The 57671-nt window shown below is 52.2% G+C and carries 41 protein-coding genes (2 of these 41 cut by a window edge); 30 read left to right on the top strand and 11 right to left on the bottom strand.

The genetic code is table 11. The features are described from left to right. Window positions 1–852, bottom strand: partial view of a LuxR C-terminal-related transcriptional regulator gene (locus tag FE783_RS24140; RefSeq protein WP_138881956.1) — the beginning only. 1647 nt of this gene lie to the left of the window's left edge; only the first 852 of its 2499 coding nucleotides appear in the window; it begins with the start codon at window positions 850–852; its stop codon lies beyond the left edge, outside the window. Window positions 853–972: 120 nt separating this feature from the next. Then, on the bottom strand, window positions 973–2190 hold the full coding sequence (locus tag FE783_RS24135; RefSeq protein ID WP_138881955.1) for an MFS transporter: 1218 nt from the start codon (window positions 2188–2190) through the stop codon (window positions 973–975). A 189-nt stretch (window positions 2191–2379) separates the two neighbouring features. Here FE783_RS24135 and FE783_RS24130 point away from each other — a divergent pair, with 189 nt between their 5' ends. Together FE783_RS24130 and FE783_RS24125 are read left to right on the top strand one after the other, a co-directional pair. Continuing rightward, window positions 2380–2754, top strand: a complete 375-nt coding sequence (locus tag FE783_RS24130; RefSeq protein ID WP_138881954.1) for a hypothetical protein — start codon at window positions 2380–2382, stop codon at window positions 2752–2754. 19 nt (window positions 2755–2773) lie between these two features. After that, on the top strand, window positions 2774–4456 hold the full coding sequence (locus FE783_RS24125; protein ID WP_138881953.1) for a MutS-related protein: 1683 nt from the start codon (window positions 2774–2776) through the stop codon (window positions 4454–4456). A 235-nt stretch (window positions 4457–4691) separates the two neighbouring features. Here FE783_RS24125 and FE783_RS24120 read toward each other — a convergent pair whose 3' ends face one another. Then, window positions 4692–6707, bottom strand: coding sequence for a hypothetical protein (locus tag FE783_RS24120; protein ID WP_138881952.1), 2016 nt, complete (start codon window positions 6705–6707; stop codon window positions 4692–4694). Between the two features lie 222 nt (window positions 6708–6929). Here FE783_RS24120 and FE783_RS24115 point away from each other — a divergent pair, with 222 nt between their 5' ends. Beyond that, window positions 6930–8879, top strand: a complete 1950-nt coding sequence (locus FE783_RS24115; RefSeq protein ID WP_138881951.1) for an alpha-amylase family protein — start codon at window positions 6930–6932, stop codon at window positions 8877–8879. 265 nt (window positions 8880–9144) lie between these two features. On the opposite strand, the gene FE783_RS24110 is transcribed toward FE783_RS24115, so the two are convergent. Both FE783_RS24110 and FE783_RS24105 read right to left on the bottom strand, forming a co-directional pair. Beyond that, window positions 9145–9510, bottom strand: a complete 366-nt coding sequence (locus FE783_RS24110) for a response regulator (protein WP_138881950.1) — start codon at window positions 9508–9510, stop codon at window positions 9145–9147. A 51-nt stretch (window positions 9511–9561) separates the two neighbouring features. Then, window positions 9562–10602 carry an HD domain-containing phosphohydrolase gene (locus tag FE783_RS24105; RefSeq protein ID WP_138881949.1) on the bottom strand — a complete coding sequence of 347 codons (1041 nt, stop codon included), beginning with the start codon at window positions 10600–10602 and terminating at the stop codon, window positions 9562–9564. A 377-nt stretch (window positions 10603–10979) separates the two neighbouring features. Between FE783_RS24105 and FE783_RS24100 the strand changes: the two genes are divergently transcribed. Beyond that, window positions 10980–12092: a response regulator gene (locus FE783_RS24100; RefSeq protein ID WP_138881948.1), complete on the top strand. Its 1113-nt coding sequence runs from the start codon at window positions 10980–10982 to the stop codon at window positions 12090–12092. 57 nt (window positions 12093–12149) lie between these two features. Here the strand turns inward: FE783_RS24100 and FE783_RS24095 are convergent, their stop codons facing one another. Beyond that, a complete protein-coding gene (locus FE783_RS24095) occupies window positions 12150–13007 on the bottom strand; it encodes an AraC family transcriptional regulator (protein WP_138881947.1) in 858 nt (285 codons plus the stop codon). A 132-nt stretch (window positions 13008–13139) separates the two neighbouring features. Here FE783_RS24095 and FE783_RS24090 point away from each other — a divergent pair, with 132 nt between their 5' ends. Next, on the top strand, window positions 13140–14645 hold the full coding sequence (locus tag FE783_RS24090; RefSeq protein WP_138881946.1) for a sulfatase family protein: 1506 nt from the start codon (window positions 13140–13142) through the stop codon (window positions 14643–14645). A 121-nt stretch (window positions 14646–14766) separates the two neighbouring features. Here the strand turns inward: FE783_RS24090 and FE783_RS24085 are convergent, their stop codons facing one another. Next, window positions 14767–15585, bottom strand: a complete 819-nt coding sequence (locus FE783_RS24085; protein WP_138881945.1) for a helix-turn-helix transcriptional regulator — start codon at window positions 15583–15585, stop codon at window positions 14767–14769. Window positions 15586–15874: 289 nt separating this feature from the next. On the opposite strand from FE783_RS24085, the gene FE783_RS24080 reads away from it, so the two are divergent. After that, entirely contained in the window at window positions 15875–17173 is a 1299-nt protein-coding gene (locus tag FE783_RS24080) for an ABC transporter substrate-binding protein (protein ID WP_138881944.1), read from the top strand. Window positions 17174–17239: 66 nt separating this feature from the next. After that, window positions 17240–19204, top strand: a complete 1965-nt coding sequence (locus FE783_RS24075; RefSeq protein ID WP_138881943.1) for a hypothetical protein — start codon at window positions 17240–17242, stop codon at window positions 19202–19204. A 146-nt stretch (window positions 19205–19350) separates the two neighbouring features. Here the strand turns inward: FE783_RS24075 and FE783_RS24070 are convergent, their stop codons facing one another. Both FE783_RS24070 and FE783_RS24065 read right to left on the bottom strand, forming a co-directional pair. Continuing rightward, window positions 19351–20433 carry an RNA-guided endonuclease InsQ/TnpB family protein gene (locus FE783_RS24070; protein WP_238403238.1) on the bottom strand — a complete coding sequence of 361 codons (1083 nt, stop codon included), beginning with the start codon at window positions 20431–20433 and terminating at the stop codon, window positions 19351–19353. A gap of 382 nt (window positions 20434–20815) precedes the next feature. Then, complete coding sequence (locus FE783_RS24065; RefSeq protein ID WP_138881941.1) at window positions 20816–22276, bottom strand: hypothetical protein; 1461 nt, start codon at window positions 22274–22276, stop codon at window positions 20816–20818. A gap of 225 nt (window positions 22277–22501) precedes the next feature. Between FE783_RS24065 and FE783_RS24060 the strand changes: the two genes are divergently transcribed. The 10 genes from FE783_RS24060 (at window position 22502) to FE783_RS24015 (ending at window position 35349) form a co-directional block, all read left to right on the top strand. After that, window positions 22502–23254 (top strand): IclR family transcriptional regulator, encoded by a 753-nt coding sequence (locus FE783_RS24060; RefSeq protein WP_138881940.1) that lies wholly within the window; start codon window positions 22502–22504, stop codon window positions 23252–23254. Between the two features lie 191 nt (window positions 23255–23445). Beyond that, window positions 23446–24396: a dihydrodipicolinate synthase family protein gene (locus tag FE783_RS24055; RefSeq protein WP_138881939.1), complete on the top strand. Its 951-nt coding sequence runs from the start codon at window positions 23446–23448 to the stop codon at window positions 24394–24396. A 209-nt stretch (window positions 24397–24605) separates the two neighbouring features. Beyond that, on the top strand, window positions 24606–25949 hold the full coding sequence (locus FE783_RS24050) for an ABC transporter substrate-binding protein (RefSeq protein ID WP_138881938.1): 1344 nt from the start codon (window positions 24606–24608) through the stop codon (window positions 25947–25949). A gap of 148 nt (window positions 25950–26097) precedes the next feature. Next, window positions 26098–26979, top strand: coding sequence for a carbohydrate ABC transporter permease (locus FE783_RS24045; RefSeq protein ID WP_138881937.1), 882 nt, complete (start codon window positions 26098–26100; stop codon window positions 26977–26979). Beyond that, the gene (locus FE783_RS24040; RefSeq protein ID WP_138881936.1) at window positions 26976–27791 is read left to right on the top strand and encodes a carbohydrate ABC transporter permease; all 816 of its coding nucleotides are present in this window, start codon (window positions 26976–26978) and stop codon (window positions 27789–27791) included. The genes FE783_RS24045 and FE783_RS24040 overlap by 4 nt, the downstream gene beginning before the upstream one ends. 154 nt (window positions 27792–27945) lie before the next feature. After that, window positions 27946–29754 carry a sensor histidine kinase gene (locus FE783_RS24035; RefSeq protein ID WP_138881935.1) on the top strand — a complete coding sequence of 603 codons (1809 nt, stop codon included), beginning with the start codon at window positions 27946–27948 and terminating at the stop codon, window positions 29752–29754. Further along, a complete protein-coding gene (locus FE783_RS24030) occupies window positions 29741–31348 on the top strand; it encodes a response regulator transcription factor (RefSeq protein WP_238403237.1) in 1608 nt (535 codons plus the stop codon). Before FE783_RS24035 ends, FE783_RS24030 begins: the two co-directional genes overlap by 14 nt. 113 nt (window positions 31349–31461) lie before the next feature. Continuing rightward, on the top strand, window positions 31462–32610 hold the full coding sequence (gene dgoD / locus FE783_RS24025) for a galactonate dehydratase (RefSeq protein WP_138881933.1): 1149 nt from the start codon (window positions 31462–31464) through the stop codon (window positions 32608–32610). Window positions 32611–32998: 388 nt separating this feature from the next. Continuing rightward, the gene (locus tag FE783_RS24020; protein WP_138881932.1) at window positions 32999–33979 is read left to right on the top strand and encodes a LacI family DNA-binding transcriptional regulator; all 981 of its coding nucleotides are present in this window, start codon (window positions 32999–33001) and stop codon (window positions 33977–33979) included. Between the two features lie 80 nt (window positions 33980–34059). After that, a complete protein-coding gene (locus tag FE783_RS24015; RefSeq protein WP_138881931.1) occupies window positions 34060–35349 on the top strand; it encodes an ABC transporter substrate-binding protein in 1290 nt (429 codons plus the stop codon). Between the two features lie 48 nt (window positions 35350–35397). Here FE783_RS24015 and FE783_RS24010 read toward each other — a convergent pair whose 3' ends face one another. Next, complete coding sequence (locus FE783_RS24010) at window positions 35398–36249, bottom strand: AraC family transcriptional regulator (protein WP_138881930.1); 852 nt, start codon at window positions 36247–36249, stop codon at window positions 35398–35400. Between the two features lie 133 nt (window positions 36250–36382). Between FE783_RS24010 and FE783_RS24005 the strand changes: the two genes are divergently transcribed. Continuing rightward, a complete protein-coding gene (locus tag FE783_RS24005) occupies window positions 36383–39409 on the top strand; it encodes a glycoside hydrolase family 2 TIM barrel-domain containing protein (RefSeq protein WP_138881929.1) in 3027 nt (1008 codons plus the stop codon). Between the two features lie 350 nt (window positions 39410–39759). Here the strand turns inward: FE783_RS24005 and FE783_RS24000 are convergent, their stop codons facing one another. Continuing rightward, window positions 39760–40431, bottom strand: coding sequence for a phytanoyl-CoA dioxygenase family protein (locus FE783_RS24000; RefSeq protein WP_158302001.1), 672 nt, complete (start codon window positions 40429–40431; stop codon window positions 39760–39762). A gap of 244 nt (window positions 40432–40675) precedes the next feature. Here FE783_RS24000 and FE783_RS23995 point away from each other — a divergent pair, with 244 nt between their 5' ends. From FE783_RS23995 to FE783_RS23945, 12 genes are all read left to right on the top strand, one after another. After that, complete coding sequence (locus FE783_RS23995; protein WP_138881927.1) at window positions 40676–41590, top strand: helix-turn-helix domain-containing protein; 915 nt, start codon at window positions 40676–40678, stop codon at window positions 41588–41590. 114 nt (window positions 41591–41704) lie between these two features. Beyond that, window positions 41705–43051, top strand: a complete 1347-nt coding sequence (locus FE783_RS23990; protein ID WP_238403236.1) for an extracellular solute-binding protein — start codon at window positions 41705–41707, stop codon at window positions 43049–43051. 476 nt (window positions 43052–43527) lie between these two features. Continuing rightward, window positions 43528–45522 carry a hypothetical protein gene (locus FE783_RS37665; RefSeq protein WP_158302000.1) on the top strand — a complete coding sequence of 665 codons (1995 nt, stop codon included), beginning with the start codon at window positions 43528–43530 and terminating at the stop codon, window positions 45520–45522. 29 nt (window positions 45523–45551) lie between these two features. After that, window positions 45552–46547 carry a hydroxyacid dehydrogenase gene (locus FE783_RS23985; protein ID WP_158301999.1) on the top strand — a complete coding sequence of 332 codons (996 nt, stop codon included), beginning with the start codon at window positions 45552–45554 and terminating at the stop codon, window positions 46545–46547. Between the two features lie 78 nt (window positions 46548–46625). Continuing rightward, window positions 46626–47963 (top strand): ABC transporter substrate-binding protein, encoded by a 1338-nt coding sequence (locus FE783_RS23980; protein ID WP_158301998.1) that lies wholly within the window; start codon window positions 46626–46628, stop codon window positions 47961–47963. Between the two features lie 47 nt (window positions 47964–48010). Beyond that, on the top strand, window positions 48011–49798 hold the full coding sequence (locus tag FE783_RS38035) for a glycosyl hydrolase family 28-related protein (protein WP_202916248.1): 1788 nt from the start codon (window positions 48011–48013) through the stop codon (window positions 49796–49798). A 620-nt stretch (window positions 49799–50418) separates the two neighbouring features. Further along, window positions 50419–51612, top strand: coding sequence for a hypothetical protein (locus FE783_RS23970; RefSeq protein ID WP_138881924.1), 1194 nt, complete (start codon window positions 50419–50421; stop codon window positions 51610–51612). Beyond that, window positions 51605–52981 carry a serine hydrolase domain-containing protein gene (locus FE783_RS23965; RefSeq protein ID WP_238403235.1) on the top strand — a complete coding sequence of 459 codons (1377 nt, stop codon included), beginning with the start codon at window positions 51605–51607 and terminating at the stop codon, window positions 52979–52981. The genes FE783_RS23970 and FE783_RS23965 overlap by 8 nt, the downstream gene beginning before the upstream one ends. Before the next feature lie 44 nt (window positions 52982–53025). After that, window positions 53026–53523, top strand: a complete 498-nt coding sequence (locus FE783_RS23960) for an NUDIX hydrolase (RefSeq protein ID WP_138881923.1) — start codon at window positions 53026–53028, stop codon at window positions 53521–53523. 304 nt (window positions 53524–53827) lie between these two features. After that, window positions 53828–55417 (top strand): spore germination protein, encoded by a 1590-nt coding sequence (locus tag FE783_RS23955; RefSeq protein ID WP_138881922.1) that lies wholly within the window; start codon window positions 53828–53830, stop codon window positions 55415–55417. Window positions 55418–55433: 16 nt separating this feature from the next. After that, window positions 55434–56624 (top strand): Ger(x)C family spore germination protein, encoded by a 1191-nt coding sequence (locus FE783_RS23950; protein ID WP_158301997.1) that lies wholly within the window; start codon window positions 55434–55436, stop codon window positions 56622–56624. Window positions 56625–56662: 38 nt separating this feature from the next. After that, on the top strand, window positions 56663–57671 hold the 5' portion of the coding sequence (locus FE783_RS23945; protein ID WP_138881920.1) for a GerAB/ArcD/ProY family transporter. It continues 83 nt past the right edge of the window; 1009 of the gene's 1092 nt are visible here — the first part of the coding sequence; the start codon lies at window positions 56663–56665; its stop codon lies off the right edge, out of view.

Below are 57671 nucleotides of genomic sequence, written 5' to 3'. Positions count from 1 at the left end.
GTCGCCTGCTTCGAGACATTGCCGCACCGCATGGAGGAGCATAGCCGAATTGGCTTCCCCGGACATCTCCCATTGGCACAACGCTTTGCCGAGCATATACGCAAGCTTCCCCTGTATTGCCGGATGCGAGGCGGTTTCGGACAGCGCATAGGCGGCTTTAAGCAGCCGTAATCCGGCCTCGTAATGCTCCAGCTCGTTGCAGAGGTGAAGCCCGAACGTACCGTATATGACAAGGGAGGCGGGCGTGTTGCCGTGCTTCAAGGAAAGATTGAGCATTTTGCCGATCATGACGGAGTAGACGTCTTTATCGGTAAGAAGAGCGGGGTACGCCAGAAGCATGATCATATCGGCGATGGCGCATACGTCCGGATTCGTTGCATGCGGCAAAGCGGTCAACCGGACGATGTCGGCCGCAGCGAGCTTCTTGGCGGCGGCTCTCTCTTTGGAGACCGCACCGGCACCCGGGTATCGGGGGATGCGGACGTTGAACTGCTGCAAGCTTTGCAAGCCGAGCGTAATCGCTTCGGCAAACTTCCCTTTGTTCACGTGCAGCGTAATTTGAAGGCGATGTACGCGTGCGCGCTCCAAACGATTTCTTGCGCGAAGCAGCAACTGGTCCAGCAGCTTCTCCGAGGAGGGGGAGCTCCCGCTCAAATATAAGCATTCGGCATAGTTCAAGCCGAGTTCGAAGCAAAGCTCGAATGTGCTGCTCCAATCTTCTGCCGTGATCCGGTCCAACGCCGAACGGTAATATCGCGTGGCGGCTTCGAAAGCGGATGAAGCTTTGGCGTTACGGCCATCGGCCATGTTCCTTTCGATTCGTTGCATCCGATCGGCCTTTGACGGCTGCATATTAAGGGATCACCTGGGAGATTCAAAATCAATCATTAGGTAAATAGTACCATTGAATCCCCAGAATAAACAACGGGGTACAACAAAATTCGCACCTGATCCGCAGGTCGGCAATGAGCCTTATTGGGCATCGGGATCCATTCCTTTCGTTTCTTGGCCGAACCCTAACACAGCGAGCGCTCCCAGTACAATTGAAGCGAAAAACAACAGGAAGACGGCGGAAACGGCCGTTCCTCCCGCCACAAGCATACCTACGACGTACGGACCGATTACGCCCCCGATCCGTCCGAATGAGGCGGCAAGCCCGACGCCCGTGGAACGGATCGCCGTCGGATACAGCTCCGGCGTGTAGGCATACATCGCGCCCCAGGCGCCCAGATTGAAGAAAGACAGGCACATCCCGGCCAAAACGAGCATTCCCTCTGAACCGGCGGTGCCGAACCATACGGCGCTGACCGCCGTCATCAGCAAGTAAGTGACCAGCACGAATTTGCGGCCGAGCTTCTCGATCAAATAAGCGGCCGTAAAATAACCGGGAAGCTGCGCCAGCGTAATGATCAGGACATATTGAAAGCTTTTGACGAGATTGAAGCCCTTCAGCACCATGACCGTCGGCAGCCACAGGAACATTCCGTAATAAGAGAAAACGACGGTGAACCACAAAATCCACAGCGTAACGGTCGATCTGCGGTATTTGGCCGACCAGACGGATGCGAGGCGCCGCCGAAAAGACAGCCTGGCGCTTCGCAGTCCGGTGTACCGGGGCGGGTCTTGGATGCTGCGTCTTAATACAAGAGCGTACAAAGAAGGCAATGCACCGATCAGGAAAGCCGTACGCCAGCCGTATGCGGGAATGACGAAGTAGGAGATCAGTGCCGATACGATCCAGCCGGCCGCCCAGAAGCTTTCCAGCAGAACGACCGCACGCCCCCGATCGTGCAGGGGGACCGATTCGGAGACGAGCGTGGAAGCGACCGGCAGTTCTCCGCCCAAGCCGAAGCCGGCGATGAACCGCAAGTAGCACAGCATGGCGAAGCTCGCCGCCAGCGCGGACAATCCGCTCGCGATAGAAAAGATTAGAAGTGTCCAAATAAGCACGGCCCGCCTGCCGTAACGATCCGCAAGCGAGCCGGCGACTGCCGCGCCGAAGGCCATGCCAACCGAATTCGTGGCCGTCAGCAGGCCGATCTGCTGCGGTCCGAGCTTCCATTCCACGGCAAGGGCGGCAACGATAAACGACACCAGGCCGACATCCATCGCGTCGAATAGCCAGCTGATGCCGGTGCTGAACAGCAGTTTTCTTTGTTTAGGCTCGCGAAGCAGCGCTAATTTACTCATAGGACGGCCAACATCTCCACATTTTTGTTCTCTATTATTTGCATAAATTATCCTGTTTATGTGGGGAGTTCCGGTGCGGAAGCGGTAAGTATCCCATTACCGGAACGTCATGGAGAAATCAGTTCACACGTGCATAAGGATATGGTACGATCAACATATAATGCCATTATTAGGAATAGGGGTGCGGCGATGAAAGGTATGATGCGGAGGATGATACAGCGGAAAGTGCAGCGTGCGATATCCATGCAGCGGGAAGTGCAGCATATGATATCCAGCTCCGATCAACCTAGGTTTATCAACCCTCCGGCTTTTCGAATGGTTGGAAAGCTGGTGAAATACTGGCTCTGGCTGCTCTCCGTCGTCCTTCTCTCCATGGGTGTTTTCATCTTTATCACGTTTCCGTTCTTTATATGCTTCGTTTACTTTTACTGGTTGTTCTCGCGCACTTGGAAAGGTCACGGGTATTCCATGAAGCTGCTTCACGGTTCGACGGCGGGACTATGGATCGTATTTATCCTGTTTGCCTCTCCGATTCGAGGATTAGTGGAAGCCATATTTTTCTGAAGAGAAGGGGGAGCATGGAATGGCAGATAAGCCTGAACTCAGCTTGCTGTATCCGCAAGGGGGGATGCAAAGAGCGTCCGGTACGGCCGTAGCGGAGCCGACACTAGTATCGGCGCTCGCGGCGGAATCGTTATTCGGCGTCATGCGCAATACGAACCGGTTTAAGCCTCATCAGAAAAATCCGATCGGTTATTTTACCGACAAAATCGAAGTTATTTCTTATAGACTCGACGTATTGGAAGATTTAATGGATAACGAACCGTTGGCCAAGCTGCTGCAGACGCTGCTGCCCGATCTCGAGGATATGAAGGAGCTGCAGCAGATCGATAAAGTGCAAGCCACCGATACGGCGGCGGAGCTGACCAGCATTTCCGAGATCGAGCTGTATATCGGTCTTATCGATCGGCTGTACGATTTTTTCCAAAAAGAACGGGTGACGCTGCGGTCGGCCGGCTTGCGCGCTTTGGCCGAACAGCTGAAACGAATAGGCGAGAGCGGGCCGTTCCGCAATCTGAAGGCGGAATATGATAGAATTTCGACCAGCATCAGAAGTATCAAGAGCATCACGGTCGGTGTCAATCTGGACGAACAATTCCGGCCGTACGAGGCCGGTGTCGTTGCCGTTCATGAGTCGAGGTTCCAATCCGGCAAAATTATCGACAAATTGCTCAGAATGGATTTCAGCAATGATCCTTTCAACTGTATAGCGCCGCTGGAAGTCGTAGGAAAAGGGTTGACGCACGAACAGACGAACGGCTTCCGGGCCGCCGTCAACAGTGCGCTCAATACGGTGTTTAAGTCCTCGATCCGGAGCTGGCGGCCGGTTGTTCGGGCTTATACGTATTCCGAGTCCAAATTTCTGATCAATCTCGTGGACGAGATCCGCTTTCTCCTGGGAGGAGTATCGCTTGTCAACAAGCTGCGGGATGCCGGAGTTCCCGTATGCAAGCCGCGTGTGGAGCCGAAGGAACGCAAAGCATTCGAGATCAACGGCCTGTATAACCCCGCGATCGTGCTGGATCAACAAAAGATATTGGATGAGAGAGCGACCAACAAGGTCGTGCTGAATCCGATCAAGTTCGATGCGAACGGGATGATCTACATCCTGACCGGACCGAATCAGGGAGGAAAGACCGTATTCGTGCAGGCGGTCGGCATCGCGCAGCTGTTGTTCCAGCTGGGGATTTTCGTACCAGCTTTCTCTGCGTCGATGAGTCCGGTCGATCAAATCTTCGTTCATTTTCCGGACGACAGCGACCGCAAGGCGACCGGCAGATTCGGCGACGAATGCCAGCGGCTTATGACGATTTGCCAGAAGCTGACCGAGCACAGCTTGCTGCTGATGGACGAGACGTTCTCGGGGACGAGCGCCTTGGAAGCGAATTACATTGCCGAGCAAGTGCTTCTAGGCTTGCGTACGGCGGGCTGCCGGGTGCTGTTCTCGACGCATTTGCACGAGCTGGCGAGGAGCATCGACGACTTGAATAAACGGGCCGATTCGGATACGGGCCGGATCGACAGCCTCACGGCCGAACTGGAAGCGGAGCATTCGGATACCGGCAGACGGAGCTACAAAATAAGCCGTTCCCGCCCGGCAGGCACCAGCTACGCGCGGGACATAGCGGAAAAGTACGGATTGACTTACGAGGGATTGATGGCTTCCTTGCATAGACGGGACAGGAATGAGCCGGAAGCGTTATAGAAGGTTCTGCAAATCAATAAAGCCGGTAACTCCAATCGGAGGTTACCCGGCTTTTTTGCGTCAAGCCTATAGCTCAGCCAAAATGCGGGCGATCCGCCCGCTGTCTTCTTCCCGGTATACATGCTCATGATAGTGGGTCTGGCGAACGTCGATCCATCCTTTTTCGACGGCTAAGGCATAATAATCATCATAGCGAAACCTCCATCACCGCAAGGTTTTGGAGGTTTCTTTGCCGCTATGCTCCGCTTATCCCCATATCTCGGGCCAATTGCGGAATCGTTCTGCGGAAAGAGTCGGCCCCGCGCCTATCAAACAGTCGGGTTCCATTCTTCCTCATGGACATTACGCTCGCGATCCAGCTGTTCGTCCAGCCGGTCTCGACGCACCACGGGCCCCAGCCGTTATCCGCGGAGCTGCCCCAATATTCCCACTTCACATCGTCGAAGCTGCGCATCCATGCGCCGTCGAGATAAGGATGGGCAGCGGATCTGACCTGGATCCGGCACAAGAAGGAGATGAGCCGGTCTTCCGCTTCCTTCAGCTTGACGTCTCCGGTCGCCGCATAAGCTTCATGCAAGCCGATCAGCGCCCAGTTGGCCGTATACAACAGATCGCATACGGGATCATCTTCTTCCTGCATCAAGGATGCTTCGTGCTTGCCGTATTCTTCATTCGAACGCGGAGGCGGATAACGGCCGTTCTCCAGAGGCCCCAGAATATCCCGGACCGAGCCGCACGGCTCCATTCGCGACAGCAGCATATCCGTCATTCGGGTCAACCAGGAGCGATGCTCCTCGGTGTCCTCGATCTCGACCAGCAGCGACAGCGGAAGTATCATTCGCGCGATTTCCTGCGTCAAACCGTTCGTCCATGTCCAGCGAGACGGCGTCGCCTCCATCGTGATGCGAATCGCCTTCTTCGCTTTCGAGAGAAACGGCTCGCAGCCCGTCATCGCATAAGCCCACAAATAACAAGCCCATAAATAGCACTGGTAATGGGGGGCCAAGTGGATGTAAGACTCGCCTTCATAAAACTTCCAATCGCGACCGTTTGCAAACGATTTGCCGGTTTCCAGAAAAGGACGCCGGAAGCCGTCGGTGCCCGCAGTACGGAGGTTGCCCAGCAAGCAAGCCGAAACCCGTTCATCCCAACGATCGGTATCCAAGACGGAGCGTGCGGCTAGCGTTGCCAATATGACACGGGCATTGTCGTCGCCGTAAAACACCGGCCTGCGGTCGTACCAATTGACAAGGCCGTAGTCCGAATCCCCCGGACGGTCGTTGTAAAAGCTGCGGTCCATCCAAACCGTGTCGAGCATTTGCTCCGCCAATTGCTTGCTGTCCGGATTCCCGTGAACCGTATAGTCGAATGCAAAAGCCATCGCCGACTCGGCGATGCAATCCGCTCGGAGCCATGCGCGCATGAGCTGCTTTCCGTCGCTGCGTATATTCGATTCGAACCCTTCGATCACGCCTTTATTGGAATCGATGCTATATACCGCATGACCGCGAAACCATTGCATCGAACGGAGAAGCGCTTGCGATTCCGCATCATGCGGCAGAGGCTCGTCCTTGGTCCACTGCGTGCGCACGGCCGGCTCCCATCGCAACGCTTCCGCTGCATGCGGATAACCCGCCCAAGTCAGTATGCGCTTCCAAACGGTATGCCAGACGGCAAGCGGCGCATAACGTCCACCGATAACGCGGCTTAAGGCGCTTGCAGCGATCAGCACGTCCCGATTTGGCAATTGGTAGAGGAGCGGCACGGCCGAGTCCGGCAGTCCGAAAACCGCCTTGTCATAGCCGGTTACGCGTGCGAGAACGAGATGAACCGCCGCCTTGTCCGGCATTTCGAGAGGAACGTACCAGCAGCCGTGCATGGCCATGATCGTCATCGGCTCCGCTTGCGGCGCGAACATGTCCGAAGCGGCGACGACCCGCTCTCCGCTCGCCGATTTTGGGCTCCCGACGGTCAAACCGGAGAATGATTGCGGATATTCCACATAAAGCTTCAAACGTTTGCTTTCAATCACTTGTAGATGACTTTCATTTAATACGGGACCCGCTGCCGGATACCGGTCGGACATAATAAACAACCCGGCTTCTTCGGCAGCTTGCCGCAGCGCATCGTCCACATTGTCGAATCGATCGACGCCTATGCCGGCTTCCCGCAATGCGCGGTACATATCGTTTTGGTCCGAACAGCACAAAAACAATCGTTTCCCGTTTTTTTCGTCATGCCTTACCGCCATAATCACTTTCCCTTCTGCCGGATAAATGCAAGATGCTACAGGGCTAGTATACTAAAGCCGCTATTCCGTGTATTGTGCTGAACTCGCCGGGATTTTGTACATTTTATCGGAGAATGAACGGGCTGTCGGAATGCCGCAAATTTTTTATATCCGCAGACTTCATATATATGATATATTCTATATAAAGTTAATAAATATTATATAATAAAGCGAGGTCATCCAATGAGAAGTTTAAAAAGAGCCGTCCATCTTGACTTCCACACGATGCCGAACGTAACCGATTTTGCCGAGCATTTCGACGCGAAGTCATTCGCCCGTACGCTGAAAGACGCCAAAGTCGACTTCATCAACGTATTCGCGAAGTGCAACCTCGGCTTTGCCTACTATCCTACGGCGATCGGTATTCCGTATCCTTACATGAAAGGCGATATGCTCGGGGAAATGGTGGAGGAATGCCACAAGGAAGGGATCGGGGTGGCGGCTTATTTCAATATCGGCCTCGATCACGAGATGGCCCGCAAGCGGAGAGAATGGACGGTCGTCAACAAGGACGGACAAGTCATATGGGGGGACCGTACGGGCAATTTTTTCCGGCTTATGTGTCTCAATTCGGGATATAAGGATTACATGCTCGGGATGATTCGGGAGGTGGTGGAGCGGTACCCGATCGACGGCGTATTTCTCGACTGTCTCGTGATGAATCCGTGCTACGGGAACGAATGCCAGGAGGAGTTGAAGGCATGCGGTCAAGATCCTTTGAACGATCAAGCCGTGCAGTCGTTTACGAGGCAAAAGGTGATCGATTTTTGCTGGGACGTCAAAAAAATTACCGGTGACGATATTTTGCTGCTGCCGAACGGACTCGGCCATATTCATTGCGAAGGGATGGGCTCGCATATCGAAATCGAATGTTTGCCCGGGGCGTGGGGCTACGATTACTTCGCAGCGCAAGCCGCCTATACCCGAACGCTCGGCAAGCAGGTGCTCTACATGACCGGACGGTTCCATGCAAGCTGGGGCGATTTCGGCGGGCTGAAGAGCAAGGCTTCGCTGGAATACGATTGCTGGGATGCGATCAGCAACGGGATCGCTACTTCGGTAGGCGATCATATGCATCCCCGGGACGGACTCGATCCGGCGGTATACCGGCTTATCGGCGAGGTGTACGCCGACATCGAACGGTATGAGCCGTGGACCGACGGCGCGCAGGCCGCAGCCGAAATCGCGGTCGTCCTGCCTGCGGGAAGCGATCTGGGCGCGAACAATCCCCGCTTTCCGAAAGGGCAGAAGCTGCTGTATGCGGCCGCCCGCATGCTGGGGGAACTGAAGTATACGTTTAATATCGTCGAGGAGAAAGGGGATTTCTCGGGTTACCAAGTAATCGTCCTTCCGGACGAGATCACGATAACCCCGTTGCTGCAGGAGAAGCTGGAGCGTCATCTTGCCGCCGGAGGAGGGATCATAAGCACCGGCTTCTCCGGGTTGGACGCCGGACGGACGAAGTTCGCGATCGACGCCTGGAACATGGAATACAAGGGGGCTGATACGCGGAACGTTTCCTACTTCAAAATGCTGGAACGATCGGAGCGGTTCGATCCGGACTTCACGTACGCCGTATACAAGCAAGGGATTATGCTGGAGGGGAAACCGGGCGCCGAAACGATAGCCGACGATTATGACGCGTATTCGAACAAACATTGGGACGGCTTCCATGGTTACTACTATACGCCGCCCAAGAAGGCTTCCGGCCTTCCTGCCGTTCTGCGTTCGGGACGGGTGTATCAAATCGGCTTTCAGCTGTTCCTCGGATACGGCGAGAACGCCTATCCGGAATACAAATATTTGCTCCAGCACTGTATCGCGCAGTTTATGCCCGATCCACTCGTCCGTTGCGAACGAATCCCGTCGACGGCGAGGGTTGCGGTCACGCGGAAGGATGGGATGGACATCGTTCACGTGAAGACGACTTACCCTGAGCTTCGCGGTAAGTATAACGTCATCGAGGAGCATAATGTCGTTCACGGCGGCGTCGTCAGCCTTCGCGGAGAAGACGTCAAGCAAATTTATTCCGCTCCGGACCGGAAGCCGATTCCTTACGATATCGCCGACGGATATGCGCGCATCCGGCTGCCGGAAATTCCGGGCTACCTGATGGTGGTCGTCGAACGGTAACCGCCGAATCCCATAAAGAAGCGGACTCCGTTGGTGCAGGGAGTCCGCTTTTTTGTTGCATAGGAAATTATGCGAAGCTAATTTCTGTGAATAACGGGGGCTCCCCCAGAAGTAATAACAATAGCTTTGATCGATGCAATTCAGCGAAGCACATTCGTGTTCCAGTTGAAGCTAATGTTGCGAGAGCAGCAAAGCTGCTCCGACGGAATCGGCGTCGGAGGCCAGCTTCACTTCTGGGGGATTTGTTCCTTTGCCACAGCACCTGTTACCCGCCCAGCAAATCTTGCATTTTGCCGAGCAGCCGGTTCCAATCGACCGGCTTCGTATCGAAGTCGTCGCAGCCGGCATCGAGCGCCCGTTCCCGGTCGCTCGACATCGCATGGGCCGTAAGCGCTATAACCGGAATATGCCGCGTGCCGGGCGACTGCTTGATTCGCTTCGTCGCTTCCCAGCCGTCGATCTCGGGCAAGCTCATATCCATCAGGATGAGATCGGGCAGCTCATTCGAAGCCATCTCGATGCCTTGCCGGCCATCGATCGCCTCGAGCACCTGGTATCCCTTGCGCATAAGACGGCGGCTCAGCATATCGCGGTTCATTTCGTTGTCTTCCACGAGCAATATTTTGTGCATCGGCGACTCCTCGTTTCTTTAACTAAAGGCGGAACATGAAAGCTATGTCTTTCATACGGGCACCCGCCGATCTATCAGGTTGAGGAAAAGGTCCACGATTTCCGGATCGAAATGGGTTCCCCGACGGCTGCGGATTTCCTCGACCGTCTCTTCCGTTGTCCATGCTTTCTTGTAAGGCCGTTCATGGGTCAATGCATCGTAAAAGTCGGCCAGCGCCACGATTCGGCCCGCGAGCGGGATTTCATCGCCCTTCAAACCGTTCGGATACCCGCATCCGTCCCATCGCTCGTGATGGGTCAACGCGATCACCCGGGCTACCTGCAGCACCGGGAACAAGCTGCCTTCCAGTATGCTCGCTCCGATGGACGTGTGGGTTTTCATATGCTCGAATTCTTCATCGGTAAAGCGGCCCGGCTTCAGCAATATTTGATCCGGAATGCCGATTTTTCCGATATCGTGCAGCGGAGCGGCGAGCCGGATCAGCTCGGCTTCGCTTTCGGGAAGTCCCAACTCGCGGGCGATCAAGCCGGACATTTGACCTACGCGCTGAGTGTGCTGCTCCGTCATGTCGTCCCGGTACTCCGAAGTTCTGCCGAGCAGCTCCAATATTTCGAACTTCGCTTTCTCGAGCTCTTTCGTTCTTTCCTTGACCCGGTTTTCCAGCTGCGAATTATGACTATGCAGCTGCAGGTGGAGGTATCGCGTTTTTAACAAATTCGTTATTCGGAGAACGACTTCCGTTTTATCGAACGGCTTCGTCAGGAAATCGTTCGCGCCGTCGTGCAGCGCCTTCTGTTTGGCTTCGCTCGAGACGTCGGCGGTCAGTACGAGAATCGGCAAGTACTGCTGCTCGCTGACTTTGCTCCGAAGCAGCTTCAATGCCGTAAATCCGTCCATCACCGGCATGTGCAAATCCAGCAGAACGATGTCGGGAGCGAGCTCGTCGTATAGCGAATCGATAAGCAATGGATCCGTCGTCGACCGCCAATTGGAAAATCCGGCCCGGCTCAAAATCCGCTCCAACAAACTTACGTTATACTCCTGGTCGTCCACGATGAGAAACTTGGCGCTGCGAATCCATTCGTCGTCCATAGCAATGCTCCTTACGGTCCGGTCCCGTCAAATGTCGCGTGTAAAGAACCGGGATTTATGTCCGTTTGTTTCCGAAGTTATAGTTGGACTAGGCAAAAGGCAATAGTTCGCCTATCCTACCAATCATGATCAGAAACATGTTATCTTATGGTAAAGAATGGTGTCAACAAGTGTTAAATGGGCTTTATTACGCGATTGATCCATGAATCTTAAATATGCTTCGCCGCTCTCGCTCGCTGGCAAAAACCATTATTTTCTATGAAACCGCCGCCGCTTGTCCTTTCTCGGGATGTGACGTGCAGATGTGAGGTTTTTTCGCGAGGTTCGTTTTATAATGGAATAGAGAATCGTCAAGTTTTGGATGCCGGAGGAAACGCATGATAAGGGCCGTATTGATCGACGACGAGGAGCATGCTCTGGATTTGCTCGACATAATGCTTACGGATATAGGCGGTGTGACGGTAGTGGGGAAGTTCAGCCGCGCAGCCGACGCTTTGGACGAGATGGCCCGGCTGGAGGCCGACCTTGCCTTTCTGGATATCGAGATGCCGGGAATGAACGGCTTGGCTGCAGCGGAACGGTTATTGTCGGTCAATCCCGGATTGACCATCGTGTTCGTAACCGCATATCAGCATTATGCAGTCAATGCCTTCGATTTGGAAGCGATGGACTATTTATTGAAGCCGGTATCGAAAAGCAGGCTGCTCAAAGCGTTGGACCGATTCCACAAGAAGCGCGAGCCGCAGCGCGGAGAGGCAGCTTCGGAGGAAACGATGCCGGCCGAAGGGGACAGGCCTCTGCGTTTGCGGCTGAACGTATTGGGCAGTCTGGAGTTATACGACGCCGGCCATCATCTCGTATCGTGGCGTACCCGGAAAGTGAAGGAGCTGTTCGCCTATCTTTGGTACGCTCAAGGAGCGCCGGTTCACCGCCACCGGATTGTGGGCGATTTATGGCCTCATACCGAGGCGATGCGGGCGCAGCCTTTATTTCATACGACGTTGTATCATTTGAGAAGCTTGCTGAAGAAGCTCGGCTACCCGAGCGCCATTTCCTTTGCCGACGAGCGTTATGTGATGCGGACCGACTTTATTCAAAGCGATGTCGATAGGTTGAAGGAATTGTCCGATAAGAACGAAGGCGGATTCGTTAAAGAATGGCTCTCCCTGTACCGGGGCGATTTGCTGGAGGACGAGGACTATCCGTGGTCGGCTCCGATGCGCCAGCAGGTGCGGACGGATTACATACGGATGCTCGAGTGGAACGCTTCGTCCGCATCCGGCGAGGAACGGGAATCGATTTGGAGAAAGCTGATCACGCTGGAGCCCTACTCGGAAACTTATTACGACAAACTGCTGCAGCTGTTGGCCGAAACGGGAAACGTCGCCGCCATTCACAAGCTGTACGAAGAGCTGCGGGACCGGCTCGGCAAAGAATTGGGCTTGCAGCCGTCCAGCCGGATTAATAGCTTTATGGACAATTATAGGTGAAGAGCTTCCTGCAACGAAGGAAGCTCTTCTTTGCCGTGCGGCGAACGTTCCTGGCGGTCAGCCGTCGCGGTATTCGCTCGGAGATTGGCCCGTATGCGTCTTGAACGCCCGGGAGAAGGCATACAAATCCGGATAGCCGATGGACAGGGCGATCTCTCCTACGGACAGACCCGTATCGCGCAGCAGCTCTTTCGCACGGTCGATTCTAAGCCGAAGCAGAAACTGCTGGGGAGCGAGGCCGTACTTTTTGGCGAAGGCTTGGGAGAAATGGGTGCGATGAACGCCTACGAGCTGGGCGAGCTGCTCTATGCGAAGCGGTTCAGTGTAATGCAGGCGCAAGTAGCGGACCGCCCAATCAATCCATTCCCCTTCGGCGGAATAACCAATGTACGTTTCCTTGGAGCCGTTGGAGGCGGTAAGCTCCAGCATGGCGAATAGCTGAAGGATAAAGGCGGTCAGCTTCAGTCTGCCTGCCCGCTTATCCCGGATATACTCCTCGGCTTGTTTCAGCGCGTCGCGGACGGAACGGCTGATGGCTTTGAGCCGGTAGGGCCGCTCCTGCGTTATGCCGGACATTTCCAGCAGCGCTCTCGTCTGCGGTCCGTCCATCGTCAGCCATAGCATACGTAGAGGCGTCTGCGCCGCCGGTACGGTGCGGTATTTGTACGTCATATGCGGGAATAAACAAAATAGATCCCCTTTGTTCATCCTGATCGATTGGCCGTCATACTCCAGCTCTGCGCAACCGTCAATCATAAAATGGAGGCCGAAGCAATCGATTTGTTTCGGTCCGGCTTCATAATTCGCTTTCGCCGTATTGATTCCGGCTCTGACGAGCCAAATTCCGCCCGACTTCTCGAATCCGGTAGGAACGTTGAACCAATAGTCCGCGTATTCGCTGGTATACTCCCGCATAGTCGGCAAGCTCCCTTACCCTACATTTTGATAAATACATTATGGTATTTCCAACGGCCGCGATGCAAGCTAAATTGAAGATATGGCCGATGGAGATCGACTTGAACTTTCTCGAGAGGAGCTGTAGCGCACTTGAAGCGACCGAACATTTTGCTTATCACGAGCGATCAGCAGCATTGGAATACGCTCGGGATGAACAATCCCGAGCTAAAGACACCGAACCTCGACCGGCTGGCAAGCGAAGGGACCACGTTTACGCGGGCGTATTGCCCGAATCCGACCTGCACGCCGACCCGCGCTTCCATTATTACGGGGATGTACCCGAGTCAGCATGGCGCCTGGACGCTCGGCACGAAATTGCTGGAGGACCGGCATACCGTCGGCGAAGATTTTCAGTCCGCAGGCTACAAAACCGCGCTTGTCGGCAAGGCGCATTTTCAGCCGACACGGGCAACCGGGAACTATTCCTCTCTGGAATCGATCGGGATTTTGCAGGACTTGGATTTCTGGCGTAAGTTCAACGGTCCGTTCTACGGCTTCGATCATATCGAGCTGGCGCGGAATCATACGAACGAATTTCTGGTCGGGCAGCATTACGCGATCTGGATGGAGGAGAAGGGCTGCGCCAACTGGAGAGATTATTTCCTGCCGCCGACCGGTACGATGGAAAGGACGCTGCACAAGTGGGCCATTCCGGAGCAATATCATTACAACACTTGGATTGCCGAGCGGTCGGGTGCACTGCTGGAGCAATACAAGCAAAACGATGAGCCGTTCTTCCTATGGTCCAGCTTCTTCGATCCCCACCCGGATTATTTGGTCCCGGAGCCATGGGATACGATGTACGATCCGGAGCGGTTGACGATACCGGAGCTATCGCCCGGAGAGCATGACCGGAATCCTCCGCATTTCGGAATGACCCAGCAAGAGAAGCCGAACTTCAGCCATCTGCAGGAATCGGGCTTCAGCACTCACGGCTACCGCTCTCATCTGCTGCCGGAAGACGAGCGGAAGAAGCTGGTGGCAACTTACTACGCCATGGTCAGCCTGATGGACAAATATATCGGCCGTATTTTGGACAAGCTCGAAGAGCTCGGACTCGCCGACAATACGATTGTAGTGTTCACGACCGACCATGGACATTTTTACGGGCAGCACGGCTTGCAGTACAAGGGCGGATTCCATTACGAGGATCTGATCAAGCTTCCGTTCATCGTCCGTTATCCGGGTCATGTGCCGGCGGGGAAGCGGTCGGATGCGATCCAGTCGCTTGTCGATTTGGCTCCGACATTCTTATCGTTGTCCGGCATCGAGGTGCCTTGCGCCATGACGGGAATCGACCAAAGCGCGGTATGGCAAGGCAAGGCCGAGCGCGCGCGCGATCACGCGATCTGCGAGTTCCGTCACGAGCCGACGACGATTCATCAGAAAACGTATGTGGGCGAACGATACAAAATAACGGTCTACTATAACGAGACTTACGGCGAATTATTCGATCTCGGGGAAGATCCGGGAGAGCTGCGCAATTTGTGGGACGAGCCGGAAGCACTGGCGCTTAAATCCGAGCTGCTGCTTAAGTATATATGGGCCGAGCTCGGCAAAGAGTCGATGCCGATGCCGCGTATTTCCCATGCCTGACACGTAACCGAAAAAAGAAAGCTCCGACCCTCGGATGCCGAGGGTGCGGAGCTTTTTTTGAACTATCAAAATGTTTAAGTTCTTTACCGTACTAAATGCATCGTAAATGGAGCTTTCAGTTCTATATATGATGGCTTTGCCGGTATTGGGACGGGCTGATGTTCATTTTCTGGGAAAACACACGGCTTAAGTACAGCCCGTTCTCATAGCCGCACTGGCTCGCAATTTCATTCAGCGTCAGATGGGTTTCCAGCAGCAGCGTCCGCACTTTGCTTAACCGTAAGCTGGTGACGTAATCGGTTGGAGACATGCCGTACACCGCTTTGAAGCGCCGCGTAAACTGCACGGCACTTAGACCGAGCTCGCTGGATAGTGATTTGAGCGACAAACGCCCCATCGCATGAAAGCGCAGAAACTGCTCTGCACGCTTTATCAACGGATCGTCTGCCTGTCCTCGCAAATCCCGTTGGGCGCAGTCCCACTCCCACGTATATAGGTGCCACAAGTCTTGCAGCAAAAAATTGCGACGCTCCAATGCAAACGAATCGATCCGATCAAGCAGTTTCTGAAAATGGAGATGAGTCGAGGCAAGCCGCTGCATATCTTGAATAACAAATTTTCCGACCGGGTTGGGCACCAGCTGACGGTCTGAATCGATCCGCTCTCCTTGCAGGGAAAACCAGTTGAAGTTGACGAGCAGAAACGTTGAAGGTCGAATCATATGACGACGAAATAGTGTGTGCGGCGGGCAAAGCAGCAGGTCGTCCGGGCCAGCTACTCCTTCGTGCTTCCCGATTTGATACTGAAACTGCCCTTGCAGTACATAGAACAAAATCCACCAGGGAACATTTACCGATTGATGCTGAAATGCTTCCTTCTGCACCCACTCCGCCAGAAGAACCAGTTGGGGGCTCAATTGCGCCGGTGTATACGGTTCCATTTTTAGGTCGACTCCTCATACAAACCGTTTATTGCGCCCCATTATATCGTTTTGTCAGAGGTGAAATCAAGTGCATGTGCGATGCATCTTTCCTGTATAGGAGAAGGATTACGGTTTCATTTATGATGAATGTGTGCACACGGCATAATGGGATCCCATACGAGGAGTAGAGAATGCAACGCGACAGAAAGAAATGGTGTCAACCTATACAAAGCAGCAGGCGCAACTGCTTGTTGAGGGGGAGGTTCGTTCGGCGTTGCTTCATTTTGAAAACCAGGGGGTTTAACATATGAATCGATTCCAAGCACGTACAATCGCACTGCTGACCGCTGCAACAGTCGTAGTACTGTCCGGATGCGGCAGCAAAGAAGACAACGCCGCAGAAACGAAAGTGAATCAGTCGTCACCGGTAACGCTTCGCATTACCGGCCAAGCGGTCGGATCCTTGCTCGACGAAGAATTCCAGCAAGTTGTCGGGGAGCGTCTCAAGGCGAAATACCCGCACATTAAGCTTGAATATGTGCCGGAGGCAAAAGGAACGACATTGAATGAGCTGATGGCGTCCGGCAGTACGCCGGATTTGATTGTCACTTATACAGGCGCCCTCGCATCGTACCGGGATTTGGAACTGGTGTTCGACATGGAACCGTTGTTCAAAGCGCGCAACATGTCCTTAAGCCGCTTTGACGCCAATTACATTACAGATGTCCGCAACGCGTCCGACAAAAACGAACTGTACGGTTTGCCGATTAACGTCAACTACCATGCGCTGTATTACAACAAAGACATTTTCGATAAAGCCGGTGCGCCTTACCCGACCGATGGCATGTATTGGGACGACGTGCTGAAGCTGGCGAAAAAAGTGACACGCACCGATGGTAGCGTGCAGTACCGTGGTCTCGACCCGGGCAACACGATTATTTGGATGTCGCAGCCGCTTGGTGTGGGAGCACTTGACGCGAACGATAAAGTGACGATCAACAACGACATGTGGAAGCGTGTGTTTGAATTGGCAAAGGCGATATACACGATTCCAGGCAACGAGTTGATTGCGCAATCTCCGAAGGATCAGTTTATGAAAAGCAAGACGCTCGGCATGCTGCTCGATCTAAACATCCTCAACCAGCTCGTTGCAGCGGATAAGGAAGGGCTTCGTTGGGATGTGGCACAATACCCGAGCTATCCGGAAAAGCCGAACACATACGGCAATGCAAGCGTGTATACGGTCATCGCGACCAAAGCGACAAAGCATCAGCAGGATGCGGTCAGCGTCATCGAGACGATGAGCTCGGATGAGGTGCAGATGGAGCTGTCCAAGCGCGGCCGTTTGTCGCCGCTCGCCAGCGATGCGATCAAGCAAGCGCTCGGCTCAACCAACCCTGGTTTAAAAGATAAACATTTGCCAAGTATTTTCAAAAGCAAACCCGTCCCATACCCGGTTGCCTCACAATACCGCAGCCAGGGAGAGAGCATAGCCATAACCAAATTCAAAGAGTATTTGCAAGGGACGATCGACGTCAATCAGGCGTTATCGCAAGCAGAGGAAGGAATCAAGCAGAAGCTGGCTGAGGTCAAAGGCGCCAAATAAACCCGATATTCCCCTTTCGATTCATCGAAAGGGGAGCCATTTCAAAATGAGAGGTGGAGTTTTAAGATGGACAATCAACGATTGGATAGCACACACGGGAAAAGGAGTCGAAGAGATTTGCTTGCTGCTCTCGGTGCAACAGGAGTTGCGTTCGCCGCAACCGGCGGGGTGACGCAAGTTTTTGGCCAGAGCAATTCGGCAGCATCAGTAACTTCAGCGACATACGGAAATGGCGCTGGAAATCCCCATGATCAAATTGGAGATTTATCTTCCTTAAAGACGGCAGAAAAATCCAATCTAGTCGGTGCGATCAATGAAACGTTCTCCAATTTGGAAGCGATTTCAGTTCAAAACGATGCAGGAACTCGAACTGTTGCAGATATTGCTGAAATGATTGCGCTTGATGTTGAAGATGGTGTTCGAGTATTTGTTCGCTCGATTGGTAAGTTTTATACGTATACACCCGACACAACTGAAGCAGAAAACGGTGTGACTGTAGCTTCAAATTGGGTAATGGATTTACAGCCCGCTTACTATGCTTCGTGGTTTGCTACTCCAGATGTAAAGGTAAGTCAAAAATCACAATTACGCGTCGGGTATGCCTACGCAACGTCTAAGGGTAGACCATTTGTCATTGATGCTGTGTTCTATGGCGCGGTGGGTTCAGGAGATACTTACATACTAAGCGTTTTATCTAATTCTGTTCTAAGTTTTACTGAGAACGGATGGTTAAAACTATTAGGTTCATCAAATACAGTTTATCAGCTGATAAAGACTTACAACGTAAAAAATGCTGTTGTAATTAACGCTAAATTAGAGGGGGACAGACTGCGACATACAGGGACAACTGGTGAGTGGGGACATGGACTTCAAATTCTTGATTGTGAAAATATTTATTTCCACAAACCGAGAATTATGGATTGTTGGGGGGATGGCATAGACATCGGAAGACTAGCCAACGTTCAGGGCGGTTATGAGCCTACGAACGTAACGATCTTTGAGCCATATATTTCAGGTGCGAGACGTAACGGGATCTCACCTCGTTCATTTGTCAATGTATCCATCATTCGACCATTCATTGAAAAAGTTGGCGATTATGACGGGGTGATAGGCACCTTTCCTAAAGCAGGAATTGATATAGAGCCAAATGGCGCGATCGGCGGTGAATTGCCGGAATGCATAAATCTGCTAATCGATTCCCCGACAATTCAAGATGTGTACGCAGGACTCTATTGCGTTAACTATCAAGAACGCAGATACGAAGTTCGTATCATCGGAACAATGAAGCTGTACAACACTACAAACACATGCATGGGTTTTTTTAGCACCAAAACCGGTTCTACTGGGTTTGTAGATATTGAGAATGTTATTGTTGGCGGCAGGCTCTACATGGGTTTGCAAAACGGTTGGGTTAAAGGCGGCTGTAAGTGTCGAATAAAGAATGTCGAGATCGCTAGATCGGTTACAGCATTCCCAATGCGTCATACTTATAACGGTACTGTTGGTAATGAAACAATTGGGGCATTTGAGGTTACATTAAATGTTCATGAGAATTGCAATGTAAATTTGGCTTTGTATGAGGGCGATGTGCCGTATCGTCAAGAGTCGCGTTACTTGTGTGCACCGAATTCAGAAAGAAAATTAAGCTTATACGCTGCAGGCTTGACCACACTTACACAGTTTCCGTTTTTTGGTTCTACATTTAAATTAGACGGTGAGACCGTATTAGATAAATCATCACCAAGAATTACTGTTCGCGCGTGTTCAACTGTTCGATATAGAGCCACTACTGACACAGTGGTAGGTGAAATACGGACTGATCGAGACTTTTCTGTAAGAAAAGTTGTGTTTGACCCTGAATCAACTCATACAACGTATGGTGTCTCTGTGCATGGCTTGAAAATAACACTCGATGGTGCCACTAAAACAATAGCAACAACAACGCAACGCGGAGCCTATATAACGTTCCGTAACATGGATGGCGCAGAAACCAAAATATTTGAGCTGGTTGGTGACTGGACTTTTAGGTGAATGCCTCCCACCGCCTGAAGAGGCGGGGGCTTCTTGTTTCAACGATCTCTGCCTTTCCTTGAAGAAAGGTCTTACATGATCTCCACAAGCGTTCGATGCTTTCCGCATCCCGTTCGGGGGCAACCCTCCCTACGGTGTTCGGTCCATCAAGCTGGTATGTCCAAGGCCCGCTGCAAGATGACCTTGGCCGAGACGATGTCTCTATCCTGAATCAGTCCGCACGACTCGCATTCATGGATCCGGATGGATAATGTCTTCGGCACAGGCGCGCCGCACAGACAAGTTTGCGATGTGCCGTGGGCAGGCACTTGAGCGAATCGTTTCCCTTGTCTTTTGGCTTTGTAACACAGGTAAGTGATAAATCGTCTCCATCCGGCATCCGAAATGCTTTTGGCCAAGCGGCGGTTGCGGACCATGTTCCTGACCTTCAACTCTTCCACCGCGATCAGATCATGGTCACGGACGATGCGGTACGATTGTTTGTGCAAAAAGTCTTTTCGCTGCCGCGCGACTTTCCGGTGGGCTTTTGCGACCTTAAGTTTGGCCTTCTTCCGATTGCGGGAAGCAGGTTGCTTGCGGGAAAGGAGTTGCTGCTTCCGTTTCAGCCGCTTCTCCGCTTTGCGTAAATACCGGGGATTGTCCACCTTCGTTTCATCGGACAGCGCCGCAAACGTGTTCAGTCCGACATCAATGCCCACAGCGGATTCCGCCGTTTGCGCCGCTTCCGCATCAGACACTTTCACGCTGATATTGACCATCCAGCTGTCCACATACCGTTTCACATTGATTTGCGTCACGTTCGCAGGATCAAAGGGACGGTGGGCCTTCATTTTGACAACGCCGATTTTGGAAAGATAGACATACCCTGGTTTGGCAAACGTCTTTTCAACTGCACCGGGTTGTGGGTAGGTAAAGGAAATGTATCGGTCAGCCGACTTGTAGCGGGGGTACCCGGCTTCACCGCGAAAGAAACGCTGATACGCATCATCCAAACGCTGCAAACCGTCCTGCAGTACCTGCGAATGAACGTTCTTGTATTCGGGAAACTCCTTCTTGAAGGCAGGCAGTTCCTTCTGCTGCATGGCGTAGGTGATGGTTTTGCCTTCCTGCTTGTAGGCGGTCTCGCGTTGTTCCTTAGCCCTATTGTACAGCTTCCGGCACAATTCCAGCGTTCGATTCATGAGTTGTTCCTGTTCGGGAGTCGGATCAAGGCGAAACTGAAAGGTCATTTGCACATGCATCCCTCCAAACGAGAACATATATTCCCATTATACCCTATTCACCACGAATACTCCACCCAATTATAGAAAATGTTACAAGAGAAAACACGAGGGATCTCGACAAAAAAATTCATTTAGGCTTCGCCTAACCGAAATTCATCCCCTCCCTGCAGAGGAAGAGGACTTCTTTCGGATGATGTAAAACGAATTGAATTTAAGTTTTTGAGCAGCGCTGCGCCGGATTCCCATGCAAGAGTTGTTGTTGAAGTGATGATGGTTTTCCAATCGTTTGGCCAGCGCCAACATATGGGTACGCACACAAAAGGACCGTCCGGGCGTTTCTCCCGGACGGTTTTCTTTGCAGCTTTTCGCAGCCAGAGGAAAGCGGGGACTAGGCCAACGTCCTGAAATTGTCGATCCGGTGGAAGGTCAAATAGTTGGCGTTATGGAAATTGTGCGCGCCGTTAATAGCCGTCCGGGAGGCGACATAAATGTCGTCGCCGCTGAACATCCAATCGACGTATTGGAAGCCGACCTTCTTGAAGTCTTCCGGCCAGCCGTTGCTGTCGTAGTCGAGAACGTCTTTGACGATATGCCAGTTCTCAAGATCGTCGGAGTTGACGAGAGTCAATATGTTTCTTTGCCCGGCGGTGTTCGGATTTCCAACCCGATTGACGAGCGACCAATATTTCGACGAAACGGGATCGTGAAAGATCGTAAATTTGGACAGGTTGCCGTAAAAATCGATCACCTTATGGAAAACGAGCGGCTCTGCCGGACGATCCGCATCCGCGGCCAGCATAATGGCTCGTCCATAGCTCGGCGTGCAGCCGTTCGTCTGGTACCGGAGCAGGTTTACGAGAGTGCCGTCTGGTTTAACGACCGCATTTCCTTCCAGCAGGCCGGCCTTGTTGGGTCCGACCGACGTTCCCGGCCATTCTTGGCTGTAGGGCAGGAACGGCATGATAGTCCAGCTCGACGCGTCCAGCAAATCGGCGTCGGCCGGGACGGAGACGAGACCCGACGCATGGGAGCCTGTCGTCCATGATCCGTAATCGATACCGGTCCACAGTCGGCCTTTGTACTCGATCACCGGCATCGGCGCTTTATGCGGTCCTCCGGTTTCCCGGCTGCCCGCTTCGATCAGAACGGTCGGCTCGCTCCACGTCTCCCCGCCGTCGTCCGAACGGCCGATCAGCAGCGCGCCGTATTCCGTGCTTGTTGCCAACATATACAGCCGGTCGCGGTGCAGGAACAGCTTTCCCCAGAAGCACGGGTATAAGAACGTTACGAATTCCCAAGTGGCGCCTTCGTCTTTGGAGCGGAAGATCGGGCTCGTATTTTGGCCGGCCAATCCCCAATATATATCGTGGGAAGCGAGCAGATCCCCATTGGGAAGACGGACGATGGACGGGCTCGCGGGCGAACGGCCGGAGAAGCCGTACGTGTAATCTTCGGGATGAATGTAATTGATGACGTTACCCGGAACTTGACCCGGACGGAACAATCGGGTCGGGCTGAGTACAGGCTCCGAGCGTTTCTGCGGATCGATGCCTTCCACGACAACTTCATAGTCCGACCCGTTGTCAAGACCGGATATCGTAATACTGCCTGCGGAAGCGCTTAACGAAACCCGCACCGATTCCGTCTGGTCGCGCAGCCGGTATTGCAGGACATATTCTCTCTGCTTCGCTTCCTCCGCATCATAGTCTTTCCAGTCTGCTGTCAAAATTCCGTCACCGGGGGCAAGGCGCGTAATATGGACGGAGCTGCAGATGCTGTCTGCATTTGCGGCTTGGAACAGCTGTCTCGGGTCGTTCTGGTTCCACTTCGTTCGGGTTGCTAGATTCAAGTTCAACATTCTCCCTTCGAAAGAGCAGATTGTTCTTCATTAAAGAACTATGTTCATAATAATCTAGTTTCAGAATAAGGGATGGTCCGGCAGTTATCAATACTTTTTTTTGCGGAACGCCCGGAAATGCGATAAGATAAAGCTAATAGGGGATGAAGAACGGAGTATCCGATCGCGGAACGGCGTTTCTCGATTTTCCAAATTATGAATAAAGAGGTCGGTACGATGGCTGAAGAAATAAAAGTAAAATCTTTATATAAAGCGCTGCGCATTATGGACTGCTTTACCATCCAAAGTCCGGAACTCGGCATTACCGAAATCAGCGAGCATCTCGGACTGTACAAAAGCAACGTCCACAACATTGTCGACACGTTCGTGAAAGCAGGCTATCTGGAACAAAATCCGGAGAACGAGAAATACCGGCTCGGCGTCAAAATATTGGAGCTCGGGAACGTCATCTCGAGCAATATGAACATTCGAAGAACGATGCTTCCTTATATGCAGGAGCTGGCCGACTATACGAACGAGACGGTTTATCTGGGCATGCCGAACGAAAGCGAAGTTATTTATCTGGATTCGTCTTCGCCCAAAAATCAGCTGTCGACCCGATCGATGCTCGGCGTCAAGGCCCCGCTCTATTGTACGGGTATCGGGAAGGCAATGCTCGCCTTCTTGCCGGCCGAGGTGACGAACGCGGTATTCGCCAAAGGAATGAAGAAATATACGGACCAGACGATTACCGAACCGGAAGCGCTGCTTGCGGAGCTGGCGGCGATCCGCTCCCGCGGCTACTCGATCGACAACATGGAGCATGAATACGGGATCAAATGCGTCGGCATGCCGATCTTGAACAAGAAGAAGCAAGTGGTCGCAGGCATCAGCGTATCCGGACCTTCCTTGCGGTTCGATGACGACAAAATTCGGGATTATGCGCTGAAGCTTATAGGAATCGTGCAATCGATCGAAGGAAAAGTATAAGAGCCGAAGCCGGCGATTCCAAAAAAGTGTTGTAATGGCACGAACGATGTAATAAAATAAATGTAAATGATATGGAACATTGTTCTTTATATAAGAACAGTAGTTGCATATTTTTTTACTAGAATAGAAGAACAATGTTCATTATCGCAGAACTATTAGCGACGATCATTTGGAGAATCGAGGAACGAATTATGAATCATTCGATTAAGGACGGCGTATGGCCGACAATGATTACTCCGTTTACCGCGGAGGGCGAGGTCGATTATGCTGCTTTGGGGCAGCTCGTGGAATGGTACATCGGACGGGGCGTTCACGGTTTGTTCGCCGTCTGCCAATCCAGCGAGATGTTCAAGCTGTCTTTGGAGGAACGAGTAAGCATCGCCCGCTTCGTTAAGGAGAAAGCGGCGGGGCGTGTTCAAGTGATCGCATCGGGCCATGTCTCCGACGATTATGAAGATCAAGTCGATGAGCTGAAGCGGATTGCGGCTACCGGAGTGGACGCGGTTGTCTTGATCAGCAACCGGCTGGCCAAGGAGGAAGAGGACGAGGAGGTTTGGAAGAACGCCGCGCGCAGGCTGCTGGACGCCATACCGGACGTGCCGCTCGGCATATACGAATGTCCTTATCCGTACAAAAGGCTGCTGTCTCCGGAATTGTTGAAATGGTGTGCGGATACGGGCAGGTTTACGTTTTTGAAGGACACTTGCTGCGATTTGCAGCAGATGAAAGCGAAGATCGATGCAGTAGCCGGAAGCGCGCTTAAGCTGTTCAACGCCAATTCTTCCAGCCTGCTCGCTTCTTTGAAGCTGGGCGCGGCCGGCTTCAGCGGCGTGATGGCGAATTTCCATCCGGACTTGTACGTACAGCTTACCGAGCAATGGAAAAACGATGAAGCCGCTGCAGAGAGGCTGCAAGCTTACTTGGGTGTGGCTTCCCTGATCGAGCTGCAATACTACCCGGTCAACGCCAAATACCATCTGCAGCAGCTCGGCTTGCCGATCACGACCGTAAGCCGGGTCAAGGACGACAGCGGGCTGAAAGTAAACCATCGTATCGAGGTTGGGCAGCTGGAGCAGCTGACCGAAACGATCCGATCGTTGCTGCTTAACAGCGGGAAAGGTACGATTTCCGTGGGACAATAAAGCTTTCATATATTTATATACCTGCTCTGAAGCCCTTATCGGGCTTCTTTTTTTCGCCCAAAAAGATGTCGCGTTCCGAACTGGCACGTTTTGCATCCGTTACAAATGCTTAAAGTGTTGTTATCGATGTTTAGTATTAGTTATATATTGAGAAAATAAGTTCGGGTAATCTGAAAGTGGGTCGATTATTACATTACTGGAGGGTCAACATGAACCATACATCGAAACGTTGGATCGGTTCCGGCATTGCCGCCGTATTGACGGCGGCTTTGGTTACCGGATGTGCAGGAGGCGCCAAAAATAACGCCGGAGGAACGACGCAAGGAGGAGGAGCGGGAGCCGGCGCGAAGCCGTTCGAAGGAAAAAGCATTACGCTCGTTACGGCGAACCATCCGTGGGGCGATGCGATCAAGCCGCTCCTTCCCGAATTTGAAGCGGCGACGGGCTTGAAGGTGAACGTGCAAAGCTTCTTCGAGGATCAGCTTACCCAGAAGCTTACCGTTCAGTTTACGGCGGGTTCCGCGACTCCCGACGTATTCATGTACCGTCCGCTGCAGGAAGGGAAGCTGTTCTACAAAAACGGCTGGGTACACCCTCTGGATGAATATTCGAAAAAAGACGCCGGCTACGACTTCGCCGATTTCTCCAAATCGTCGGTCGGCTCGGTTACAGTGGACGGCAAACTGGCGGGCATCCCGATCATCACGGAGCAGGAAATTTTGTATTACCGTAAAGATTTGCTGAAAAATGCCGGCATCGAGGTGCCGAAGACGATGGACGAATTGACGGCAGCCGTGAAGAAGCTGCATGATCCTTCCAAGGAAATGTACGGATTCGTAGCGCGCGGACAGCGTTCCCCTCTTGTAACGCAGGTATCCTCGTTCCTTTATTCCGAAGGCGCGGATTTTATGAGCGGCGACAAGGCGACGATCAATACGCCGGAAGCGGTCAAGGCTTTCACCACTTACGGCACGCTGCTTAAAGATTTCGGTCCTCCGGGAGTGCTCAACATGTCGTGGCCGCAAGCGTTCGGCATTTTCGCCCAAGGGAAAGTCGCCTTCTTGACGGATGCCAACTCCTTGTATAAAAACGTAACGGATAAAGAAAAATCGAAGGTAGCCGATCAAGTCGGGTTCGCCATGTTCCCGGGCGGCAAAGCCGGCTCGAAGCCGTACAGCATTACGTCATGGGGGCTCGCGATGAACTCGAAGGCCGCCAACAAAGATGCGGCTTGGGAATTTATCAAATGGGCTTCCAGCAAAGAAATCGTGTTGAAGACGCAGCAAGCAGGCAACCCGGGCGCGCGCGCGTCGGTATGGGACAAGCCGGAAGGTACGACAGGCTTCCCGGCCGAGCTAGTACCGATCATTAAAGAAAGCGCCAAGGTCGGTGTCGACCACGACCGTCCGGTAGTGATCAGCGTCGGTGAAGCGCGCGATGCGGTCGGCGAGATCGTCCAGCAGGTTATGGCCGGACAGACGAACATCCAGGATACCGCGAACAAGGCGAACGCGGCGCTCCAGGCGATCGTCGATAAAGACAAGTCGAAATAACGAACTTTAACGGAATTACCGCCCTGACTGACGACCGGGGCTTTGTGGAATGGCAATAGTACCGAAATGATGGTGGAGAAAGGTCATGCGATGGCTGGCCTTTGTCCACCATCATCCATTCGTTCTTTAGAAGAGGGTGAAAACTTCGATGCAGTACAGCTGGTTTGATCGAAATTTGAAATGGATTTATACGCTTCCCGCGGTGTTGTTCGTGCTGATCATGATGCTGTTCCCGATCATCTATACCGTGCGGATCAGCTTCTTCGAGTGGAGCATGTCCGCTACGACGCCGCCGAAATGGGTCGGCTTGGCCAATTACGCGGCGCTGTTGCAGGACGGCCGTTTCTGGCATGCGGTAGGGGCGACGTTTTACTTCACGATTGTGGCCCTTGCAGCCGAGGTCGTTCTCGGTGTCGCGATCGCGGTGCTGCTGGCACGGCAGTTCCGCGGCAAAAATATAGTCAAGACGGTGTTTCTGCTGCCGATGGTGGCGACTCCGGTCGCGATGGGTCTCGTATGGATGCTCATCTACGAGCCGACGATCGGCGTGGCCAACATGATGCTGAAGTCGCTCGGGTTCGAGCCGCTGCTGTGGCTCGCTTCGACTAGCCAGGTCATCCCTTCGCTTATTATTGTGGACGTCTGGGAATGGACGCCGATGATTTCCCTCATCGTCATGGCGGGCATCTCGACGCTGCCGAGCGATCCTTACGAAGCGGCTGACGTGGACGGCGCGAACGCATGGCAGAAGTTTACGAACATCACGCTTCCGCTGTTAAGACCGACGATTCTGGTCGCCGCCATGCTGCGGCTGATCGACGTGCTGAAGACGTTCGACATCATCTATGCGACCACCCAGGGCGGACCGAACTTCGCATCCGAGACGCTGAACCTGTACGGTTACGTGCTCGGGTTCCAATACTTCAAGCTGGGCATGGCTTCGTCGCTGCTCGTCCTGTTCTTCCTGCTCGTCATGGGGCTGACTTTGTTTATGATCTGGATGAGGAAACGATTGGAGGCGGCGTCATGAAGAAGAACAAAACCCTTAACGTGGTGCTCGGCTTGCTGACTCTCCTCGTCCTGTTCGTCTTTGCTTTCCCGTTTCTGTGGATGCTGATCGCCTCCTTCAAGACGCAGGCTCAAATCATGTCTACGGAAAACTTCCTGTTTTTCAAACCGACGACCAAAAACTATACGAGCGTATTCCAAGAGTACGACTTCATGAAGTTCATCATTAACAGCCTTGTCGTCGCGGTAGGCTCGACGCTGCTGTCGCTTATACTCGGTTTGCCGGCGGCTTACGCGATCGCCAGGCACCATCTGCAGAAGCTCGGGCTTGTCATCTTGGTCGCGCGGATTATCCCGGGCATTACGTTTCTTATACCGTGGTTTATTCTGTTCTCCAAGATCAATCTGGTCGACACATATACCGCGCTAATATTAAGCCATATGCTGGTCGGGCTGCCGTTCATTATTTGGATCATGATCTCGTTCTTCGAGGCGCTGCCTACGGAAATCGAGGAAGCGGGCCTGATCGACGGCTGCAACCACCATCAGGTGTTTCTGCGCATCATTATGCCGATCTCCGGGCCCGGCATCATTACGTCCTCGCTGCTTTCGTTCATTTTCTCGTGGAACAATTTCATGTTCTCGATCATTTTGGCCGGAGACAAGACGAAGACGCTGCCGATCGCCGTATTCAACTTCATGTCCTATTCGGAAATCAACTGGGGTGCTTTGATGGCCGCGGCGTGCATCATTACGCTGCCGGTGCTGATCATCGCCCTGCTGGCACAGCGGTATGTCGTGAGCGGGCTGGCTGCAGGCGCGGTCAAAGGCTGATGGGGGGCTCCACCGAAAGTAATAACAATAGCTTTGATCGATGCAATTCGGCGAAGTACATTCGTGTTTTCGTTGTAGCTATTGTTGCGAGAGCAGCAAAGCTGCTCCGAAGGAATATACTTCGAAGGCCAGCTTCACTTTTGGGGGATTTACTATGACCGCCAAGATCAATATATTCGGGAGAATATTGATCCTGGTCATTCTGCTGCTGATTCCGATAATCGCGCTCTACAGCTTCTCGAATCGGATCGCGGGCGACGTCGTCGGAGAGCAGATCCAATCCTCCGGCTTGAATCAGCTGACGTTTTTCCTGCACCAATTCGATTCGGTTCTGGAAAATTTGTCGATGTTTCCGGTTATTTTGGGCCAAGACCCCCATTTCCGGGATTACCTCGACAAGGCGGGAACATCGGCGGCTGCAACGCCGGAGAGACTGGCCGAGCAAGCGTTGATTACGCGCAAGCTCGGCTTGCAGAGCGTCTCCAGCGCGTGGTCCAACGATTTGACGGTCGTCATTCCGGGCCAGTCGAGAGTGCTGTCGTCCAACATTTACTTGAACGGCAGCTCGCAGTGGGCGTGGGAGGAAGAAGTCCGCCACGAATGGACATACGAGGAAGACCGGTCGCGCGGTCATCCGACCGGCTCGTTCATCCGCGAGATCGCCGAACCGGCAAGCGCGAGACGGGTGAACCAAGCCGCCGCCTTGTTCCAGGTCAGGTTCCCGGTGCAGAACATCAATGAACTGCTCGATTTGTACAAGAAGGACAAGCAAAGCGATCCGTTCCTGTACAAGTCCGGTCTCGAGCCTATCCTCACCAGCACGCCGGACAAAAGTACGGTGCAAGCGATCGAAGGGACGCTGGACGGGTTGACCTTGAACGAATCGGGACAAGTGCGGGTCGATCTCGACGGCCGGCAGCTATTGGTCAGCTACGTGCGTTCCAGCCAGCTGGGAGGCTGGTACATGATCGATTACGCTCCCGTCGACCTTGTGCTCGCCCCGATTACGAAGACGCGCAACCTGTTCTATATTTCCGTCGGACTGCTGCTTGCGCTCAGCACGCTGGCGTCGTTCATGCTGTACCGTAACGTGCAAATCCCGATTATGAATCTGGTCCGCAGCATGCAAAGATTAAAACGCGGGGATATGACCGCGAGAATCGATTACCGGGCTAAAAACGAGTTCGATTACTTGATTCGAAGGTTCAATGAAATGGCGGAGCAGATTCAAGTGCTCGTCGAAGATGTGTATGTCGAGAAAATCCGTTCGCGCGAAGCGACTTTGAAACAATTGCAGTCGCAAATCAATCCGCATTTCCTGTACAATTCGCTGTTTTTCATTATCAATTCGGCGATGATGGACGACCGCGATTCCGTGGTGGCGATGGCGCAGCATTTGGCGGAATATTACCGTTATACGACGCGGGTCGACAACCAGAAGGTGACCTTGAAGGACGAGCTCGAATTGATTGGGCATTATTTGGAAATCCAAAACATGCGGATGCATCGGCTCGAATACGATATTTCCGTGCCGGAATCGATGATGGATGAAGTCGTGCCGAGACTTATCATTCAGCCGTTGGTGGAAAATGCGATCGTTCACGGGATCGAGCGCAGAACGGAAGGCGGGCGCATCTCCATATCCGGCGAGCGGGACGAGCATTTCAACCGCATTATCGTGCAGGACAACGGAACGGGCTTGACCGGCAAAGAGCTGCACCAACTGCTGGCCGGTCTTCATCAGCCGATGACGGATCGGATCGGGCGGGGGACATGGAATGTGCATCAGCGTCTTTATTATCAATTCGGGGAAGGCTCCGGCTTGACCTTTCACGAGGTGCAGGACGGCGGATTGAAAGCGGTTCTGACCTGGAACCGGAAACGGAGCGGCGCAAGCGACGGGAACCGCGAAGCCGGCGCAGAAGGGGGCGGCAGCGATAGTTCAACTGTTGATCGTCGATGATGAAGTCCATGTCGTGGAACGGTTCTCGACGACGATCGATTGGACGGCGGTCGGCATCGAGCAAGTATACGGCGCTTACTCCGGCGAGAAGGCCCTCGCCTTGCTGGAACGGTTCTCCATCGATATCGTCATTACCGACATCCAGATGCCCGGGATGACGGGACTGCAATTAATAGCGGAAGTGCAGCGGCGCTGGCCGAGAACGAAATGTATTCTCCTGTCGGGCTACTCGGACTTCAACTATGCGAAGGAAGCGATCTTGTACCGGACGGAGGACTATTTGCTGAAGCCGGTAACCGAGCGGGCTTTGGTCGATACGGTACAGAGGGTGATGGAGAAGCTCCGCAAGGAATGGGAGGAGGTCGTGTCCAAGCAGCGGCTCGCTTATACGCTGAAGGAGCATATGCCTACGCTTAGGGGAACGCTGCTGAACGACCTGCTGCAAGGACGGAAGCTCGCCGATTCCGCGCTCAAGGACAAAATGCAAATGCTCGGCCTGGAAGATGTGATCGGCAAAACGTTCGCCATCATGATGATCCGCCTGGAGGAATATTTCCTCAGGTACGACCCGCACGGCATATCGCTCATGGAGTACGCGATCGGCAACATGGTCGAGGAGCTGTTCGGGGATCGGCTGGAGAGCTGGCATACGAAGGATGCTTACGAATATTTGGTGTTCGTCATGGTCGGCAAAAACGAATCCGTCGGAACTGCGGACGACTCCGTATGGTTCGAGAGGACCGCATCCTCGCTGCAGACGGCGGTAAGCAACTATTTGAAAGGAAAAATATCGGTGCTCGTCAGCCGGTGGGGGACGTTCCCCGCCGATTTGTCCGACCTGTACACCCGGTCGGTCGCCGCCTTCCGCCGGACGATCGGGGGAGAGCAGGAGCTGTTCGTCCGTCTGAACGACGATCCGCTGCGAACGGACGTACAGCCGCTGCCAAGCTTATACGAGCCGCCTACGTTGATCCATCTGCTCGAAGCGGCCCGGTGGGACACCATCGAAGAGAAGCTCGGCAGTCTGTTCGGCGAGTTGGGAAAGGTCGGCGCGGAATCCCAGGAGCAGCTGCTCGAGGTGTACTTCAGCATCGCTTCCGCATTTGCCTATATCGTTCATAAGAGCGGTCGAAGCCTGCCCGTGCTCATCGGAGAAGATTACGACAAAATGATCAAAGGCGTCCCGTTCCGCTCGCTGAATCAACTTAAGGATTGGACGTTCGGCACGCTGAACCGGATACGGGACGATATGAACCGGGAGACGAAAGATTCCCGCGACTCGCTTATCAACGACATTCGCGCCTTCGTCGAACACCATATGGCCGAAGACGTATCGCTCCAATCGATCGCGGACCACGTTCACCTGCATCCCGTCTACGTGTCCAAAATTTATAAGCTGGAAACGGGCGATAATTTGAGCGACTACGTACACCGCGTCCGGATGGACAAGGCGGAATATTTGCTCAAGCACGGCCAAAGCAAAATATACGAGATCGCGGCGCTGCTCGGTTACCAGCGTCCCCATTCGTTCAATCACGCGTTCAAGAAGCATTTCGGAATGACGCCGCAGGAATATAGAGACCGATACTCGTGAATCGGTTATAATACAAGCGTTGACACGAGGAGTCTTTTGGAAACGGCGCAGGAAGCGCCTACATCGGGCGAAGGCACGAATCAAACGAATCCAAAGCAGGGGAGACGATCCGGATGAAAATTACGAAGATGGAGCTGTTTAAAGTTCCGCCCAGATGGCTGTTTCTGAAAATCGAAACGGATGAAGGCATTTCCGGCTGGGGAGAGCCGGTCGTGGAAGGCAAGGCGGATACGGTCCATGCGGCCGTAACGGAGATGAGCGAATATTTGATCGGCAAAGACCCGATGCGCATCGAGGATTTGTTCCAAGTGCTGTACAGAGGCGGATTTTACCGCGGCGGCCCGATTCTTTCCAGCGCTATCTCCGGGATCGAGCAAGCATTGTGGGACATCAAGGGCAAATATTACAATGCGCCCATATACGATTTGCTGGGCGGCGCTTGCCGGGACAAAACCCGCGTCTACTGCTGGATCGGGGGAGACCGGCCGAGTGATGTGGGTCAGGCGGCCAAGCAGCAGGTGGAAGCCGGGTTTACGGCGGTGAAGATGAATGCGACCGAAGAGATGCATTACATCGACTCGATCGGCAAAGTGGACGCGGCAATCGCCCGAATCGCGGCCGTCCGCGAAGCGGTAGGCAAAGAAGTCGGCATCGGCATCGATTTTCACGGACGGGTTCACAAGTCGATGGCGAAAATATTGGCCAAGGAGCTGGAGCCGTACCGGCCGATGTTCATCGAGGAGCCGGTTCTTCCCGAGAACAACGAGGCGCTGAAGGAAATCGCCCGTTATACGTCGTGTCCGATCGCTACCGGAGAGAGAATGTACACCCGCTGGGGCTTCAAAGATTTGCTCGCCCAAGGCGTCGTCGACATTATCCAGCCCGACCTGTCGCATGCGGGCGGCATTCTGGAGACGCGCAAAATCGCCGCGATGGCGGAAGCTTACGACGTCGCCGTGGCGCCGCACTGCCCGCTCGGTCCGATTGCGCTCGCATCGTGTCTCCAACTCGACACATGCTCTCCGAATGCATTCATTCAGGAGCAGAGCTTGGGCATTCATTACAATCAAGGCTCCGATCTGCTCGACTATTTGAAGGATCCTTCGGTATTCGCTTATAAGGACGGCTTCGTGAGCAATTTGACCGCGCCGGGGCTCGGCATCGAGGTCAACGAAGAGAAAGTGCGGGCAATGGCCGCCATCGGACATACGTGGAAAAACCCCGTATGGCGCCAAGAGGACGGAACGGTTGCGGAATGGTAAAGCTACAGCGGGACGCCGATCAGCGTCCCGATTTTTTTTGCTTTTCACGATATTGACGTAGGAAGGCGGGGCGGATATAATTATTTATACGTATAGATAAAGGTTGTTGGCAACGGTTACATGGCCTTTGTACAAACGTCAAGGAATACCGGCCTTGTATATCTTATATCTATACGTATAAATACAGGCGATAATGGAGGGGATAAAGCGCTCATTCAATAATGCGCCGGAGGTTAAGCGCTTTATTGCAGAAGCGAGCGGAACCATGTTGCGAAATGGAATCCATTTGCTTATGGGGTCGACTATGCAAGACACGGATATGATATACTGTGTGTGTTAGCGAACAACATCATCATCTATACGTATATACATAGCCGTGGAGGAACTTATGGCAACGCGGAAGGAAGTTGCGGAGAAAGCCGGCGTATCGATTGCAGTCGTATCGTACGTCCTTAATGACAGCAACTATGTGAAGGAAGAGACGCGCCGGAAGGTGCTCCAGGCGATCGAAGAGCTGGGGTACGAGACGAATATGGCGGCACGCGCGCTGAAGATGCGGAAGACGGAGCAGCTGGCCGTTCTGATCAATCATCTGGGAAATCCGCATGAGGCCGGGTTGCTGCTGCGGATCGAGGAGTATGCGGCGAAGCATAACTATGTGTTGTTTTTCCAGACGTTCCATAAGGAGCAGGAAAGCCGGCTGAAAGCATTGCTGAACGGAAGAGTGGACGGTATTTTCCTGCTCGGGCAGTCGCTGAAGGAGGATACGCTGCACCATTTCCAGAAGCAGAACATTCCGTTCGTTTCGGTTACGACTCCCGCCGTTCGTCATGCCGCCGTACCTTGCATCGATTTGGACTGGGTGTTCGAATATTCCCGGCTCATACGTCTGTTAAAGGAAAAGGGCCACAATCAAATCGCCTATATGGCCATCCGGGATCAGGCCCATCCGCTCAGCCATCGTCTGTCGGCTTTCCGCCGAGCGATGGATGCCGAAGGCATGCCGCTTACAGAAGAGAACATCTTTTACTGCGACGGCGGGGTGCTTCCGGCGGCGTGCGAGACGATCAAGCACGTATGGAGGTCCGGACGCCGATTCTCGGCAATCGTCGGCGCGAACGATTTAATGACGGCGGGAATCTTGGCGGCTTGCAGCGAGCTGGGAGTCGATATTCCCGGACAATTGGCCGTCGCGGGCTCGGAAGATATATTAATGTCTTCCCAGACGGCTCCGCCGCTGACCGTCATTCATTACCCGAGGGAAATCGTCGGAGAGATCGCCATGAAAGTGATGCTCGACAAAATAAACAAGCATCCGGCGTCCGATCAAATTTTGCCGGCGAGGCTCGTGGAACGAAGCTCCGTGTGAGAAGTGCGGAGCGTCTGCTTCCTTTATCTATACATGTAAATGTTGCAATACTAATCTTACTCGATAAGCGAGGGATCGATATGAAACCGAAAATTGCGATTTTGACCGCCCTGACGGTCGTCCTGGCAGCCGCCGCAACCGGATGCGGCAAAACGGAGAAGGTGAGCACAGAGACGGTGGGAGCGCCGAAGATCAGCTCGGATCCCGTTAGCTTGGTGCTGTTTCTCGATTCGGGAATAGAGCCGGAATATATCGAACAAATGCAGGCGGAGCTGAAGAAAAGACATCCGAATATCACGCTGAAAATATACAAGAACGAGAAAGAAAATTCGTTGGACGAACTCGTCCTCGCGGGCGAAACCCCCGATCTGATGATTTCCTACAACGGGAAAATAGCTTCCTATCAAAGCAAGGACCTGCTTTACGACATGACCCCGCTTATTCAAACGCATCAATTGGACTTGAACCGGTTCGACCTCAATTACATCGACGACGTCAAAATCGCCTCCACGAAAAACGAAATATTCGGAGTGCCGATCAGCTTGGCGTACCATGCGCTTTACTATAACAAAAGCATTTTCGATAAATTCGGCGTTCCTTATCCGAAGGACGGCATGACGTGGGAGCAGGTACTGGATATCGCGAAGAAAGTGACGCGGAACGAGGGCGGCATCCAATACCGCGGCTTCGATATCGGCAATATGGTTTGGGCGTCGCAGCCGCTCGGCATCGCGGCGATCGACTACAAGACGGACAAGGCGACGATGCGTACGGACGAATGGAAGCGGGTATTCGAATTAATGAAAGCGTTTTATACGATTCCGGGCAATATGACGACGGGCAAGCCGAAGGACAACTTCCTGAAGGAAAAAACGGTCGCCATGTACGCGGATCTGAGCATTGCGAGCGAGCTCGAGCTTGCCGCCAAGGACGGCCTGGATTGGGATGTGGTGCAATATCCGAGCTACCCGGAGAAGCCGAACATTTACGGCAATGCCAGCGTTAACGTGATCATGGTAACGAAGACGAGCAAGTATAAGGACCAGGCGATGCAGGTCGTAGCCACGGCCGTATCGGACGAGGTGCAGATGGAAAGCTCCAAATCGGGCAGGGTGACGCCGCTGAAGAGCGCCGAAATTACGCGGGCGTTCGGTTTGAACAAACCGGTGTTTCAAGGAAAAAGCGTGCAAAGCATATTCAAAAGCAAGCCGGTGAAATATCCGATCGCCTCGCAGCACCGGGGCAGAGCGGAAGGGATCGTACGGACCAAATTCATGGAATACGCGAACGGCGCCATCGACGTCAATACCGCGCTGTCCCAGGCGGATGAAGAAATCAATAAAGCGGTTGCCGCGGCAACCGGCAAGTAGTGTCCGTAAGGGAAGCATATACTGGTATAGAGCGTGCCCGGGTGAGCGCTATCCCCCGGGCTGTTTTTGTTTGAAATCCGATGGTGTTGTGCCATAAGCGCGTCTGAACAGCCTCGTGAAGTACACCGGCTCCATCCCGATATGGGCGGCGGCTTGGCGCACCGTCATACCCGGATTCTCCGCCAGCAGCAGCGCCGCGGTCTTCAGCCGGACCCGCTGCAAATAAGTCATCGGGGTCATCCCGATGTCGCGGCGGAACAGCCGGTTCAGATGCTTTGGAGAATAGCCGACATGGGAAGCCAGCTCGGCCATCGATAAGTCTCGGTGCAAATGGTCGTGCAGGAATCGGACGGCGCTGTCCACGGAGTCGCGATAACGGGCTCCTTTGGCCGGACCGTCTACATGGTGCGGTTCGCACGCAGTCGCCTGCTTCTTCAACTCCGCACAGAAGCTGAACAGCTGCTCCGTGGAGCGCCATGTATCAAAGTGAGGTCCGGAATTGGACCATATGCCCTCAAGCAGCTCCATCAGTCTGTTCATGTCCCCGAGCCGAAGCTTGTACGGGACGCTTCCGAATCCCCATCCATCCAGCATGCCGCCCCGCTTCTCCAGGAACGTCACATAGCCGACCAGCCATGGCTCGGAACTTTGCGGCACATATTCGTGCGGCAGACCCGCAGGGATGTACAGCATCGTATTCGGTTCGATCGTGTCCCATTTGTCCTGCCCGAGCGGCCTGAATATGCCGGAGCCGGAAAACGTCAGAAACAGCTGGTTCGCGGAAAAGCCTTTCATCCGGGTTATGGCGGACTGCCGTTCCGTACCGACGGTGTAGACGCTGAAAGGAACATCTTCCCCGGCGGGGTGGTGCAAATTCGTTCGCAGAGCGAGAAGGTTCATGCGCGGATTCCCCATTATGTCCTTTTTGTACGGCATGTTGTCCGTTTTGGCCGCTATGATCCATAAGTATAACACAACTATAATGGGGCAAGGAGAGCAAAAACGTCGCTTAACGAGCCAAGGAGAGATGATGATGATCCGGATCGACAACTATTGGGAAAACCCGGGCGTTCTGCATCAGAACAGGGAGGCGCCCAGGGCGCATTACATTCCGTTTGCGGATGCCGATTCCGCCAAGACAGGCAAAAGAGGCCGTTCCCCTTTCTATATGACCTTGAACGGAACTTGGAAGTTTCGATATGTTTCCAGCGTCGCTTCGGCGGATGAAACGTTTTACGAGGAGCATGCGGATGTGAAGGCGTGGGACGATCTGATCGTGCCTTCCTGCTGGCAGACGAACGGCTACGACCAGCTTCATTACACAAATATCAAATACCCGATTCCGTACGATCCGCCTTATGTCCCGGATGACAATCCGGCCGGATTGTACGTCCGCGACTTTCGAATAGGCGGAGACTGGAGCGGCAAGCGGAAGTATGTCGTGTTCGAAGGCGTCAATTCTTGCCTGTATTTGTGGATAAACGGAACTTTCGTCGGATACAGCCAGGGCAGCCGCGTCCCGGCGGAATTCGATTTGACCCCGTACGTCCGCGAAGGCCGCAACCGGATGGCCGTTATGGTGTTGAAATGGTGCGACGGGACTTATTTGGAGGATCAGGATTTGTGGAGGCACTCCGGCATATTCCGCGACGTCTATTTGCTGGCGAGGGACCGGGCGCACGTCCGCGACGTGTTCAACCGTCAGGAGCTGACCGCGGATTTCACGCAGGCGAAGCTCCGCGCGGAGCTTGCGACGACGGGGCGGTTGGACGTAAGGGCGGAGCTGAGAGACGCGAAAGGTCATATCGTCGGCTCCGCCGATGCAGTAGTGGACGGGAATGGCGTTCTCGAGCTGCAGGCCGCCGATCCGGTGCTTTGGAATGCGGAACAGCCGTATTTGTACGAGCTGTACGTTTATGGCGGCGAAGAGGTGCTCCGGTTCCCCGTAGGATTCCGCCGGATCGAAATCCGCGACGGCGTGTTCCGCATTAACGGGCGACCGGTCAAGCTGAAGGGCGTCAACCGCCACGATTCCCACCCGGAGCTCGGGCAGACGATACCGGTCAATCATATGAGGAAAGACCTCGAGCTGATGAAACGGCATAACGTGAATACGATTCGCGCCTCCCACTATCCGAACGATCCGCGGTTTCTCGAGTTGTGCGACGAGTACGGATTTTATGTCATCGACGAAGCGGACCTGGAATGCCATGGCGTCAGCTTGGCCTACAGCGGAACCGAAGGGGCGTTCCATAAGCTGTCTGCCGATCCCGATTGGCGGGCGGCCTTCGTGGAACGGGCGGTCCGGATGGTCGAGAGGGACAAGAACCATCCGTCGGTCATTATATGGTCGATGGGCAACGAGTCGGGGTACGACGGCAACCATATCGCGATGGCCGAATGGACAAGGGAGAGGGACCCTTCCAGACCGGTCCATTACGAGGGGGCCGCGCCGCACTACAAGGGCAGCGCGAATGTGGAATGTCTCGACCTGGAGAGCCGCATGTACGCTTCGGTTCAGGCGATTACGGACTACGCCGTGAGTGAAGACAACAAGAAGCCGTTATTCCTGTGCGAATACAGTCATGCGATGGGCAACGGTCCCGGTGATCTGGCCGACTATTGGGAGGCCATCTATGCGCATCCGAAGCTGATGGGGGGCTGCGTATGGGAGTGGTGCGATCACGGCATTAAGACCGCAACGCCGGACGGCGTGCCGTATTTCGCCTACGGTGGAGACTTCGGCGACAAGCCGAACGACGGCAATTTCTGCATCGACGGACTCGTCTCGCCCGACCGGAAGCCGCACACGGGATTGCTTGAGCTCAAGAAAGTGATCGCGCCGATCCGGATCGAGGCGGACGATTTGGCGGAAGGCAAGTTCAAAGTGACCAACTTGTACGACTTTATCGATCTGGGCCATATCGTCCTGCATTGGGCCGTCGAGGAAGAAGGCGGATTGGTGTCGCAGGGAGATATTTGGCAGCTCGACGTGAAGCCGCACGGTACGCAAACGATAACGGTTCCCTACGGGTTATCCGGACCGACGTCGGGAAGCCGGGTTCTCACTTTATCGTGCCGATTGAAGCAGCAGACCTGCTGGGCGAATTTCGGATATGAGGTTGCTTTCGAACAGTTCGTGCTCCCCGCTGTCGGGCCGGCGAATACCGGAGCCAGAACCGGCATGCGTGCGCTGGATGCGAATGAAGCCGGAAACGTGCTCACGGTCGAAGGCTTCGATTTCCGCTACAGGTTCGATCTCGGGAAAGGGACATGGGTGCAGATCGCGAAGCACGGAGTCGAAATGCTGCATGCTCCCGCGCAATTCGTCATCTGGCGAGCTCCGACCGATAACGATATGTATGTCAAACGAAAGTGGATCGAAGAAGGCTACGACCGCGCCGGAATGAAGGTGTACGCCTGCTCTTGGTCGAAACAGGGAGACAATGCGGTGGAAATCGACGTGAAATTCTCCTTGGGCGGCTACTTCAAGCTGCCGCTGCTTCACGGGCTGGCGGTATGGCGGATCGACGGCTCGGGAGAAATCTCGCTCCGGGCCGGAGTCGAGGTCAGGGAAAACCTCGAATATTTGCCGAGATTCGGTCTGCAGCTCGTCATGCCGCAAGGCAATGAGGAAGTGGAATATTACGGACTCGGACCGCATGAAAGCTATATCGACAAGCGGCAGAGTGTCAGAAGAGGCAAATACTTGTTGACCGTCGACGACATGTTCGAGCCGTATATCATGCCGCAGGAGAACGGTTCCCGGTACGGGACGGAATGGGCGATCGTCTCGAATGAGCAGGGGATGGGTCTGAAATTCGCGTCCCCGGCCGGCTTTTCGTTCAACGCTTCCCACTATACGCCTGACGATTTGACGGCCGCGAAGCATGGTCACGAACTGGTCCGACGCAAAGAGACGGTCGTCCACCTCGACTACAAGATGAGCGGGGTAGGCTCCAATTCCTGCGGTCCGCAGCTGCTGGAGAAGTATCGTTTGAAGGAGAAGCGCTTCGAGTTCGAGCTTGTGGTTAAACCTGTCTTCAAAGAGGACGAATAGGAAGTTGAAGAAAAAGGAACCAAAGTGTAGGGGGTACCCTTTTATTACGCTCAAAAAGTACCCGAGCAGCCGTGATTCGGGGTTCATTTGAACCGTATTCGCTCCCGTAAATGGAATATATGCCGTTAATTTTTCAATTTATTCACTATTTCTGGTATTTAACTGGAAAACCTCCAGTACATGTTATCGAATATGCTTTTTGAGCCCGATTGTGGTGAATTTAGATGGAGGTTTTCCAGTTATTCCTCGCTATTTGCTCAATTCTTGTCACATGTACTGTAGGTTTTCCATTTCACGGGTCAAGGCCGCCGTAAAATCCGATCGAGACACCACGATTTGGTCGGAGGCTGTTATCCGACTTGAAACGCCGCTGTCGACCATGCATATTCGGGATCTTCCTGCGTCCCGTCCTTGTAGGTGGAAATCAAAGCCCATCTGTCCCTGCCGGAGCTATTGGGATAGGAAGCATGATACAACAAATCGTGAAAAATGATAGCATCCCCGCGGGTTGCCGTCAGATCGACAATATCTTGACCGGAGATATCCGCTTCTTCGAGCCGATTTTGAAAGCCGAGCCCGTCCGTCGCATCGCCGCCGTGGCGAGCCGCACCCAACAGGTGCGAACCGGGAACGACTCTCAGGCAGCCGTTCTCCGGAGAAGCGTCGTCGAGCGCGATCCATACGGATATTTTATGGCTCCCTTTCCAATACGGATAGTCTTGATGCCAAGGCGAGCCGAAGTCAACGGAAGCGTCTTTGAATACGAGCTTGTCGTTCATGAATATGACTTGTTCCCCGATAATTTGTTTCAATGCGGCGACCAGCACCGGATGGGCGACGGCTTGTTTGAAAATCGGGCTGGCTGCGGTCATTCCCAAATATACGCCTTCCTTGCGGACGTCTTTTTGCCGCATAACCTCGCGTGCCGCTTCTTTATACATGCCCACCTCTTCTTCCGTGTACAATCCTTTGATCATGTAATAACCAGTTCGTTCGAATTGTTCTTTGACAAGTCCCGTCATGGCGGACATCCTCCTTTTAAGTGACAGCCCGGATTCATATTCACTGTCTTATCATCAAGTTAACCGGATATCGGGCAATAAGAAAATGCACGGAATCCGATATTTTGTGTCTTAATCCGCACTCCGTGCCATAATGGCATGCCCGAATCAAATGTATGCACAAAATCCCGGTTTCCTTGGTCTTTAAAAGATCGGCGCAGCGTGATATAGTACGATTACCATTTACCGGGAAGGGGTGCAAGCCATGCCGCTCGATTTGATTCATTCCGCGTTCGAATTCGGAGCGACCCGGCTCATAACGTCCGGCGATTTTGTCGTGAAATCGGGTTGGGTGTACGGCCCGATCTGCCATCGGAACTATCAAATCGTCTACTTTCCGACAGGTACCGAAACCCGGTACGTTTGGGCGGACAAATCGATCGTATTGAGCAAGCCATGCGTCATCATTACGCCGCCCGGTGAAATGCATAGTTACGAATTCGACAAATCCCGGCCGGTCCGGCATCTCTTCGTCACATTTTATTGGGATGACGGGGCTGTTGAATATCCAAAGTTTCCGAAGCTCAACGAATCCGTCTGCCTGAATTCCGTAGAAGAGACGCTCGTGCCGCTATTAATCAAGCAGATCCTGTACCTTTCGCACAAAAAAGTTTACTTATGGGAAGAGCGGTGCAAGCTGCTGCTCGTTTCCGCATTGGCGGAGTTGGAAGGGTTGAAGGGCATGCGTTCATCCAGATCCGCGGCGATCTCCGACACGAACAACTCCTTGCCCGTATGGAAAGCGCTGGACTATATCGACCGCAACTTGAAAGAGCCGATTACGATCGCGCAGCTTGCCCGCGAAGCGGGATGGAGCCATGAGCATTTCACCCGCAAATTTGTTCAATATATGGGGATGTCCCCGCAGAAAGCGATCGTCAAGCGGAGAATCGAGCGGGCCTGTCAGCTGCTCGTTCATGAAAAGTGGAACATTTCCGAAATTGCCTATGCCGTCGGTTTTCAAAATGTCCATTACTTTTACCGTACCTTTATGAAAGTAACGGGGATGACGGCTACGCAGTACCGCCAAAGATTTTCCTCGCCGCATCTGAAGCATTTGGCGCCGGTTACCGGATTGGAGGCCTCCTATCCGTTAAATCGTTACTACCGCTATAATTGATTGCATTTCCTTTCTTCGAATCCCCCGTGCCTTTCTGTCCAATTTGCCGGCAATGTGGTATGCTTTTATACAAGTGAAATAGTTATATCACATGAAAGGTAAAAGTGAAGAGATATGATGCAGAAGCAGAAACAGAGCCGTACGACGTTCATGGAAAGATTGGACAACATGGTCAAGACGCTGAGGCATGACATCGCCGCCGGCAAATATAGGACTGGCGAGTACCTTCCTTCGGAAGCGAATCTGGTCGACATGTTTTCCTTAAGCATTAATTCCGTGAGGAAAGGGCTGGAACAATTAGTTGCGGAAGGTTTGATCGTCAAAAAAACGAAAGTGGGCAATATGGTGGTCAAGCCCCCGGGCTCGGAATGCGTGACGATTACGTTCGGGTATCATCTCAGTATGGATGGAATCGCCGACATCAGCTATTTGGTAAGCGAATTTGAAGCGAAGCATCCCCATATTAAAGTGGTTCCGGTTCAATTGTCGATTTTAAATTATAACGAGATCGTCAAAAATTACATGGGCAACGATATGCTGGATGTAGTGACGATTAGAGAAACAGAACTGCAAACCTATGAAGAGCGGGGCGAGCTGGATTTGCTGGAGCCTGCGGCCGTTAATTCCGGGGCGTACCCGTTCCTGCAAGATACGTTCTCGCGCGAGGGCGTTATATACGCATGCCCGCTCGTGTTTTCTCCAGTGATTCTATGCTACAACCGCGAACATTTCTTGGGAAAAGATTTGCCCGAACCGGACAGCAGTTGGAGCTGGGACGACCTGGTCCGCGTAACGTCGCAATTGGCCGAGCCTCCCGGGCGATACGGGTTTTATTTCAATTATTTGTCCGAGCATCGCTGGCCGATTTTTTTACTGCAAAGCGGAAATCGGGATGCGACGAGTTGGATAGATGCCGTTCGGCTAAGTAAATCGATTGTTGCAAATCGACAGCTTTTTCCCCTTTATACGGAAGAATATGATATAGATGCGAAGTCTTTATTTCTGGAAGAAAAAGTGTCCGTCATCATGACGACTTACTTTAATTTGAACCATCTGAAAAACGCGCCGTTTTCATTCGATATTGCCCCGGTCCCCCATCATAACGAGCAAAAAACGATGATGCTCGCGGTCGGTCTTGCCGTGAACCGACGCTCCAAGAAGAAGGCGGCGGCACAGGAACTCGTTCATTTTTTGACCTCGGCGGAAGCACAGTACCATATCCGCAAGCGCACTTTGAGCATTCCGGGATTGAAAAAAGCCGCGGAATGGACCGGGGAGGAAGAGATGTATCGTCCGTCCCGCTATACGATGTACCGGGAAATCATTCCGACTTTCCGGACCCTTGCTGATTTGCGGCTGACCACGGATAGACTCCGCCATCTGCAAAGGGAATTGAAATTGTACTGGTCGGACATTGTCGACGAGACGTCATTGTCCGAATTCGTCGAACAAATGCTTTAAAAAATTTTCCGGGGTCCCGGCAAAAATGATTCGACTCGAAATTTGAGTATAGCGGTACGCCAAAAAACCGTCGGTTCGGTTCGAACCGACGGTTTTTCTCCATATTCGCACAAGCTTACGGTACAAAGCTTCAACCTTTTTCTCGATTCTGGCCATAAATTTCTCGTAGCCGTAAGTCCATGTTTTGACAGTGACCCGCGATCCATCCCCGCCATTCCTCGTTCATGCAATTGCCTTCAAGCCAAAACGTAAGAGATGTGCCCCGATTCGTCGCCCCAATCAAATATGGATTATTTATTCACCTGGTGACATGAGTGCGATATGAAATAGAAAATCATATTGACACCTTTGATTTATTAATTTACTATTTATATGAAACAGAAATGAAATACAACTCATGTCTAGGCACAATATGCTAACAGACTATGTACATAAGGGCTCAGCTCGGATGAGATGAAATGGAGGTTGTCGAAACAGTGAATCTGACGTTTTATTGTTCGGAGCAAAACGATTTATACCGGCTGCTGGTCGGGCAAGAACGGCATTGTCCGCGCTTCGGCGAAATCGGCGCCGCGCTCGAGCATGCCCGGCCCGGAAGCGGCGTATTGCTGCTGGCCGACGCGTACCCGAAGGCGGAACTGGAACTGGAGGAGCGGTATTTGCGCCTCATTCGCGACAAGCGGCTGCGTATCTATGCGGAATACCCTTCAAGCGCACCCGGGCTGGAAATAAGCTCGCCCCGGCAAGCTTTATGGGAGAGGGGAGTCGTCTCTTCCGATCGATTCGCACCCGGTGTGGAAGCGTTATCCATTTTGGCGTTGCACGGCTGTTGGTTTCTTCCCGTTCGGAATACCGGGTTGACCTCGCATCTCGTGCTGACGCGGGTAGCGGGTTACGACAAGGCCGTATTCGGGCTGCCGCGGGAAGAGGCGGGAGAGACGCATCCGCTTTTGTTCGAGTTGCCGGGTACGACCGTTTTGGTAGGGGCCAGCAAGCTGAGCCATTTCGTAACGGGGAGGTACGGACCGATGGCTGCGTGGCAGTCGGTCTGGCGAGCTTTACTGTCCTGGCTCGACCCGGAGAGTCAAGTGCCGCCGCTGCAGTGGAAGCCGGACGTCTCGGTCCGTTTCGGCGAGCAGGACGCTTTGCCCCCCGAATGCGAATCGGACGCTCTGGAGCTGTCGTTCCGTTGGTTCGAGCAGCACGTACTGTTCCATACGGAAAAAGGCAATGGAGCGATGGAAGGTTATGTGTCGCACATCGACCATCAAGGCCGGCAGATGCGGCTCGTCTCCTCTCCCCGCGCCGACTGTGCCGCCGAAAGCGCAATGGTGTTCGCTTACGATGCGGTGTTGAACGGCAACCCGGCCTCGCGGAAGACGGCCGAACAAATCATGAATTACGTCTGGTCCGCCCCAGCCTTTCTGCACGATCGCAAGGACAGCCCGGCGTATGGGCTTGTGAATTGGTATGACCGCGGTCCGATCTTCTATGGAGATGACAATGCGCGCGTGCTTCTCGCCGGGCTGGCGGTCAGCCGGCTGCTAGGCGACGACCGGTGGGACGATCATTTGCTGCGCTGCTTGCTGGCCAATTGGCGCACATCAGGTTCGAGCGGTTTCCGCAGAAACTTTTTGCGATATCCCGAATCGTTTCCGGAAGGACGCGGATGGCGGCATTACAAGAGCGAGGACTTTATCAACTGCGCTCCGCACTACCAGTCTTATTTATGGGCCTGCTATATTTGGGGGTACGCTTTAACCGGTTACGACCCGCTGCTTGCGACAGCCAAACAAGCGATTCGGAGCACGATGGAAGCATACCCGGACGGCTGGAAATGGACGAACGGGCTTACTCAGGAAATAGCCAGAATGCTGCTTCCGTTATCGTTTCTGGTACATGTCGAAGATACGGCCGAGCATCGCGGCTGGCTCGAACGGATGAGCGGCGAGCTGCTGCGGCAGATGCAGCCATGCGGCGCCATTGCGGAGAAGATCGGACCGCTTGAGAACGGCAAGTATCCCCCGCCCCAATCCAATGAAGCTTACGGAACGGGGGAAGCCGCTCTTCTCCAGCACGACGGCGATCCGGTGTGCGATCTGCTGTATACGGCGAATTTCGCTTTTCTCGGCTTTCATGAAGCGGCGGCGGTACATGAGCGGCTTAAGACGACGGAAGATCGGCTGGCCGATTTTTTGTGCCGGGTTCAACTACGCTCCGAGAAGCATCCGTATTTGCACGGCGCCTGGATGCGCAGCTTCGATTACCGTAAATGGGAATATTGGGGAAGCTCAGCCGATCTCGGCTGGGGAGCCTGGTGCGTAGAATCGGGCTGGACGAACGCCTGGATCGCGGCGGTGATGGCTATGCGGCGGACGGGACAACGGCTGTTCGATTTGTCGGCGAAGGATCGGTGGAAGCGGCGTTTGCCCGATATGCTGGAAGATATGGATTTGGTGCAGGCGCTATGAATGATAGAGGAGAGGAGGGAGAGAACGCGGTGAAACTGAAAATCGCCATACTGCCGGAACCGGTCGTACAAGGGAAATTGTTTGACGCAACTCATCGTAAACAACTCGAGTCGTTTGGCGATGTTGTCTACAATCGGACGGAAGGCATGCCTGCTCCGGAAACGCTCAAAGATATTATCGCCGGGGCGGATCTGGCCGTAACGTCGTGGGGCTGCACCCATTTGAATAAAGAAATATTGGACCGAGCTCCGCGCCTCCGGGCAGTCGTCCACGCGGCCGGTACGGTGAAACCGGTCGTGACGCCGGAGCTGTGGAACCGGGGCATCCGGGTGACCAGCTGCAACGATTCATTAGCCGTCGGCGTGGCGGAATCGGCGCTTGCCCTTACGATCGCTTCGCTGAAAAATATGTGGCGGTTGTCGCAAATTACCCGAGAGGGGGGATGGGGACAAGGGAGAGAGCTCGTTCGCGAATTGTACGGGATTACCGTCGGCGTCATCGGCGCGGGGAAGGCCGGCCGCCACTACATCCGCCTCCTGCGTCAATTTTCCGTCGACATCCTCGTCTACGATCCATTTATTTCGGCGGAGGAGATCGCCCGCATCGGAGCGGCTAAGGCCGAGCTGAACGAGCTGCTGGCGGCAAGCGATGTCGTATCGCTTCATGCTCCTTCCATACCGTCGACTTATCACTTGATCAATCGCGAGCGGCTGATGATGATGAAAGACGACGCGATCCTGATCAATACGGCACGAGGGTCGATCGTGGACGAAGTGGCGCTGGTCGAACAATTGCGGAAAGACCGGCTGTTCGCTTGTCTGGACGTCACCGCTCCCGAGCCTCCGGCGCCCGACCATCCGTTTCGCAGTTTGCCCAACTGCATATTAACGCCACATATCGCCGGCGCGGTCAATAACGGGATCAAACGGTTAGGGCAATTCGCCGTAGAAGAGCTGGGACGGCTTGTGAGAGGAGTGCCGCTTCTAGGCGAAGTGAAACCCGAGCAATTGGAAATGCTGGCTTGAAAAAAAAGGACGAATCCGACTCCGCCCGGCCGGTACATGTGCCGGCGCGGCGGAGAAAACGATAGGGGGAAGCGACAAATGAAAGCGATTACCTACGTGCTGCTTTTCGTATTGTTGGCCTTTACGATGCTGCTTGCGGCATGCGGCAGCGGAGCGGGAAGCGATACCGGGAACAAGGGCAAGATCGGCGCGGAGACGGAAGGTAAGGACACTCCGGAGCAACTGGCAAAGAAAGCGGCTGACGAACAAGTGGAGCTCGTATTTGCCTCGTCCAGCGGGGCGACGGCGGAACAATTCATGGAGCAACAAGGCGGCAACGAGATCCGCAAGAAGTTTCCGAATTACAAGATCACCTTCGTGAACGGCGCCGTGCAAAACTTGATGGCGGCCAACCAAACGATCGACATTTTCCTCAGCTCCGTCGGACTCACTCCCGCTACCCTCCTGTCGTACAACTTGCAGAGCGATATAAGCGATTTGATCAAAAAGTATAATTACAACTTGTCCCGGCTCGAGCCGTCGACGATCGATATTCAGCGGGAGCTGGCAAACGGGGGCATTTACGGGCTTCCGGTGAATACGGTTTCCGGCGCCTTGTTCTACAACAAAGATTTGTTCGATCGTTTTGGAACCGCTTACCCGAGAGACGGGATGACCTGGGACGAATTGTACGAACTCGCGAAGAAAATGTCCCGCACGGAAGGCGGAATCAACTACCGGGGCTTGACGTTCGCTTTCCAGCACATGATGTTCTTGAACCAGTATTCCGCTCCGCACCTCGATCCGAAAACGAACAAAGCGCTGTTTACGCAGGACAACTTCGTGCGGGCATTCGAAAATATGGCCAGATTTTATAAAGTCCCTGGAAACGGGCTGCCCAATCATACATTTTCGCTGCCGGATCAGCAAAATCCGTTCTTCAAGGAGCAGACGATCGCCATGCTGATGACGTTGAGCGGCGGAGGCGCAGGCTTCGGGAATATGAACTGGGATATGGTGCAATTGCCGTTCTTGAAAGATAAGCCGGGAGTCGGGCCGCAGTCTTACCCCGCCTACTACTACATTACGAGCATGAGCAAAAAACGGGATGCCGCGTTCCAAGTGCTCGCATACGTGACATCGGACGAATTTCAAGAGTGGCAAGCCAAAGGCGGAACTCCTTCGATCTTGAAAGATCAAGGCAAGGTCATGCAAAACTTTGGAGTCAATCAACCGCTCTACAAAGGAAAAAATATGAAGGCGATCTTGCCCGCGAAGTTCGCGGCTCCAACGATGAAGACGAGGTATCAGGGCGTCGCGGACAAAGAAGTGCTGACGGCTCTGAGCGAATACAGCGCAGGGAAAGATATCAACAGCGTATTGAGAGAAGCTGCCGAACGGACAGACAAGTTAATTGCCGCGGAAGTCGGCAAATAAATCGAAGCGAAGGCGCACGATTTCATTGAACAAGGAGGACTCGACCTATGAAACAAAACGAATCCGAAGTGAAAATCAGCAGGAGAAAATTGCTCGGTGCGGCAAGCGCCGCCGCGGTTACGGGGCTTATGTTCGGCAGCGGCGTAGGATTTGCCCGGCAGGGAAGCGGCGTGGCCGCAAGCGTCTATGGGAATCCGTCCGACAACTGTTGTCCTTATCCGAATGTAATCATTGTAACCTGTTTCGGGGCGACAGGCGACGGCTCGACGGATGACACGGCGGCGATTCAATCCGCGATCGACGCTGCCGCGGCAGGCTCTACCGTTTATTTCCCGAGCGGGACGTATAGGGTCACGTCTTTGACGATCGGCAAGTCGATCCGTTTCTTCAGCCACGATAGCGCGACAATCAAGTTTAACAATTCGCTCGGCCAAAGAACGGTCATGTTCGATATCCAAACGAACGGAATCGACGTTTCTTTCGAAAACATGATTTTCGACGGGAATAAGGATAATCAAACCGCGCCGGATCAACTGAATCGGCTGTATTATCGCATCGTATACTGGTCGGCCCGGGATTGCGCTTACGTCAACGACAAGTCTTTTCTTTCCATACGGAAGTGCAAATTTTTGAATACGCCTTCGAATGCAATCTTTTTAATAGGTTACGACGATGCAGACAAAGCGGACCTCAACCAATCGTTATTTGTCAAGATCGAAGACAACTATTTCGAGAAAGGATACGAAAACGCCCCGGGACATTTAGATACTTGCGTGATTGCCATTAGCGGCAATATCAACGGGGTCATTTCGGATAACACATTCATGAAAAACGAGCCCATTTCGATGTACGGACTCGGTGCCATTACGATCACGACGGCAGACATTGCGGTCGAGGTGTTTTCCAGTTTGGTCATTCGCAACAATCTTTTTAAACATTACGGACGTCAAACGACGACGGGAGTCGGTCCGATCGGCGTAATCGATTTTTATGCATCCTGCGAAAAACTGCTTATTGACGGAAACCGTTTCGTCGACTCCTACTACGCTGCGATCAAGGGCAAGACCAATTCGCGGAATTGCATGATCACGAACAATTTAATTGACGGCGTTCTGCTCAATGGGAACTCGAACGTGAAATCATTCGGCATTTCCGTTGGAAGAGGGACGTATTTCGGCATCTATGACAAATATGTCGTGTCCGACAATGTGGTCAAAAACATCTACGGAAACGGAATCGAAGTGGTAGGCTCGAACTCCGGGTTTTCACCGGCTCCCGTAGGGAAAATCAAAGATGTGATGATTTCCGGGAACGTCGTCGACGTGATCGCCGATTCGAATATTGCGTCGTACGGCGTGCTCGTACAGCATTTTGAAAACGCCGTGATTGCGGGCAATATTTTAAAGAACAACGATCGCGCGATTTATTGCAACGACTGCAAAGTCGGAGCGGTTATTTCCGGTAACGAGCTGTACGGAACGAAGAAAGCTTTTGTCATGTTCCAAGGCTACAACGCCGGAGAGGCGGGTTATTCGGATTATGACGGCGACTTGATCGTCTCGAACAATCTCATGCGGACTACGATCGATACGAACTACACGACTTTCTGGTGTCTGTATTTCGAGAGGGTGAGCAACGTCGTTGCGAACGGGAATGTGGTTCGAATCGCCGGAGCAACGGCCGCGCAACATTTTCTGCGAACGGGAGTCCAGGTGCTGGGGCAAATATCCTCGCATCAAAATATGGTGCAGGGCGGCGTAACGGCATTTTTCGCGACCGGATCCGGGACGTTGACCCAAACGCAAAATCTTCACAACGGGGTTGTCGTCCCCTAATAGTCCCATGCTGGGCGATACGTCGCTCCTGAAGACGGAAAGCAAAATCTGAATGATTGAAATGGCTTGCCGCCCTCGCTGACAGGAGCAGCGGGGAATGATCTCAACTGATGTACCGAACTGACCACGAAGGAAAAGTTGGACGTACTGATCGAAGGCCATATGTCCGGCTAGGCCAAAGACTATGTAGCGGCGGCAGTCGAGAGCGGCTTGCTCGGCGAGAAGCCGACTATACGAAGCCCGCCTTCCGTTCCGAGTTAGTCGAAGCGACGTACGGCGCCAAGCGAGCGCTCGACAACGCCGCGAAACCAGCCAAAGCATCCATTCAATCGGTCAAAGCTGCCGGTGCGAAAAAGGTCGAAGTAACGCTCGACCGCGACTTCGATGCTAGCTCAATAATCAACAAGGGAGGGGCTGCTGGCTTGGGTCGGCAGCCTTTGTTTGCGAATAGGCATGTTAAATGGTATACCATCAGATGTAAACTGCGATCCCGCAATAGGCTTCTTCATTAATTACCCGTACCGTGTCCCCGCCCCCTCGTAATACAGGAAGGAATTTACTCCGAGAAAAAGAATATATACGTTGTAACGACATGATCCATAAGGAGATCTGATTTGTCTATGATTATGAAAGCAACCGCTTTGAAACTGGCGTCTGCGTTAACAATTGCTTCTGTGGGGTTTCCAGCGCCGCAAGCTTTTGCAGAAAAAGAGACAGAGATCCGTTCGCAACCGACTCCTACCGGCGAAGGAATAACCACGTCTCTTGGCGCAAAAATCGATTGGGCATCCGACACGAAAATAGTTCGGACATTGACGTCTCCCGAGAGCGCTAAACCGCCTGCTCCGACACTTCCCTTGACCGATACAATCATCACCGGCACATTCTCATATCCCTGGTCCAATCCGTTAAACTACGGCAAGGCCGTAGTGAGCAAATTAGACAACAGACGCTATCATCTGCACGTTTCGGTCGTACAAGGCTTTAGCCACAATATGGGCGAGCTCGACTCCGACTTCACTTTCGACGGCACGGCAGTTGTGTTCTCCGATCCGGAATACGACAAGGTTACGATGACATTTACGGAAAATTCCATAACCATCGATTATCCGGGCTATGGCTTCGGAGGAAATAATGCTGAACCTAAGGGGACATTTTATTTGCAAAACTCCGGCATTGAAGATGCCCCATTTCTGACAAAGTTATATGACGGTTTGCAAATACATGAATCATACCGGCAAGGCTTCACGGATGTATTCACCTATCATGTAAGCGAGACGAAGGAGGCGCTCCTCGTTCAATCCCGCAGCAGTCTCAACCGTTCGTTGGTGGTCGTCGAATATTTGGCAATCTACGATAAGTCCACGCAAAACATTGAACCTATTGGCGAGATATCGATCTATAATAAACGCGATCTCTTCAAAAAACTCGAAACCCTTTCTGCGAGTGAGGAATTGGTTTATGAGCTTCTGAATAAACAATACGCTGATCGTTTCATCGAACTTCAAATGCAAAAATTCGATAACGGCGACCGGACTTTAGGCGATCCCGACTTGTTTCAACTGACGGAAACTGAGGCTTTCTACATCGTTACCGGAGCAGAGGAGTCAACCTCTATCTCCGAAAATTTCAGGAATCAGGATAACATCGGATCCATATTTAGAACCGAGATCGACCATTCCAATGCCAATAGCGTCACAATCCATATTTATGAGCTAGTCCGCATTGACCAGAATGACGAGCATACGTCGACTATCGACTGGCTTGAAGTGGACCGCTCCAGCGGCAGAGTGAAGAGTATATTGTTTGAATAATCGAAAGATCAATTGCGATTGCAAAATAAAGACATTGTGGGCAACCGACTTCATCCGATTGGCCGCCTTTTTGCGGGGAGTGAGATTTGAACTGATGCAATCAATACGATTGAAACTAGAAGCCTACATTAACAAATATTTGGAGCTATGGGACTTTTACGGCGTTGTTCAAGTCATCCAAAAAGGCGAAGTGCTTTTTGAAAACGCATACGGCTATGCGAGTATCGAGTTTGGAATTAAAAACGATATGAATTCGCGCTTCTCAATCGCTTCCGTGTCAAAACAGTTTACCGCCTTTGCGATTATGCTTCTATATGAACAGAACCTGCTGGACATCGATAAGTCTGCACAATTGTACCTCCCTGCCGATATGAAGCTGGACGAGACGATCACTGTACATCATTTACTCTCGCATACTTCCGGTTTATATAATTATTACAATTTTGAAGACGATTTTTTTGCCGGATACAACAGAACGGACTATTCGCGTAATGATTTCTTCCTGCGGTATATCGATAAAAAGCCTGCAAAGCCGCCGGGCACGGCCTATGACTACAATAACTCCAACTATAATTTGCTCGCATGGATTATTGAAAATGTTTCTGGAGAGAAATATGAAGATTATATGCGAAACAACATCTTTCTGCCCTTGAATATGAGGAACAGCGATGTTGATGACGGATGTAAGCCTATTAAAAACAAATCAAGTAATTATTCGAAAGATTTCGATGCAACGATAAAAAGTCCGTATTATAACGAGAAATTCAGCATCGGTGCAGGCGCCATCGTTTCAAACTGCGATGATTTGTACAAATGGTACACCTGCTTGCGGGATCGTAAACTCCTGTCGAAAAAAACGTACACCAGGTTTTTCAGCACGAACATAAACAATTACTGCTATGGACTTGAACATCATCATGTATACGGCACGGACAGGTATTCCCATGGGGGAGATCATCTTGGGATAAGCACCTATATGCAGAATTACTTCGATGAAGATATATGCCTCACTATTCTTTCAAATAATGAGGCTATCAATCAGTACAGACTGGGCAACGGGATTTCGGATATTCTGCATCAAGTAGATGTAGATGCCCCGACCAAACATGAAGAGATTCCCATGAATGAAAGTAAGCTCAAAGAGTACTGCGGAATCTACTTGAAAGATAAGATCGAAGTAGAACTTATTCATGGAAAATTATACTTTACGAGATTCTCCGGCAATCTTCATATCGAGATCTATCCGGTAGGGGAAGGGAGATTTGCTCGAAGACATTCCGACCAAATCCGCCCGTACAGTATTACTGAGAACGAAAACGGCAACATGACGTTTTTCGGGTATACGAAGGATAACCCCGCAAACGAGTAGTCGGAGCGGGAATGTCCTCATTTTTGAACAGGGAGTGAGCGCAAATGTTTTTTGTCAATGCCCGTGCCATTGTAGAGCGTGAACGCGATGGGAAAACCGAAATCATCATTCAGACGCGCAACAAGCCGAACCAACCGAAACAATTGGAGCTGCCGGGAGGCGGAGTGGAGCAGTTCGAATCGCTGACCGCGGCGCTGCGCCGCGAAGTGAAGGAAGAAACCGGTCTCGATGTCACTTGGATTGAAGGGGAAGATACGCGTATCGATACGGAAGGGATCAATCCGAAAGTCGTTGTCGAATGTATTCAACCCTTTGCCGCATACCAGACCATTAAAGGCGGAATCGATTCGGTCGGTTACTACTTTATTTGCAGGGCGGAAGGCGATTTGCTCCAAGAAGGCGACCGCACGCAAAACCCCCGCTGGATCACGATAGACGAACTGGCCGAACGGATCCATAACGATCCGTTGCAGTTTATTAACATCGACTGTGCCGCCATCATGTACTATTTAAAACACCGCATCAAATGGCCGGGGTATTAATTGAAAAGCGCCAACATCGAGTCCCGAAGGCGGGGCTCTGTTTTTTTCTGTAAAAGCGGTACTGAGACTCCGATTCATAGCGCGGAAACGTTAGACTGCCCATCCGGGCAGTTTTTTTTGTTAAAAATTCACATAATTTGCGTTCACTTATGGGATGTTAAGATGAAGTGAAAAGCAAGATTTCAACTGAATAGCGGATCAGCTATGCAGGCGTGGAATGGATTGTTGCGGGTACGGGTCGCGTCTGTGTTATGGAATGAAGCCAATTCAATCAGCGACAAAAAAACTTTTGGTGGCGATAGGAATGGGAATATTTCAAAAGATTTTCAGTCGTAAACGGAAGACTGTAAAAGATAAGCCGGAAACCTACGAAGCGAAGGAACAACTTCATTCAGATATTGGCGCAAACTTTAGTGTAGTGAAGAAAGCTTTTGGAAACAGCAAAGATGTGATCATGGGAGAAATTATTTTAGATCCGTCAAGTTTGTTTAAAGTCGGGTTTATTTATATGGAGGGAATGGCTGATACAGCCAATATTCAAGAAAAAATTAAACAACCCCTGCTCATGAGAAGCAAGGATATTCTGCAACAATTAAACATGCCGCTGCTAGATCATTTCGAAATGATTAAGAATCATATCCCTGCGATCGGGGAAACAAAACCGATTCATGACTTCTCTGCTTTGTATAAATCCATATTGTCCGGTGAAACCGTCATTCTGGTCGAAGGATATACATACGGTTTCGCCGCCAATACGACAGGAGGGTATAAACGTGCTGTAGAGGAGCCGACTACTCAATCTGTTGTTAGAGGCCCTAGAGAAGGTTTTACCGAAACCTTGGACACCAATATTTCATTAATACGGAAAAGAATCAAAACCCCTAATCTCTGGTTAGAAACCTTAGTCATCGGAGAAGTCACCCAAACCAATGTCGGGATTATGTTTATTAACGGCATTGTCAATGACAAGATCGTCGAAGAAGTAAGAATACGGCTTGCACGCATTGAAATAGACGGAATTTTGGAAAGCGGCAATATTGAAGAACTGATTCAAGACGAAACCTTTACTCCATTTCCCACTCTGTATAACTCGGAACGTCCGGATGTGATTGCGGCGGGACTGCTCGAGGGGCGAATTGCCATTCTTGTCGATGGAACGCCGTTCGTACTTTTGGCACCCGCCCTGTTTGCGCAATTTTATCAGTCTGCCGAGGACTATTATCAGCGTGCCGAATTTGCTACCCTGATCCGCATATTGAGATATGCTTGCTTCTTTATTTCCTTGCTCGCGCCTTCACTGTATATCGCTGTAACGACGTTCCATCAGGAATTGCTGCCCAGTTCGTTATTGTTCAGCCTGGCCGCCCAACGGGAGGGCATTCCATTCCCGGCGTTTGTTGAGGCATTAATCATGGAGATTACTTTTGAAATCCTGCGTGAAGCCGGCGTCAGACTCCCCAAAACGGTAGGTCAAGCGGTATCCATCGTCGGTGCATTGGTCATCGGTCAAGCAGCGGTGGAAGCGGGATTAGTATCGCCGGCAATGGTAATCGTAGTAGCCATCACGGCTATCTCCAATTTTGTTATTCCTTCGTTTAATATGGGGATCTCCATCCGTATTTTACGGTTTATATTGATGATTTTTGCGGCGACCTTCGGCTTATTCGGAGTAACCGTAGGATTGATCGCCACCGTTCAACATTTATGCAGTCTGCGATCGTTTGGGGTGCCCTATATGTCTCCTATGGCTCCGTTCAATCTTGCGGACCAAAAGGATACGATCCTTCGTTTGCCTCAATGGGCTTTGTTTTCGAGACCTCGATTCATCAGTAAGAAGAATAGGATTCGGGAGGACAATGCCCCGACCACGAAACCGGAACGAAAGGGCAAGTAGAGGAGTTTACTGTGCTATGAAAAAAAGAAGTTATGTATGGGGCTTGGTCATTTTAGTTGCTGCAGCTCTTACAGGTTGTTGGGATCGACGGGAATTGAACGATCTGGCCCTCACGGTCGGAATGGGACTTGATAAAAAAGGAAATCATATTCAAGTAACCGCGCAAATCGTGAATCCAGGTGAAGTGGCATCCAAAAAAGGCAGCGCAATCCAACGATCCCCCATTACTTCGTTTAAAGCGACCGATACTACCGTTACGGAAGCGATAAGGAAATTAAGTGTGGTTGCGCCAAGACAAATTTTTCCGTCTCATCTTCGCGTATTGATTATTGGAGAAGAACTCGCGCGTCAAGGCATTTCCAAAGTGATGGACGGGATTTCAAGAAATCATGAATTCCGTTCCGATTTTTTTTTGATTGTCGCCAAGGGAACAAGTGCGGAGGATGTACTCGGAATCGTTACGCAAATTGAACAAATTCCTGCGAACAAGATGTTTAAAATGCTGCAAACTTCCGAAAGATTATGGGCACCGACAGTCAGCATGCAATTGGATAAGTTTATCTCCGATTTATCCAATCCGACAAAAGATACGGTTCTAACCGGAATTAAAATCGTTGGCGACAAAGAAATAGGGCCAACCATACAAAATGTAGGCGATAGTGAACCCGATGCGATTTTGGAATATTCGGGAGTAGCCCTTTTTAAGCGCGACAAGCTGGTTGATTGGTTAAATGAGGAAGAAAGCAAAGGGTACAATTACATTATGGGTAAAGTAAAAAGCACTGCCGGTCATGTGGCTTGTCCCCAAGGAGGATCAGTTGCTGTAAATGTTATACGTACCGAAACAAAGGTAATAGGCAAGGTCGTTAAAGACAAGCCGAAGATTTTTGTTAACCTTTATGTAGAACAGGATGTAGGCGAGGTGCAATGTAACATTGAACTAACGAAAGCCGAAAATCTGCGGAAGCTGGAAGAGCTCGGCGAAAAGAAGTTGACGGAAATCATGGAAAGCGCGATAAAAAAAGCGAAGAAGAATAAAGCGGACATCTTCGGATTTGGAGATGCCATAGAAGATACCGACCCTAAGTCTTGGCTGAAGCTGAAACAGGATTGGGACACTCATTTTTCCAACTTAGATGTTACGGTCAAGGTGGACGTGCAAAATCGTCGCTTAGGAACGACGAACAACTCCAAGCTTGAAAGATAGGAGTTCCTATTCGGAATGCTGGAATAGAGGTGTATGAATTGCTTGAGAAAGGAAAAATCGGCGTCCATCAATTTACCATATTAACGATTCTTTTTACCGTAGGCAGTTCGATTCTCATTGCGCCTTCCGGGCTTGCTCTAGAAGCCAAACAAGATGCATGGATTGCTTCAATAGCGGGCTTAATTGGCGGATTGCTCATGGTCATGCTGTACAATTTGATTACTGCCCGATTTCCCAAATCGACATTAGTACATTACAGTCAGGTAGTACTGGGCAAGTGGTTGGGAGGATCCATCGCTTTTTTATATTTTAGTTATTTTTTCATCCTCGGGGCTCTTGTGCTTCGCAATATCGGCGATTTTTTAACGACCCAAGTTATGCCCCATACACCGATCCAATACATTCATGCTTTTTTTTTGGTCGTCATCATTATGGGGGTTCGCAACGGTCTTGAAACGTTCACCAGAACGGCAGAAATATTTTTCCCTTGGGTCCTATTCTTTTTTTTCATCATGATCATTCTTCTTCCGCCCGAATATGATTTTCGTCAGTTAACGCCTGTGTTTGGTTATGGGATTAAACCGATACTGCGAGCATCAATCCCATTAATAAGCACCCCTTATATGGAACTTGTTGTATTTTTAATGCTCTTCCCGTTTATTAATCATTCTCAAAAAGCAAGGAAAGCTTTTCTGGTGGGTACGCTGATAGGAGGTGTCTTGCTAATCGCTATATCCCTTCTATCCATATTGGTATTAGGAGCCGACGTTACGGCAAAACATATGTATCCCAGCTATAGTCTGGCAAAAAAAATAAGTATTGGCGATTTTCTGGAGAGGTTAGAAGTCATTATGGCCGGTATTTGGTTTATTACCATATACTTCAAGTTGGCTGTATGCTTTTATGCATCCACGATGACTTTTGCCGAGTTATTCAAAATAAATGAGGCTAGGCCATTATATTTACCTTTTGGCATGATCATGGTTGTGTTGTCCATTATCGTCTATCCCGATGCAGCGTACGGTATAAACTTTGGTTCAAAGATTG

This window comes from Paenibacillus mesophilus (genome assembly GCF_005938385.1).
GTDB classification, from domain to species: Bacteria; Bacillota; Bacilli; order Paenibacillales; family NBRC-103111; genus Paenibacillus_AB; species Paenibacillus_AB mesophilus.
Note: the sequence above shows the minus strand (reverse complement) of the source record. Positions and strands in the feature narration are given on the sequence as shown.

Coding starts and splice junctions, on each gene's coding strand:
- FE783_RS24135 (WP_138881955.1), bottom strand. CDS start 2,190: ATGAGTAAATTAGCGCTGCTTCGCGAGCCTAAACAAAGAAAACTGCTG.
- FE783_RS24130 (WP_138881954.1), top strand. CDS start 2,380: ATGAAAGGTATGATGCGGAGGATGATACAGCGGAAAGTGCAGCGTGCG.
- FE783_RS24125 (WP_138881953.1), top strand. CDS start 2,774: ATGGCAGATAAGCCTGAACTCAGCTTGCTGTATCCGCAAGGGGGGATG.
- FE783_RS24120 (WP_138881952.1), bottom strand. CDS start 6,707: ATGGCGGTAAGGCATGACGAAAAAAACGGGAAACGATTGTTTTTGTGC.
- FE783_RS24115 (WP_138881951.1), top strand. CDS start 6,930: ATGAGAAGTTTAAAAAGAGCCGTCCATCTTGACTTCCACACGATGCCG.
- FE783_RS24110 (WP_138881950.1), bottom strand. CDS start 9,510: ATGCACAAAATATTGCTCGTGGAAGACAACGAAATGAACCGCGATATG.
- FE783_RS24105 (WP_138881949.1), bottom strand. CDS start 10,602: ATGGACGACGAATGGATTCGCAGCGCCAAGTTTCTCATCGTGGACGAC.
- FE783_RS24100 (WP_138881948.1), top strand. CDS start 10,980: ATGATAAGGGCCGTATTGATCGACGACGAGGAGCATGCTCTGGATTTG.
- FE783_RS24095 (WP_138881947.1), bottom strand. CDS start 13,007: ATGCGGGAGTATACCAGCGAATACGCGGACTATTGGTTCAACGTTCCT.
- FE783_RS24085 (WP_138881945.1), bottom strand. CDS start 15,585: ATGGAACCGTATACACCGGCGCAATTGAGCCCCCAACTGGTTCTTCTG.
- FE783_RS24080 (WP_138881944.1), top strand. CDS start 15,875: ATGAATCGATTCCAAGCACGTACAATCGCACTGCTGACCGCTGCAACA.
- FE783_RS24075 (WP_138881943.1), top strand. CDS start 17,240: ATGGACAATCAACGATTGGATAGCACACACGGGAAAAGGAGTCGAAGA.
- FE783_RS24070 (WP_238403238.1), bottom strand. CDS start 20,433: ATGACCTTTCAGTTTCGCCTTGATCCGACTCCCGAACAGGAACAACTC.
- FE783_RS24060 (WP_138881940.1), top strand. CDS start 22,502: ATGGCTGAAGAAATAAAAGTAAAATCTTTATATAAAGCGCTGCGCATT.
- FE783_RS24055 (WP_138881939.1), top strand. CDS start 23,446: ATGAATCATTCGATTAAGGACGGCGTATGGCCGACAATGATTACTCCG.
- FE783_RS24050 (WP_138881938.1), top strand. CDS start 24,606: ATGAACCATACATCGAAACGTTGGATCGGTTCCGGCATTGCCGCCGTA.
- FE783_RS24045 (WP_138881937.1), top strand. CDS start 26,098: ATGCAGTACAGCTGGTTTGATCGAAATTTGAAATGGATTTATACGCTT.
- FE783_RS24040 (WP_138881936.1), top strand. CDS start 26,976: ATGAAGAAGAACAAAACCCTTAACGTGGTGCTCGGCTTGCTGACTCTC.
- FE783_RS24035 (WP_138881935.1), top strand. CDS start 27,946: ATGACCGCCAAGATCAATATATTCGGGAGAATATTGATCCTGGTCATT.
- dgoD (WP_138881933.1), top strand. CDS start 31,462: ATGAAAATTACGAAGATGGAGCTGTTTAAAGTTCCGCCCAGATGGCTG.
- FE783_RS24020 (WP_138881932.1), top strand. CDS start 32,999: ATGGCAACGCGGAAGGAAGTTGCGGAGAAAGCCGGCGTATCGATTGCA.
- FE783_RS24015 (WP_138881931.1), top strand. CDS start 34,060: ATGAAACCGAAAATTGCGATTTTGACCGCCCTGACGGTCGTCCTGGCA.
- FE783_RS24010 (WP_138881930.1), bottom strand. CDS start 36,249: ATGAACCTTCTCGCTCTGCGAACGAATTTGCACCACCCCGCCGGGGAA.
- FE783_RS24005 (WP_138881929.1), top strand. CDS start 36,383: ATGATCCGGATCGACAACTATTGGGAAAACCCGGGCGTTCTGCATCAG.
- FE783_RS24000 (WP_158302001.1), bottom strand. CDS start 40,431: ATGACGGGACTTGTCAAAGAACAATTCGAACGAACTGGTTATTACATG.
- FE783_RS23995 (WP_138881927.1), top strand. CDS start 40,676: ATGCCGCTCGATTTGATTCATTCCGCGTTCGAATTCGGAGCGACCCGG.
- FE783_RS23990 (WP_238403236.1), top strand. CDS start 41,705: ATGATGCAGAAGCAGAAACAGAGCCGTACGACGTTCATGGAAAGATTG.
- FE783_RS23980 (WP_158301998.1), top strand. CDS start 46,626: ATGAAAGCGATTACCTACGTGCTGCTTTTCGTATTGTTGGCCTTTACG.
- FE783_RS38035 (WP_202916248.1), top strand. CDS start 48,011: ATGAAACAAAACGAATCCGAAGTGAAAATCAGCAGGAGAAAATTGCTC.
- FE783_RS23970 (WP_138881924.1), top strand. CDS start 50,419: ATGATTATGAAAGCAACCGCTTTGAAACTGGCGTCTGCGTTAACAATT.
- FE783_RS23960 (WP_138881923.1), top strand. CDS start 53,026: ATGTTTTTTGTCAATGCCCGTGCCATTGTAGAGCGTGAACGCGATGGG.
- FE783_RS23955 (WP_138881922.1), top strand. CDS start 53,828: ATGGGAATATTTCAAAAGATTTTCAGTCGTAAACGGAAGACTGTAAAA.
- FE783_RS23950 (WP_158301997.1), top strand. CDS start 55,434: ATGAAAAAAAGAAGTTATGTATGGGGCTTGGTCATTTTAGTTGCTGCA.